The sequence below is a fragment of the Pseudomonas sp. PAGU 2196 genome (assembly GCF_022179005.1).
In the GTDB taxonomy this organism is placed as follows: domain Bacteria; phylum Pseudomonadota; class Gammaproteobacteria; order Pseudomonadales; family Pseudomonadaceae; genus Aquipseudomonas; species Aquipseudomonas kermanshahensis.
Genome location: NZ_BNTL01000016.1, coordinates 100,449 through 155,663, shown reverse-complemented (window position 1 = coordinate 155,663; position 55,215 = coordinate 100,449). Strand labels below are relative to the sequence as shown.

The window sequence follows — 55,215 nt, the reverse complement described above, 5'->3', positions numbered from 1 at the left end:
AAGGCTGCTCCTACAAAGGGTGTGGTGATTCAATGAGGGAGGCGTTAATGGGGGTGAACGGTAATCGCCACCAGCCGTAGCACCACCGGCCTGACCATCAGCACGCAGAGGAACGCCACCGGCATGGCCAGTTGGTAGGCCTTCAATACGTTGCTCAGATACTGTGGGTTCACTCCGGCGTTGGCCGCAGTGATCACCAAGCACATCAATAACGCCATGATTGACGACATGTAGAAGGCGAACACGTACGGTGTGGCACTGGGGCGCAGTTTGCGCCGGCTGCGCGTAGGGGACAGGTTGCTCATGCGAACTCCAGAAAGATGAGTGGAGGCGCAGGTTAGCAATCGTCGGTGGCAGGGCTGTAGACCATCGTCATTGAGTTCTTTATAAAGAGATTCTTACGAATCCCAAGGGCTCGACATGGACTTGCTCAATGCCATCCGCAGCTTCATCAAAGTGGTCGAGGCCGGCAGCATCGCTGCCGGGGCGCGCGGCCTGGGGCTCAGCCCGGCGGCGGTGAGCCAGAACCTCGCACGCCTCGAAGCGCATCTGCAGGTGCGCTTGCTCACCCGCACCACGCGCAGCATGGCTTTGACCCCCGCCGGCACGCTCTACTACGAGCGGGTCAGGCAGGTGGACCGAGACCTTGCCCAGGCCGAACTGGCCGTCACCACCCCCGACAGTGAGCCCCAGGGCCGCCTGTGCATTGCCTCGACCTCGGCCTTCGGTCGCCATGTGCTGGCGCCCTTGATCCCGGCATTCAGTGCCCGTTACCCCCAGCTGTCGATAGAGTTGGTAACGACTGATCGACGGGTCAACCATGCACGCGAGGACGTCGATGTCAGCCTGCGCATCGCCCCGCAGTTGGAGGACCACCTGCTGGCGAGGCACATTGCCCGTATTCCGTTCATCTGCTGCGCCTCTCCCGGTTACCTGGCAAGCGCCGGCGTGCCTGCCACGCCCGAGGCGTTGCGCGAGCACCGCTGCCTGGTGTTCCGCTATCCGGTCGACGGCCGCTTCTTGCGGTGGGGTTTCATGCGCGACGGGCTGCGTTTTGAAGCGGATTTCGGCACCGTGCTGATCAGTGACGATATCGACGCCCTGACGCAGATGGCCCTGCACGATGGCGGCATCACGCGGCTGGCTGAGTTCATCGTGCGGCCTTACCTGGCGTCGGGCGCGCTGGTGCCTGTGTTCGAATACCGCGACAACGGCCAGGCCTATGCCCAGACCGAGCCCATGGACATCTACCTGTGCTTGGCCGATCGTTTTGCCATGACCGCGAAGGTGCGCGCATTCATGGACTACCTGCATGAATGCCTGGGTGACAGCTGGAAGATCCAGGCATGAAAAAACCGCCACGAGGGCGGTTTTCCATACTGCGGGGACGACTCAGAAGCGGTAGGTGAGGGATGCACCGACGCCGTGAGCGCTGTTTTCGTACTTGGCCTGGTAGCTGCCTTTGGTCGCGCTGACCTGGTTGACCTTGGTGTCCTCTTCCCACAGGTAGGAATACGCCACGTCGATGGTCATGTCTTCGCTTGGGCTCCAACCGGCACCCAGGCTGAACACCTTGCGATCGCCAGTCGGGATGCGCGGTGAACGGTCGTGGTTGTTGGTTGGCGACTGGTCGACGGTGAAGCCGGTACGCAGTACCCACTCCTTGTTGACCTTGTACGACGCGCCAATGGCGTGTGCCCAAGTGTCGTGCCAGTTCTGCTCTTCGGTGATGGTCTGGAACGCCGAACCTGCCAGCGGTGCCGGCACATCGTTCTGCACGGTGATGTCTTCCAGGCGGCTCCAACGGGTCCAGGTGCTGCCTGCGTACAGGGTCCACTGGTCGTCGAGTTCGTGGGTGACCGAAAGATCGACAGACTCAGGCGTCTTGATCTTCAGGGTGGCATCGAACTTGTTGCCGTTGAACGGCCCGATCAGCGGGGTGCTGACGCGGGTCTTGCCTTCGAGCTTGTAGTCGACCATCGAGTGGTAGGTCAGGCCGACGCGGGTGCTGTCGGTGGCCTGGACCAGGATACCGATGTTGTAGCCCACGGCGGTGTCATCGCCCTTGATCTTCACTTCGCCGTCGTTGCGGCCAGGGCTGAACGGGTTGATCAGGCTCGAGCCCAGTTCACCCTTGATGCGGTTGATGGTTGGACCGAAACCGATCGAAACCTTGTCGTTGAAGGCGTAGCTGACGGTTGGCTGGAAGGTCACCACCTCGACGTGGCTCTTTTTGCCCCAGTAGCGAGCAGCATCGTCGCTGCCGTAGTCGGTCACCAGGCCGAAGGGCACGTAGACGCCGAAACCGACGCTCCAGTGATCATCGATCGGCTTGACGTAGTAGCCCATGGGTACGCCAACGACAGGCACCATGTCACCATCGGTTTCCCCCCCGAGGTTGCTGCCAGGGCCCGAGATATCGGACTTGGCGATGACGGCGGCGCCGCCCACGGTGATCTGTTCGCGCTTGAGGCGGGACATGCCGGCTGGGTTGCCAAACACGGTGCTGGCATCTTCGGCAGAAGAAGAACGTCCCGCGAAACCTGTCCCCATGCTGCTGATGCTCTGTTCGTTCAGGGCAAAGCCGCTGGCGAGCAGTTGGCTGGAAGCAAGCGCAACGGCTACGCCGAGGGAGGTTTTGAGCATTACTTTTTTCATTATTAGAAACTCCTTGGGATCTCCGGGGCGAAAAGCTACCAACAAATTGCCCGCCGCGCTATAGCCTCAATCACAGGAGATAGAGCGGTTTTGTAGGACAATCCGACCAAAATTCCATTTTTTCCGGTAAAGCTGTAGGGCGTTTCCTAAGATGCCTGAGGCAATCTCTGATCTATGCAGGTATGCCAGGCGTGGGTGAAGTCGCGCAGGCGACCTTGAGGGTGGAAAACCTGGCGCCAGATCCGCGCCAGGCCCAGCAAGTCGTCAGCGGCAGGCAGGGGCGTGGCTTGCGCCTCGACCAGCATCCAGGCGATGGCGGTGGAATAGCGAAGGTTTACCGTGAGTTCCAGGTGCGGGCCGCCAAGAAAGGCGTGTTGGCTGGCCAGGCCGCGGACCAGGCTGGCGAGGTCAGGGTCGCGGGCGAGATACTCGTCCCAGAGCGCCTGGTGACGGGTTTCGCCGATGCGGTAGAGGCCATGGCCACGCCGGTCGTGCAAGGCTGAGCCTAGGGCCGACTGGCTGGCGGCGATGCCCAGTAGCAATGCTTCAGCGCTAGGGCAGTGGCGGTCCAGGTAGACCAGGGTGGGTCGGATCACATACAGACACAATTCATTCGCCGCGATACCCATGATGCCCTCGAGCAAGTAAGGGCCGGACGGGCGCTGGAGCTTGGCAGCTGGTGAATGATCAGGCCCGCCGGAAGCGGTTAGCACCGCTCGAGTTGAAGTGTAGTGTGATAATCGTGGTGTAAAGAGCTGTTTTTAAATCGATTGCTGCCTGACGTTCGAGGCTATATGCCATGGGGCAATTACGCCAAGAACGATCAGGCAGGCTACCTGGGCAATGATTCAGCGCCTGAATGCCGCCGTATTTGCCGCTCACGCGGTGAGCGACTGACGGGTCCGGGCGATCACTGCCTGCAGGGGTTCCTTGCGGCTGTACTGTTCAGGGTACAGGCGTTCGGTGTGGCAGGCGACGCCGTGTTCGTCCACCAGGGTAAAGCTGAAGCTGCCCTTGCGAGGGGCAACGATAAGGCACTTCAACGGCGAGAAGGCCTGGGAAAGGGTGCCAATGGCAGCCTGAATGTGTGGATGAGTTTGCATATTATTGGAGGTTCCTGCTTTAAACACGGAGGGTATGATCCGTGCATGATAGAAACGTTCCAGTGACGCCTTTATTAAGGGACGAAACGAACCTGACTGGAACAAAGCAGCCAGAGAGAGCGCAATCAAATGTGGGCGCTTGGGCTGACTGGTAGGTACTTAAGAGGGCAGGCAGCACGCCGGGGCCAAGGTTCTAGGCCGTCGGGGTGGAATCCTGATCAATCTGCAAGGTGATTCGTGCTTGGGCAGCGTTTGGCTGGCGAGGGAATCATCGAGTGTGGCCGGTCCTGGTTTCAGCAATGCCTGCTTTTGGGAGAGCAGCGTTGCAAGGACGCTTCTGGCCAGAATTGACTTTCAGCTTGGTACTAACGAGGCGCACCTTACCGCAGATAAAGTGCTTTGGCAAGTGTTTGTGCGCCTGCCCAGGCTAGCCGAGCAGTATGGCGCTTCTTTCGCGGGCTGGGAAGGGGGGCAAAGGGCTGTCATTACCGAGGATGTGCTGTTTTTGTGCACCCAAATGAAGGCGTGCGGGGCAGTTGTTCACATTTGGCGCGCACGCTGTAACACACCCGCAACAGCCCTCTACAGCGTCGCCAATGCCTTGACTGGTGAGTTAAGTCAATGAAAAAAAACACTAATTTTAGCTGGTGAAAAAATCGTCAGTTTGACTGCAGGCCCCATTTCACGGGGGTTTAAGGGCCGCTTGAGGGGGTTGTCCACCGAGTTATCCACAGGAACTGTGGATTGTCCCAAGCGCTTGCTCTAGGACGGGTGTGCCAGCAACCCAGGGAACTGTCGGACAATCTTCGGGCGCCGCTAGACCGGTTGGTCATCCACTCGAAAACGTCAAGAAAAGATCATCAAATTTTTTTTCAATCCTCCAGAAATCGACAGGCCATGCCAGAAAAAATGGAGTAGAGTGGCGCGCCTTTCGAGTCACCTTGCCTGTTGCTCATGAAGTTTCGCGGTAAACACCTCGCCAACCCTGCTGACGCCTCGTCAGTGCCTCCACCCAAACGCTTCTCACTGAAAGTGGCCCTGTGGCTGCTCGATAGCCCGCGCCTGGGTGACAAGCCTCAGGTCAAGCACTTGGCAGGCCGCTTGCTGAAACAGCCAGCGCGCCAGGGCGTGGTGGTGGCCCAGAGCCGGCTGGAGCAGATGCTGTGCCGTGATTGCGGCAATGCCCGCGACCGGCGTATCGGCCACGCGCTGCTGCGCCAGGCTGCCCGCGCCGGTGATCGCCGCGCGCAGCTGGAATATGCCCGGTTGTGCCAGGCCAGCGAGCCGGACCAGGCCCGCTACTGGCTGGAGTTGGCCGCTGCGCAGGGCTCGCAGGAAGCGCGGCGGCTGCTGGGGCAGTGGTTTTCCGGTTGATGGTGACGCGTGAAAAGGCGCAAGGCCAGTTCCCAGGCTGATAAGCTGCGCAGCATTCATCATGTTCGATCGGGGTAACCATGACAGTGGATCTGGCCAGCATTCTGCTGGGCTTGGTGGCAGGTGCGTTGCCCTGCCTGGTGTGGGTGATGCAGGTGCAGCGTCGCCAGGGCGCCCGACAGGGTGAACAGGCTCTGCTCCAAGAGCGCCTCAACGCTGCCCAGTTGTCTCTGGCCGGGTTGCAGGCGCAACTGGACGCCAGCCGCGACGAAGTCAGCGACCTCAGCGAAGCCAACACCGTCAAGCAAGCCCAGCTGGCAGCCCAGGGCCGGGAGCTGGAGTTGCTGCAGATCGACCGCGACAATGCCCGCGATGCCGCCCACGCCTGGAGCCTCGAACGCGCCAACCGTGAAGTCGAGCTGCGCCGCCTGGAAGCCCAAGGCGCACGCCTGGAGGCGGAGCTGCGCGAGCAGCAGGAAAACCACCAACAACGCCTGGAAGACCTGCAAGAGGCCCGCGACACCCTGCGCGCGCAGTTCTCCGACCTGGCCACGAAAATCTTCGACGAGCGCGAGCAACGCTTTGCCCAGACCAGCCAGCAACACCTGGGCCAACTGCTCGACCCGCTCAAGGACCGCATCCAGGCCTTTGAGAAGCGCGTCGAGGAAAGCTACCAGCAGGAGTCACGCGAGCGTTTCTCCCTGGGCAAGGAACTGGAGCGCTTGCAGCAGCTCAACCAGCGCCTGTCCGACGAAGCTACCAACCTCACCCAGGCGCTCAAGGGCCAGAAAACCCAAGGCAACTGGGGCGAGATGATCCTGGAGCGGGTACTGGAGCACGCGGGCCTGGAGAAGGGCCGCGAATACCAGACCCAGGTCAGCCTGAAGAGCGCCGATGGCGAGCGTTTCCAGCCCGATGTGCTGATCATGTTGCCCGGCGACAAGCAGGTCGTGGTCGACGCCAAGGTCAGCCTCACGGCTTACCAGCAGTTTGTTGGCAGCAATGACGAGGCTGCGCTCAAGCAGCATGTGCAGTCGTTGCGCAGCCACGTCAAAGGCCTGTCGAGTAAGGACTATAACCGCCTCGAAGGCCTGCACAGCCTGGATTTCGTCCTGCTTTTCGTGCCCATCGAGGCCGCTTTTTCGGCGGCCCTGCAGGCCGAGCCTAACCTGTTCCAGGAAGCCTTCGACCGGCACATCGTGATTGTCAGCCCGACCACGCTGCTGGCCACACTGCGGGTGATCGACAGCTTGTGGAAGCAGGAGCGCCAAGGCCAGAACGCCCGCGAGATCGCCGAGCGTGCCGGCTGGCTGTACGACAAGTTCGTGCTGTTCATCCAGGATTTGGACGAGCTAGGCAACCGCTTGCAGCAGGTGGACAAGGCCTACGCCGCGGCGCGCAACAAACTGTGCGAAGGGCGCGGTAACCTGGTCAGCCGCAGCGAGCAGCTCAAGCTCTTGGGTGCCCGTGCCAGCAAGAGCCTGCCGGCAGACTTGCTGGAGCGGGCGCTGTCCGATGAAACCCTTCCGGACGAAGCGGTTACTGAACCAGGCTCAGATGCCGATTGAGCAGGGCGCGCAAGGCTGCCGGCTTGACCGGCTTGGCCAGGTAGTCCAGGCCTGAGGCATGCACCAGGGCGATGGTCTCTTTGCTGCCGTCGGCGCTGATCACCACCCCAGGCACCGGCTCGCCCAGCCGGGCGCGTAGCCAGCCCATCAGCTCGGTGCCGGTTTCGCCGTCGTCCAGGTGGTAGTCCACCAGCGCCAGGTGCGGGCGCATGCCGTTTGCCAGCAAGGCCTCGCATTCGGCGCGGTTGCGGGCGGTCCAGACCTGGCAGCCCCAACGGCTGAGCAGGCTGTTCATGCCAATCAGGATGCTGTCTTCATTGTCGATGCACAGCACCTGCAGCCCGGCCAGCGGTTGGCCCGTCTGCTCCACCGGCGCGCTGGGCGCGGGCGCCGCTTGGCGGGCGATCGGGACGCTGACGCGGAACACCGTGCCCTTGCCGGGCCATGAGCGCACTTCCAGGCTATGGCCCAGTACCCGGCACAGGCCATCGGCAATGGCCAGGCCCAGGCCCAGGCCTTTTTCGGCACGGGTCTGGTGGCTGTCCAGGCGTTTGAACTCCTGGAAAATCTCTTGCAGCTTGTTGTCGGCGATCCCCGGGCCGCGGTCCCACACTTCCAGCCACAGGCGTTCGCCCTGGCGGCGGGCACCCAGCAGAATCGGGCTTTTGCCATAGCGCAGGGCGTTGGTCAGGAAGTTCTGCAGCACGCGGCGCAGCAACTTCATGTCGCTGTCGACCCGCAGGCGGCTGCCGCGCAGGCGGAACTCCAGCCCTTTCTCGGCGGCCAGTACCTTGAACTCGGCGCCCAGGGTGTCGAACAGCTCGTTGAGGGCGAACGGCTTGGCGTCCGGGGTGATCTTGTTGTTCTCCAGGCGTGAGATGTCCAGCAGGTCGCTGATCAGTTCTTCGGCCGAGCGCAGCGAGCTGTCCATGTGCTGCACCAGTTGCTGGGCCTCCTCGTTCATGCCCTCGGCCTGTTGCGACAGGGCGGCGGAGAACAGCCGCGCGGCGTTCAGCGGTTGCATCAGGTCGTGGCTGACTGCGGCCAGGAAGCGAGTCTTGGACTTGCTCACCGCCTCGGCCTGGCTCTTTGCCTCGGACAGCGCCTGGTTGAGCTGCGACAGCTCATGGGTACGCTCCGCCACCCGCTGCTCCAGGCCCTCGTTAGCATCGCGCAGCGCCTGTTCGGCTTCGCGGAACGGGGTGATGTCGGTGAAGCTCATGACAAAGCCGCCACCGGGCATCGGGTTGCCGATCAGCTCGATGACCCGGCCGTTGGGGAACAGCCGCTCGGAGGAATGCGCGCGGCCTTGGCGCATCCAGTGCAGGCGCCGCGCCACGTGAACCTGTGCCTCGCCCGGGCCGCACAGGCCGCGCTCGGCGTTGTAGCGGATGATGTCGGCAATCGGCCGGCCAACGCTGATCAGCCCGTCGGGGTAGTTGAACAGCTCCAGGTAGCGGCGGTTCCAGGCCACCAGGTGCAGGTTCTGGTCGACCACGCTGATGCCCTGGTTGATGTTCTCGATAGCCCCTTGCAGCAGCGCGCGGTTGAACTGCAGCACCTCGCTGGCTTCGTCGGCGATGCGCACCACGTCTTCAAGCTGCATGTCGCGGCCTTCGATGGCGGCCTTGACCACGGCTCGGGTCGACGACGTGCCGAGCACCCCGGCGAGCAAGCGTTCGGTGTGCTCGATCCAGTCACCGTCGGCGTTCTGGTTGGGGTTGAAGCCTTTGCCCTGGCGGTAGGCGAAGCGGATGAAGCTCTGCCGCGCACGTTCTTCGCCGACGAAGCGCGAGGCCAGGGTCAGCAGGTCGTCGATCTGCACTGCCAGCAGCGGTTTGCTGCTAGGGCGGGCGCTGGTCTGCTGGCCGATGAAGCGGCCAGCCTGCCAGTGCTCTGACACCCGCGTGCGCGACAGCACCGACACCCAGGCAAACAAGGTGAAGTTACCCGCCAGCGACAGCACCACGCCTTGGGTCAATGGGCTGATCGGCAGGTTCAGCGGGTTGCCATGCAGCCACGCCAGGCCCGGGAACAGCTCGAGCGACCAACCCACGCTATGGGCGGCAATCGGCAGCACCAGGGTGTAGAACCACAGGAAGATGCCGGCGGCGAGGCCGGCGAACACACCGCGCCGGTTGGCTTGCTTCCAGTACAGCGCGCCGAGCATGGCCGGGGTGAGCTGGGTCACGGCGGCGAAGGCGATCTGGCCGATGGTCGCCAGGCTCGCGGTCGAACCGAGCAGGCGATAGCTGACATAGGCCAGCAGCAGGATCACCACGATGGTCACCCGGCGTACCGAGAGCATCCAATGGCGGAACGCTTCGAACGGGCGCTCGGCATTGTTGCGGCGCAGCAGCCAGGGCAGCAGCATGTCGTTGGAGACCATGGTCGACAGCGCCACGGCTTCGACGATGACCATGCCAGTGGCCGCCGAGGCGCCACCGATGAAGGCCAGCAGGGCCAGGCTCGGGTGGGCCTCGGCCAGGGGCAGGCTGATGACGAACGAGTCGGACATCACCGTGCCCGGCAGCAGCATCTGCCCGGCCAGGGCGATTGGCACCACGAACAGCGCAGCCAGCACCAGGTACATCGGGAACACCCAGCGGGCCAGGCGCATGTCCTGCGGTTCGATGTTCTCCACCACGGTGACATGGAACTGCCGTGGCAGGCAGATGATCGCCATCATGGCCACCGCGGTTTGCACCACCATCGACGGCCAGTTGATGGTCTCCTGCCAGTAGCTTTCCAGCTGGATCGACTGGCGCGCCTGGCTGAACAGGTCGTCAAAGCCGTCGTACAGGTTGAACACCACGAAGATGCCCACGGCCAGGAACGCCAACAGCTTGATCAACGACTCGAAGGCGATCGCCAGCACCATGCCGCGGTGGTGCTCGGTCACGTCCAGGCTGCGCGTGCCGAAGACGATGGCGAACAGTGCCAGCACCAGCGATACCACCAGCGCAGTGTCCTGCACGCGGGTGCCGGTGGCGTCGGCGTTGGCGCCGATCAGTAGGTTGACGCCCAGCACGATGCCTTTGAGCTGCAAGGCGATGTAGGGCAGCACGCCGACCAGGCAGATCAGCGCCACTACCACGGCCAGGGTCTGCGACTTGCCGTAGCGTGCGGCAATGAAGTCGGCGATCGAGGTGATGTTCTGCTGCTTGCTGATCAGCACCATCTTCTGCAGCACCCAGGGTGCAAAAATCAGCAGCAGTACCGGGCCCAGGTAGATCGGCAGGAACGCCCAGAGCTGTTCGGCAGCCTGGCCGACGGCCCCGAAGAAGGTCCAGCTGGTGCAGTAGACGGCCAGCGACAGGCTGTACACCCAGGCACGCAGCTTCGGCGGCAACGGTGTGCTGCGTCGGTCGCCGTAAAAGGCGATGGCGAACATGATGGCCATATAGGCCAGGGCGACCACGGCGATCAGCCCACTGGACAACGACATGAAAACTCCGGAGCAAAAAAGGTAACGCGGTCCCGATCAATCAGTCTGGCACGCAGGCGCAGGTTCGTCAGCGCCGACGATGGTCGCAGTGGCGAGTCGTCGCAGGGATCGGCCTACACCTGTACCGGCCTCTTTGCGGGTAAACCCGCTCCCACAGGTACTGCGCAGCGCTCAAGCCGGTGGTGTTCCAGTGGGAGCGGGTTTACCCGCGAAGAGGCCGGTACAGGCAACATCAATACCTGCGGGTACCCCGCCAGTAAAACACCCCCGCCAGTATCACCGACAACACCAGCAGGTAGAAGATCGCCCCCGGCCACCAGTGCCCGAGGGCAAACCCGACCATCACCGGCCCCAGCGCCGCGCCCAGGTTGGAAAGGTTCTGTGCACCGTAATACACCCCGCGCAGGTGCTCTGGGGCGATCAGGTCGATGAACATGTACTCGGCGGGTATCACGATGATTTCCCCCAGGGTGAACACCAGCATCGCCAGGCACCACATCGGCACCGTGCTTGCCCATGAAAACCCCAGCAGCCCGGCGATGAACAGGCCCATCCCGGCCAGCAGCCAAGGCATCAGGCGCTGGCGGCTGATACGCCGGCCAATCAGGTATTGCAGGGCAATCACCGTGATCGCGTTGGTGGTCACCAGGTAGCCAACCAGGCGCGCCGCCTCGGCCGGGCTGGTGGTCACTATCAGGTACTGCGACAGGTAGGCCCCGAACTGGCCGAACACCACGGCGCTGAGCACACCGCCCAAGGTGAAGTACACCAGCCGCCGGTCACGGGCCAGGCCCAGCGCTACTTGCGCGAAAGTGGCCCCCGGTTGCGCCAGGGCAGCGGCCCGCAGGCCACGGTCGCCCAGCCGCTGATAGGTCAGGCCCGTTCCCAGGCCGATCAACGCCGAGGCGATGAAGGGCAGGTGGTCGTCCAGCTCCAACATGGCCACCCCCAGCAACGGGCCGGCGGCGTAGCCGACGTTTCTCAAGGTGTAGTTGATGGCGAACACCTCGGCGCGTTCTGCCACCGGCAACAGCGTGCAAAAGCCGGCTTTGGCGGCAATGTCGACCACGGCCAGGGCCAGGTTGATCAGTACCAGGCACAGAAAGAACAACGCGGCCGAGTGGCTGGCCATGGCGCCGAAGAACGCCAGGGCAAACACCAGGGTGCTGAAGACCACCAGTGTGTGAGTGCGTACGGTGTCCACCAGGTGGCCGCCGTACAAGCTCAGCAGCGAGGCGATGATCAGCGCGCCGCCAATCAACAGGCCGATCTGGCTCACCGGCAGCTGGAAGTTGTTTGCCAGGTATACCACCAGGAAAGGCAGGGTAAGGGCGCGGGCCAGGGTCAGGGTAAAGGTGGTAGCGAGTAGCAGGCGTACGGCCGCTGGGTAGCGCTTGAGGGCGGCGATCATTGCCACTTCCTTGTCGTTGGGGGTTGCCGGGTATCAGCATAAGTCTGCAGAGGGCTTGTCAGCAGTAAGCTTTACCCTGCAGATTTGTGGCTTTTCGCGCCCTGCGCGCCTCCAACGCTAAAAGCCCCTCAGGGAACAAGGACGATGAGTCACACCTCGCAATTCACCTTGCTCGGCAAGCGGCGCTTCCTGCCGTTCTTCATCACCCAGTCGCTGGGTGCGTTCAACGACAACCTGTTCAAGCAATCGCTGATCCTGGCGATCCTGTTCAAGCTCAGCCTGGGGGACGGTGACCGTTCGATCTGGGTCAACCTCTGCGCGTTGCTGTTCATCCTGCCGTTTTTTCTGTTTTCGGCGCTGGGTGGGCAGTTTGGCGAGAAGTTCGCCAAGGATGCGCTGATCCGTGCGATCAAGCTGGCCGAGATCGGCATCATGGCCATCGGTGCCTTGGGCTTTATCACTAATCACCTTGCGTTGATGCTGGTGGCGTTGTTCGGCATGGGTACCCATTCGGCGCTGTTCGGGCCGGTGAAGTATTCGATCCTGCCCCAGGCCCTGCGTGAAGAAGAGCTGGTGGGCGGTAACGGGCTGGTCGAAATGGGCACCTTTTTGGCGATCCTCGCCGGCACCATCGGCGCCGGGGTGATGATGTCGTCGGCCAGCTATGCCACGGTGGTGGCCGGGGGTGTGGTGGGCACTGCGGTGCTGGGCTACCTGGCCAGCCGCTGGATCCCGCGCGCTGCGGCGGTGTCGCCGCAGATGCGCCTGGACTGGAACATCTTCAAGCAGTCCTGGGCGATCCTGCGCATGGGCCTGGGGCAGACGCCTGCGGTGTCGCGCTCGATCGTGGGCAACTCGTGGTTCTGGTTCGTCGGCGCCATCTACCTGACCCAGATCCCGGCGTACGCCAAGGACTGGCTGCATGGCGACGGCACTGTAGTGACCCTGGTGCTGACCCTGTTCTCGGTGGGCATCGCCCTCGGCTCGCTGCTGTGCGAGCGGCTGAGCGGGCGCAAGGTGGAAATCGGCCTGGTGCCGTTCGGCTCGTTCGGCCTGACCCTGTTCGGCCTGCTCTGGTGGTGGCATTCCGGCGATGTGCCGGCGGCGGCGCTGCCGCACGACTGGTTGGCGCTGCTGGGCATGAGCCAGGCCTGGTGGATCCTGGTGTCGATCGTCGGGCTCGGGGTGTTCGGCGGCTTTTATATCGTGCCGCTGTATGCCTTGATCCAAGCGCGCACGGCCGAAGATCAGCGGGCCCGGGTGATCGCCGCCAACAACATCCTCAATGCGTTGTTCATGGTGGTTTCGGCAATCCTCACCATCGTCCTGCTGGGGCTGGCCGAACTGACCATCCCGCAGTTGTTCCTGGTGGTGTCGTTGCTCAATATCGCGGTCAACGCCTACATCTTCAGGATCGTGCCCGAGTTCACCATGCGCTTCCTGATCTGGCTGCTCAGCCACTCGATGTACCGCGTGGAGCACCGCGACTTGGAGCGCATCCCTGATGAAGGGGCGGCGCTGCTGGTGTGCAATCACGTTTCGTTCGTTGACGCGCTGCTGCTCGGCGGTGCGATCCGCCGGCCGATCCGCTTTGTCATGTACTACAAGATCTACAACCTGCCGGTGCTCAACTTCGTGTTCCGCACAGCAGGTGCCATCCCGATTGCGGGGCGCGGTGAGGACGAGGCCATTTACGAACGTGCCTTCGCGCGTATCGCCGAGTACCTGGCGGCGGGTGAGTTGGTGTGTATCTTCCCGGAGGGCAAGTTGACCGGTGATGGCGAGATCGATGTGTTCAAAGGCGGGGTCAACCGCATTCTCAGCGAAACCCCGGTGCCGGTGATTCCGTTGGCGTTGCAGGGGCTGTGGGGCAGTTTCTTCAGCCGAGACCCGGGCAAGGGGTTTTTCAAACGCTTGTGGTCGCGGGTGACCATCGTGGCTGGCACCGCCATCCCGGTGGAGGCGGCGCAGCCGGATACGTTGCGTGAGCAGGTCAGCCGCTTGCGCGGCGACTTGCGTTAGCGCGCGGGTCAGCTGGCGCTGACTTTCAGGCCGATCAGGCCGCAGACGATCAGCGCCACACTGACCAGCCGCACCAAGGCCATGGATTCGCCAAACAGGATGATCCCGGCGATTACCGTGCCCACAGCGCCGACGCCGGTCCAGATGGCATAGGCGGTGCCCAGCGGCAGCTCCTTCATGGCCAGGCCCAGCAGGCCGAGGCTGATGACCATGGCGCCGACGGTGAGTACGGTGGGGATTGGCTTGCTGAAACCGTCGGTGTATTTCAGGCCGACGGCCCAGCCAACCTCGAACAGGCCGGCGAAGAAAAGAATGATCCAGGACATGCTGTGTCTCCATCGTTGTGAAGGATGGGGCCGTCCCCGGAATGCTCACGCGGTGCGTCGTGAGGTCGTCCTCACAGTGGGCAATAGGGTGCACATTTTCTGAATGCTGGGCAAGCCTGTGCCGGCCTCTTCGCGGGGCAAGCCCGCTCCCACAGGCCCCACATGCCCCGAGAGCAGTGGAGTACCTGTGGGAGCGGGCTTGCCCGCGAAGAGGCCAGGCCAGGCAGCATCAATCCCTGGCTGGCTCGCCATTCTCAACGGCTGACGAAGGCGCCTCCAGGCGCCGGAACCAGGTCGACAGCAACGCCCCGGAAATATTGTGCCAAACGCTGAACAACGCACTCGGCACCGCGGCCAATGGCGAGAAGTGCGCCGCCGCCAATGCCGCCCCCAGCCCGGAGTTCTGCATGCCCACCTCCAGCGCCAGCGACTTGCGCTGGGCCAGCGGCAACTTGCACAGCTTGCCGGTCAGGTACCCCAGCAAATAGCCAAAGCTGTTGTGCAGCATCACCACCGCCATGATCAGCAGCCCCGACTCGGCGATCTTCGCCTGGCTGGCCGCCACCACCGCACACACGATCATGACGATGCTCACCACCGACACCAGCGGCAACACCTGCACGGCCGCCTGCACCCGAGCGCCCAGCAGACGCTGGGCCAGCACGCCGAGCACGATCGGCAGCATGACCAGCTGCAGGATCGACCAGAACATGTCCATGAACGAGACCGGCAGCCAGGCCGAGGCCAGGAACCAGATCAGCGCTGGGGTCAGCAGCGGGGCGAGCAGGGTGGTGACCGCAGCGATCGCCACCGCCAGCGCCAGGTCGCCCTTGGACAGCCAGACCATCACGTTCGAGGCGGTGCCGCTTGGGCAGCAGCCGACCAGAATCACCCCGACGGCGATCTCGGCGGGCAAGTGGAACAGCTGGCAGAGCAGCCAGGCCATGCCCGGCATGATCACGAAATGCGCCACCACCCCCAGCATCACGCGCCAGGGTTGGCGGGCGAGGGCAGCGAAGTCGTCGAGCTTGAGGGTCAGGCCCATGCCGAACATCACCAGCCCCAGCAGCGGCACGATGGCCACTTTCAAGGCGATGAACCACTGCGGTTGCAGGAAGGCCAGCACGGCGAACACCAACACCCAGAGGGCGAAGGTGTTGCCGACGAAGCGGCTGAGGGCGGCGAGGGCGCGCATGGGAAAGTCCTTGTACTTATATAAAGAGGTGAGTTTCCAGGGCCCTTTCGCGGGCTCGCCCGCGAAAGGGCCGGTACTGGTCAATGATTAACGATCAGGCCAGCACCGGCAAAGCATGAAGGTTAGACCCCTTGCGGAATCTCCTCCCCACCCAAGGCCTCGAACAGCACCGGGAGGAATTCGGTAAAGGTCATCATCATCAGCAGGAAGCTGGCATCGAACTGCTGCTGGGCCTCATCACCGCCATCCTGTTCGGCCTGCTCTTGCAGCAGCTCCTCGAACTTCAGGCGCTTGATGACCATCTTGTCGTCGAGCACGAACGACAGTTTGTCCTGCCAGGCCAGGGCCAGCTGGGTGACCACCTTGCCGGTGCTCAGGTGCAGCTGGATTTCTTCGCTGGTCAGGTCCTGGCGCTTGCAGCGCACGATGCCACCGTCTTCGGCGGTGTCGCGCAGCTCGCACTCGTCCAGTACATAGAAGCCTTCGGCCGCTTGCTGCGACTTGACCCAGTCGGTCATGGTGGCCGCTGGCGCGATCTTCACGGTAGCGGGGCGTACCGGCAGCGAGCCCATCACTTCACGCAGGGTCGACAGCAGGTCTTCGGCACGCTTGGCGCTGGCCGAGTTGACCAGGATCACGCCCAGGCGCGGAGCGATGGCGGCGAAGATCATCGAGCGACGAATGAAGGCGCGCGGCAGGAAGGCCTGGATGATCTCGTCCTTGATCTGGTCGCGTTCCTTTTTATAGACCTTGCGCATCTGCTCGGTCTCGATCTCTTCGACCTTCTCCTTGACGGCGTCATTCACCACGCTGCTTGGGAGGATACGTTCTTCCTTGCGCGCGGCGATCAGCAGGAATTCGCCGCTGACGTGCACCAGGGGAGCGTCTTCGCCCTTGCCGAATGGCGCGACGAAGCCATAGGTGGTCAGCTCCTGGCTGGCGCAGGGACGGGCCGGCTTGCTGGCCAGGGCGGTTTCCAGTGCTTCGGCTTCGAATGGAACATCCTGGGTCAGGCGGTAGGTCAGCAGGTTCTTGAACCACATGAGGGGCAATCTCTCCTTAATGCATAAGGCGGGCATTATTCTCCGAGCGGTGGTTCCCGTCCAACCCTGTCAGAGGGCCAGCACCCTTATATAAAGGAAGAAAAGCCCAGCGTTGCTAGGTCTTTGAAAGGCTTCGAAAAAATTTTTAAAAAAGTCGAAAAAAGTGCTTGCCAGGGTGGGGGCTCATCCGTAGAATGCGCGCCACACCGAGACGAAAGGGTGATTAGCTCAGCTGGGAGAGCATCTGCCTTACAAGCAGAGGGTCGGCGGTTCGATCCCGTCATCACCCACCACTCGATGTATAGCGCAGCGGTAGTTCAGTCGGTTAGAATACCGGCCTGTCACGCCGGGGGTCGCGGGTTCGAGTCCCGTCCGCTGCGCCATATTCAACTTCCAGGGCCCACTGAACACCCGGAAGTTACAGAAAAAGCGACCTTAGGGTCGCTTTTTTTGTTTGTGCTGATTTTTGCTGCGCCAAGCCTATCGTATTCAGTTAGCAGGGGCCTGTGGGAGCGGGTTTACCCGCGAAGAAGGCGACGCGGTGTATGAACACCGGCTTCGCCGGTGTTCGCGGGTAAACCCGCTCCCACAGGGTCTGTGCCGCGCTGCGGTATCAACGCTTGCGTTCTTCCTCCCGCAACGTCAGCACCTCGACCCCTGCCTCCGTCACCGCCACCGTATGTTCCCACTGCGCAGAAAGCGTATGGTCGCGGGTGATCACCGTCCACCCGTCCTTCAACGTCCGTGTCCCACGCCCGCCCTGGTTGATCATCGGCTCGATGGTAAACACCATGCCAGGCTTGAGCGTCATGCCCATGCCGCGCTGCCCGTAATGCAGCACCTCCGGCTTTTCATGCATTTGCTGGCCAATGCCATGCCCACAATATTCGCGCACCACGCTGTAGCCCGCTGCTTCGGCATGGGCCTGGATAGCATGGCCAATGTCACCCAGCGTCGCCCCCGGGCGCACCTGCTCGATGCCTTTCCATAGCGCGTCATAGGTGGTGTCGACCAACCGCCGGGCCTCATCGCTGATCACGCCAAGGCAATACATCTTCGACGAATCGGCGATATAGCCGCCTTGTTCGAGGGTGATGTCGACATTGATGATCGACCCTTCCTTCAGCACTTCATCAGCCTTCGGCATGCCGTGGCAGACCACATGGTCCACTGACGTATTAAGCGCGTAGGGGAACCCATACTGGCCCTTGCTCGCCGGGCGTGCCTTCAGGCTGTCGACGATGAACGCCTCGGCAAGGTCGTTGATCTGCATCGTGGTTACGCCAGGGCGTATGAAACGGTCGAGCTCTGCAAATACCTGGGCCAGCAGCTGACCGGCGTTGCGCATGACGTCGAGTTGGGCGGGGGTTTTGAGGATCACCTGGGACATGGGGGGAGGGCAGTAACTCTGGCTGAAATGTGCCCCAGCATAGCGCTGCGAGCCTGCGAGATGCCACCGCATGGTGCGCCAAACCGGCCCTGATAGCGCAGGCCCTGTAGGAGCGGGCTTGCCCGCGATGAGGCCAGTACAGCTGGCCCGGTAATTGCTGGCTTGCCTCTACCCAGGGCGATCAATGCCGATTGCCCGCACATTTTCACGACAAAGGCGCCGTGTTGCCCCGCTTGCCATGCAAGCCGGGGCAGCCGGCGCCTTTTGTGTTTTTACCAGGAGACCGGCCCATGAGCAGCAGCGAAGTACGCAGTGTCTGCCCGTATTGCGGCGTCGGCTGCGGCATTGTCATGAGCGTGGCCGACGGCAAAGTCAGCAAGATCAGCGGCGACAAGCAGCACCCCAGCAATTTTGGCCGCCTGTGCACCAAAGGCCTGACCGCGCACGTACCGCTGAGCGCGGCCGGGCGCATGGAAGACGCCTACCTGCGCCAGCAGCGCAGCCAGCAACCGGCGCGCACAGGCCTGGACCAGGCCATCGCCCAGGCCGCCGAGCGCCTGCGCGGCATTATCGACCAGCACGGCCCCGATGCCGTGGCCTTGTATGTGTCGGGGCAGATGTCGCTAGAGGCGCAGTACCTGGCCAACAAACTGGCCAAGGGTTTTATCCGCACCCGCCATATCGAGTCCAATTCACGGCTGTGCATGGCCAGCGCTGGCAGCGGCTACAAGCTGTCATTGGGCGCCGATGGCCCGCCCGGCAGCTACCAGGACTTCGAGCACGCGGAGGTGTTTCTGGTGATCGGCGCCAACATGGCCGACTGTCACCCAATCCTGTTCCTGCGCCTGCTCGACCGGCTGAAAGCCGGCGCCAGGCTGATCGTCGTCGACCCCCGGCGCACGGCCACCGCAGACAAGGCCGACCTGTTCTTGCAGGTACGCCCGGGCACCGACATGGCCCTGCTCAATGGCTTGCTGCACCTGCTGCACCAGAACGGCCACACAAACGCTGACTTCATCGCCCGTCACACCGAGGGCTGGGAAGACCTGCCTGCATTCCTGGAGGACTACAGCCCCGCCCGCGTCGCCGCCATCACCGGCCTGAGCGAAGCCGACATCCGCACCGCTGCCGAATGGCTCGGCGGTGCCAAGGACTGGATGAGCTGCTGGACCATGGGCCTTAACCAGAGCATCCATGGCACCTGGCACAGCAACGCGATCTGCAACCTGCACCTGGCCACCGGCGCCATTTGCCGCCCTGGCAGCGGGCCGTTCTCCCTCACCGGGCAACCGAATGCCATGGGCGGCCGCGAGATGGGCTACATGGGGCCGGGCCTGCCGGGGCAGCGATCGGCGTTGGTGGCCGCCGACCGCGCCTTCGTCGAAAACCAGTGGCAGCTGGCCCCAGGCAGCCTGCGCAGCGAAGGCGGCGAGGGCACCGTGGCGCTGTTCGAGCAGATGAAGCGCGGCGAGGTCAAGGCGTGCTGGATCATCTGCAGCAACCCGGTGGCCAGCGTCGCCAATCGCCAGCAGGTGATCGACGGCCTGCGCCAGGCTGAACTGGTGATCACCCAGGATGCGTTTCTCGACACCGAGACCAACCGCTACGCCGACATCCTGTTGCCGGCCGCGCTGTGGGCCGAAGGCGAGGGCGTGATGGTCAACAGTGAACGCAACCTGACCTTGATGCCCCGCGCCGTGGCACCCCCAGGCCAAAGCCTGCCGGACTGGCAGATCATCGCCCGCATCGCCTGCGCCATGGGCTATGCCGAAGCCTTCGACTACCCCGATGCCGAAGCGGTGTACGAAGAAATCCGCCGTTTCCACAACCCGGCAACCGGCTACGACCTGCGCGGTATCGGCTACACCGACCTGCGCGCGCAGCCGCGCCAGTGGCCCTGCGCGCCAGGCCAAGAGGCCCCGCGCAGCCCGCTGCGTTACCAGAACGACGGCAGCAGCCAGCCGCTGTTGCTCGACGCCCAGGGCAAGCGCCCGGCGCTGGCGTTTCCGACGGCCAGTGGCAAAGCGCGCTTCTTCGCCCGCCCTTGGCTGCCTGCGCCCGAGCTGCCCGACGCGGACTACCCGATGGTGCTCAACACCGGCCGTGTGCAGCACCAATGGCACACCCTGACCAAGACCGGCAAGGTGCCTGCGCTGAACAAACTCGAGCCCGGCCCCTTTGTCGAGCTGCACCCTGACGATGCCGCGCGCCTGGGTATTCGCGACAAGGACCAGGTGGCCGTCCGCTCGCGGCGGGGGCAGGCGCTGTTGCCGGCACGGGTCAGTGATCGGGTCATGCCGGGCAACTGTTTCGCCCCCTTCCACTGGAACGATGTGATGGGCGAGCAGCTGGCGATCAATGCCGTGACCTGCGATGCCGTCGACCCGCTGTCGCTGCAGCCGGCCTTCAAACACTGCGCCGTGGCCCTGCAGCGGGTTGCCGGCGAACGTATCGACGCCGTTGACCAGAGCGCCGCCACTGCCAACCCGGAGCCTGCCCGCATGCCGACCGCCACCCTGTCCCGTCTGCTTGGCCTGGACACCCTGCCAGCCCCGGTGCTGGCCGAGGAGGAGCGTCATTACGTGCAGGGCTTTTTGCTCGGCCTGGACCAGGCCCGCGCTGAGGGGGTGCCCAGCCTGCCGGCCAGTGCGCCGCTGGCCGCAAGCCGGCGGCTGTTCGTCGATGGGCTATTGGCGGGGTTGTTCGCCCAGCCTTCGGTACTGCCTAGCCCGGCGCTTGCGGCGCCCCAGCATCAGGTGCTGTGGGCCTCGCAAACCGGTAACGGTGAGGCACTGGCCGAACGCTGTGCCGAACGCCTGCGTGGCGCCGGCCTCGCCGTGCAGCTCAGTTGCATGGCAGCGGTCAGCCCGCAGCAGTTGCACGGCGCGGCCAGTGTCGTACTGATCGCCAGTACGTTCGGCGATGGCGATGCGCCCGACAGTGCGACGGCGTTCTGGCAAGCCCTGCAAAGCGAGGAGGGCGCCCATTGTGCCGACGTGCCTTATGCCGTGTTGGCCTTGGGTGACTCCAGTTACGACCAGTTTTGCGGGTTTGGCCGCAAGCTCGATCAGCGCCTGGCCGAGCTGGGCGGGCGGCGGTTGTTGCCACGGGTGGACTGCGAGCCGGACTTCGATGAGGCATTCGCCACCTGGCTCGACGCCTTGTCATCGCAGTTGGGCAGCGCCGCTGCGCCCCAGGCAAGCAGCGCACCCGCGCCCGTGGAGGCCTACAGCAAGCAGCAACCCTGGTCGGCCACCTTGCTGGAAAACCGCGTGCTCAACGCCCCAGGTGCCAGCAAGGAGACCCGCCAACTGGTGTTCGATCTGTCGGGCAGCACGTTTACCTACCAGCCGGGCGATGCCTTGGGCGTATGGCCGCGTAACTGCCCGGCGTTGGTCGAGGAGTTGCTGGCACTGATGCGCCTCGATGGCCAGGCCCTGGTTGAGGTCAAAGGCCAGCCTGCGCTGCCGTTGGCCGTTGCCATGCAAGCCCACCTGGAAATCGCTAAGGTCACCCCTGCGCAGTTACAGGTGTTCAGCCAGACGGCGGCGGACCTGCGCCGGCTGCTTCAGCCTGAGCACAAGGCCGAGCTGCAGAGCTGGTTGTGGGGGCGGCAATTGGCGGACGTACTGCGCGAGTTCCCGCAAGACCTGCCATTGGCCACCTGGCTTGACCTGCTCAAGCCGTTGCAGCCGCGCTTGTACTCGATCAGTTCCAGCCCGTTGGCGCACCCCGGCCAGGTTCACCTGACGGTCTCGACGGTGCGATACGGGCAGCGCAAAGGGGCCTGCTCGACCTTTCTGGCCGACCGCGCGCAAGGCATCAAGGTGGCGATCTTCCCGCAGGCATCGAAGCATTTTCGCCTGCCAGAGGACGACAGTGTGCCGGTGGTCATGGTCGGCCCAGGCACGGGTATCGCGCCGTTCCGGGCGTTTCTGGAAGAGCGCGAAGCGCGTGGGGCCAGTGGGCAGAACTGGCTGTTCTTCGGTGAGCAGTCTGCCGCCAGCGATTTCTATTACCAAGCGCAGTTGCAAGCTTGGCAGGCGACCGGCCATGTGCGCCTGGACACCGCCTTCTCGCGCGACCAGGCCGAGAAAATCTATGTGCAGCAGCGCATGCACGAGCAGGGCGCTGACCTCTGGCGGTGGCTTGAAGGGGGTGCGTTCTTTTATGTGTGCGGCGATGCCCAGCGCATGGCCAAGGATGTGGACAGCGCCTTGCGCGCGATCGTCGCGGAGCATGGCGGTATGAGCGAGGCTGCGGCGGATGCGTATGTAGAGGCATTGAGCAAGGCCAAGCGCTATCGGCGCGATGTGTATTGAGTGCACCGGGATGGGGAGGGGTGCACCTTGGCTGTGCGGTTTGGGGTGCCTGTACCGGCCTTTTCGCAGCACAAGGCTGCTCCTACCGGTTCTGCACACTCCCTGTAGGAGCAGCCTTGTGCTGCGAAGAGGCCCAAAAGGCAGTATTTGGCACACTCCCTGCTTTAGCAGCTTCACAACACGCCCCACTGGTCAACGGCGATCAACCAGGGGCACACCCTGATGAGTACAGGCAAAGGCGCCTGGAGCTTCGGCTCCAGGCGTTTTTTTTTGATCGAGGATCGGCTATGAAGGCAACAGCGAACGGCGGACAACGCGAGAAACTGGTCATTGTCGGCAACGGCATGGTCGGCCACCACTGCGTCGAGCAACTGATCGAGCGGGGCGCCTTGGAGCGGTTCGAGGTGCGGGTGTTCGGCGAAGAACGCCAACGTGCCTACGACCGCGTGCACCTGTCCGAGTACTTCGGCGGCAGCTGTGCCGAAACCCTGGCCCTGTGCGAGCAAGGCTTCTATACCCGCCAAGGCGTACACCTGCACTTGGGCGAGCCTGTGCTGGAGATCGACCGCGCGCGCTGCGAAGTGGTCACCGCCGAAGGCCGCTATGGCTACGACCAGTTGATCCTGGCCACCGGCTCATACCCCTTCGTACCCCCGATCGAAGGCTCCAGCGGCAATGCCCGCCTGGTCTACCGCACCCTCGACGACCTCGACGCCATCCGCGCCGCCGCCCAGGGTGCCCGCCGAGGGGTGGTGGTCGGCGGGGGCTTGTTGGGCCTCGAAGCAGCCAATGCGCTGAAGTCGCTCGGCCTGGAAGCCCATGTGGTGGAGTTCGCCCCTCGGCTGATGCCGGTGCAGTTGGACGGCGAGGGCGGCGCGGCGCTCAAGGCGCAGATCGAGGCCTTGGGCGTGGGCGTGCACCTGTCCCGCGCCACCCAGTCGATCAGCGCCGGTGAGGCGTATCGCTACCGCATGAACTTCGACGGCGGCGAGCACCTGGAAACCGACCTGATCGTGTTCTCTGCCGGTATCCGCCCGCAGGATGCCCTGGGCCGCGCGTGCGGGCTGGAGATCGCCGCCCGTGGCGGGGTGGTGATCGACAATCACTGCCGCACCCATGACGCCCGCATCTTCGCCATCGGCGAGTGCGCTTCATGGAATGGCAGCGTGTTCGGCTTGGTCGCGCCGGGCTACAGCATGGCGCGCAACCTGGCGGCGCTGCTGGTGGGCGATGAAGCGGTGCCGTTCACCGGCGCCGACATGTCGACCAAGCTCAAGCTGCTGGGCGTGGATGTCGGCTCGATCGGCGATGCCCATGGCGCTACGCCGGGCTCGCGCAGCTACCGCTTCATCGACGAAGCCAATGCGGCCTATCGCCGGCTGGTGGTGGATGCCAGTGGCAAGCATGTGCTCGGCGCGGTGCTGGTCGGTGACAACAGCTACTACGATACCCTGCTGCAGTACGCGCAAAACGGCATCGCCCTGCCTGCCGACCCGGCCGCCCTGATTTTGCCGCAAACGGGCGGTGCGCCGACCTTGGGCGCCGATGCGCTGCCCGACAGCGCGACCATCTGCTCGTGCCACAACGTCAGCAAGGGCGCAGTCTGCGCCGCTATCGACAGCGGCTGCAGCGACCTCGCTGCGGTCAAGGGGTGCACCAAAGCGGCCAGCGGTTGCGGCGGCTGTGCGGCCCTGCTCAAGCAGGTGTTCGAGCACGAACTGACCGCCCGCGGCGTGACCGTCGACAAAAGCCTGTGCGAACACTTTGCCTACACCCGTCAGGAGCTTTACGGGCTGGTGCGGGTTGGCGGCATTCGCACCTTCAATGACCTGCTCGCGCGCCATGGCAAAGGCCATGTCGGTTGCGATATCTGCAAGCCGGCGGTGGGCAATATCCTCGCCTCGTGCTGGAACCAGCCGATCATGGACCCGGCGCTGGTGCCGCTGCAGGACACCAACGACACCTTCATGGCCAACATGCAGAAAAACGGTACCTACTCGGTGGTGCCGCGCATCCCTGGGGGCGAAATCACCCCGGACAAGCTGATCGTGATCGGCCAAGTGGCAAAAAAGTACGACCTCTACACCAAGATCACCGGTGGCCAACGCATCGACCTGTTCGGCGCTCAGCTGCACGAGTTGCCGCTGATCTGGGGCGAGTTGATCGAAGCCGGTTTCGAGACGGGCCATGCCTACGGCAAGTCGACCCGCACGGTGAAGTCGTGCGTGGGCAGCACCTGGTGCCGTTACGGTGTGCAGGACAGCGTCGCCATGGCCCTGCGCTTGGAAGACCGCTACAAGGGCCTGCGCAGCCCGCACAAGCTCAAGTTCGCGGTGTCTGGCTGCACCCGCGAATGCGCCGAGGCGCAGAGCAAGGACATCGGCGTGATCGCCACCGACAAGGGCTGGAACCTGTACGTGTGCGGCAACGGCGGCATGCGCCCGCGCCACGCCGAGCTGTTTGCCACCGACCTGGACGACGAGACCCTGGTGCGCCTGATCGACCGTGTGCTGATGTTCTACATCCGCACTGCCGACAAACTGCAGCGCACCTCGGTCTGGCGCGAAAGCCTGGAGGGCGGGCTGGACTACCTCAAGCAGGTGATCCTCGACGACAGCCTGGGCCTGGCCGCCGAGCTTGAGGCGCAGATGCAGCATGTGGTCGACCACTATGAATGCGAATGGGCCAATGCCCTCAACGACCCGGAGAAGCTCAAGCGCTTCCGCACCTTCGTCAACGACCACCGCGCCGACCCGGACGTGCACTTCGTCCGCGAGCGCGATCAGCGCCGCCCAGCGGCGCCGCTGCACCTGATCCCCACTGCCGAGGAGGCTGTCTGATGAACCTGTCCAATACTGCTGTAGCCCACCAGACGAACTGGCAGACAGTCTGCCAAGCGTGCGACCTGGTAGCCGATTCCGGCGTGGTGGTGTGGCACGAGGGGGCCCAGGTGGCGCTGTTTTACTTGCCGGGTCAGGAACAGCCACTGTATGCGCTGGACAACCGCGACCCGCGCTCGGGTGCCAACATCATTGGCCGCGGGCTGGTGGGTAGCTTGCAGGGTGAGTTGGTGGTGGCGGCGCCGCTGTACAAACAGCATTTCAGCCTGCACAGCGGGGAATGCCTGGAAGATGCCGGGCAGCGGCTGCGGGTGTGGCCGGTGCGGCTGAACGGGGAGGCTGTGGAAGTGGCGGTGGCCTGATCTGCATCGTGCAACTGTACCGGCCCTTTCGCGGGCAAGTCGGACCGCGAAGGGGCCGGTACAGGCCGCTTAGATAACCAACCCCTGTGGTGTACGCCCGGCAAACACATCCACCAGGCTTGCCACCACCATTTCGCCCATGCGCGTGCGGGTCTGCACGGTGGCGCTGGCTCGGTGCGGCTGCAGCACCACATCCTCGCGCTCGAACAACGCCTCGGGCACCCGAGGTTCATCGGCAAACACATCCAGCGCCGCCCCGGCGATCTCACCCGCTTCAAGTGCCGCGATCAACGCAGGCTCGTCCACCAACTTGCCACGGGCGATATTGATCAGGTAGCCGTCTGGGCCAAGCGCCTGCAGCACCTTGCGCCCCACCAACGCCTCGCCTTGGTCGGCGGCCGCCGCCAGAATCAGCGCATCGCTGTCTTTGGCCAATTGCTGCAAGTTCGACTCGAAGCCATAAGGCACGTCCTGTGGCTGCAGGTCGGTGTAGCGAATCGGGCAGCCAAACGCTGCCGCCCGCTGGGCCACCGCGCGGCCGACGCGGCCCATGCCGACGATACCCACACGCATGCCCGACACCTGCCGCGCCAACGGCAATGGCGCCAGCGGTGTGGCGCTGGTGGCCCAGTGGCCGGCGCGGACGAACCGGTCACCGCTGCACAGCCCTCGGCACACGCCAATCAGCAAGCCGATTGCGAGGTCGGCGACATCCTCGGTCAGCGCGCCGAGGGTTGCAGTCACCTGGATACCCCGATCACGCGCATAGGCCAGGTCGATGGCATCGGTGCCAACGCCATTCACTGCGATCACTTCCAGCTTGGGCAGGCGCGCCATCAGCGCTTGGCTGATGCCTGTATGGCCGCCGGTGACCACGGCGCGGATGGTGTTGCCATGCGCGCTGACATAGGCGTCCTTGTCGGCTTGCTCGTAGTACCGGTGCACGGTGAACAGCGCTTCCAGGCGCTCGCGGACTTCTGGGATGAGGATCGGGCTCAGTTGCAGGACTTCAGGTTTCATCGGTCACTCCTTAAAAGGCAAGGTGTCAGCCACGGCCGACGAAGGGCATGTTGCTGGCCATCACGGTCATGTTGAGCACGTTGGCGTCCAACGGCAGGGCGGCGATGTAGCGCACGGCATCGGCCACATGGCGCACGTCGAGCATCGGCTCGGCGGCAATCTCGCCATTGGCCTGGCGCACACCGCGGGTCATGCGCTCGGACAGTTCGGTCAGGGCGTTGCCGATGTCCACCTGGCTGCACACGATGTTGTAGGGGCGGCCGTCCAGGGCCAGGGCTTTGGTCAGGCCCAGCACCGCGTGCTTGCTGGCGGTGTAGGGCGCAGTGAAGGGGCGTGGGGTATGCGCCGAAATCGAACCGTTGTTGACGATTCGCCCGCCCTGCGGCTGCTGCCTGCGCATCAAGCCAAAGGCCGCACGGGCGCAGAGGAACACGCCGTCGACATTGGTGGCGATGACATTGCGCCAGTTCTCCAGCGGCAGTTCGTCGATGGGCACGGCAGGCGCGTTGACCCCGGCATTATTGAAGATCAGGTCGAGGCGGCCATGAACCTCCTCGATGGTGGCGAACAGCTGGGCGACGCTCTGTTCGTCGCGCACATCGGTGGGCACCGCGAGGGCCTCGCCACCGGCTGCTCGGGCCTGTTCTGCCAACGCCTGCAAGGGTTCGGCACGCCGGCCGGCGAGGACCAGGCTGAAGCCATCAGCCAGCAGCCCCAGGGCGACGGCGCGGCCAATGCCGCTGCCGGCACCGGTGACCAAGGCGATTTTCTTGTTGTGTGTTTGGCTCATCTGTTTGCTCCAGAAATTCAGGCGGCGTGGGCGGTGTGGCGTGCGGGACGAGGGCCAACGCGCAGTTGCAACTCGCCGATGCCGTCGATGCCGGCATGGATCACATCGCCAGGGTTGAGCGGGGCCACGCCAGGCGGGCTGCCGGTCATGATCAGGTCACCGGGGCGCAGCGGCAGTTGCCGGGACAGGCGGCTGATGACCTCGGCCAATGGCCAGGTCTGCTGGCTCAGCCGGGCGCGCTGGCGCTCCTCGCCGTTGACCTTCAGCCACAGCGCAGCGTCCAGTGGCCAGCCCAGTTCGCTGGCCGGCACCAGGGCAGTCATCGGCGCCGAGGCTTCGAATACCTTGGCGCCCTCCCAGGGCAGCCCTTCGCTTTTGGCCTGGCGCTGGCGATCGCGCAGGGTCAGGTCCAGGCCAGCAGCAAAGCCATAGACGTGCTCCAGAGCGTTTTCTGGGCTGATGTCGGCACCGCCTTTGCTGATCGCCACCACCCACTCGATTTCATGGCAAAACTCTTCAGTCTGCGGCGGGAAGGGCAGTTCGCCCTGTGCCTCGACCACGTTGCTGGCCGGCTTCATGAAAAAGACCGGCTCACGGGGCGCTGGGTCGGTGGCCTGTGGCCAGGGGTAGTTGCGGCCCAGGCAGAACACGCGGCCAACCGGGAAGCGCGCGTCGCTGCCTTGGATGGGCAGGCTGACGATGGCTGGCGGGTCGAACAGGTAAGTCATGGGTCAATCCTCTGTGCTGGAGTGGCCAGCCTAGCCAGCGGCTGGCGGGCAAAGTTGGACGATAAAAGGGACGGTTTGGATAAAAACGGGGGATCTGCGGTGGCGCTTCCGGCACTCACCGCGCCTGCTTATGCCGCGGTTTTGAGCTCGATCCGGTACAGCTTGCCGAGCAACAGCGAGTAGGACAGGGTGCCCATCAACGCCACCCCGCCGATAAACCAGAACGCCAAGGCGAAGGAGCCACTGGCCTGCACGATCGCGCCAATCACGATCGGGGTGACGATGCCGCCGATGTTCGCGGCCAGGCTGGTGACCCCGCCGGTCAGCCCGATCAGTTGCTTGGGTGCCACTTCCGAAACCGCTGCCCACGACGACGAGGCGATGCCCTGGGCAAAGAACGCCAGCGTCAGCACGGCGATACACAGCACGTTGGAGTCGGTGAAGTTGACCAACACGATCGACATGCCCAGCATCGACCCGACCACCAGCGGCAGCTTGCGTGCAAAGGACAGCGAGTAGCCCCGGCGGATCAGCAGGTCGGAAACGATCCCCGCCAGCAAGATGCCGACCGTGGCGCCAATGAACGGCATCACCGCGAAGATGCCGACTTTGATCAGCGTCAGCTGGCGCTCTTCGATCAGGTAGGTGGGGAACCAGGTGAGGAAGAAGTACAGCGCTGAGGTGCTGGCGAACTTGCCCAGGCAGATGGCCCACACCTGGCGGTAGCGGAACAGTTCGGCGACCTGGCGCCAGTCGAAACGGGTGCGCTCCTGGCTGCTTCTGACCAGCCCGCCGCCGTCCTCGATGTAGGCCAGTTCTTCCTTGCTGACCTTCTTGCAGTTGAGCGGGTCGCGGTACAGGAACAACCACACCACGCCAAACACGATACCAATCAGGCCGGTGCTGTAGAACACATGGCGCCAGTCATAGGTGGTCGCCAGCCACAGCAATGCCCCAGTGAACAAGGCTGTGCCCAGGTACTGGCCGCACACGTAGATGCTGCTGGCCATGCCCCGTTCGCGGGCAGGGAACCACACGGTGACAGCGCGGCTGTTGGCGGGGAAGGCCGGTGCCTCCATGGCACCGACGGCCAGGCGCAGGCCGAACAGCGAGGTGAAGCCGCTGGCCAGGCCCTGGGCGACAGTGACAGCCGACCAGCTGATCAGCGAGACGCCGTAGGTCAGGCGCGAGCCGAAGCGGTCGGCAATGAAGCCGGCTGGCACCAAAGCCAGGGCGTAGGTCCAGGCGAACGCGGAGAAGATCAAGCCCATCTCGACTTTGTCCAGGCTCAGGTCCTTGGCCATGAAGGGTGCCGCGATGGAGATGTTGACCCGGTCGACGTAGTTGATGATGGTCGCCAGCAGCAGCAGCGAGAGCATGAACCATCGACGGCGGGTGGGTAGGCGTTGCGATGCGACCGCGTCCACTGCGAACGCAGGCGCCGCAGTGCGGGAAGTAGGCGTGCTCGACATGAGTCGACCTCGTTTGTTGTTGTTGGTAGAGGTTGGGCTGCAGTCCCTTTTTTAAGGTGGTCGTACAACATCGGAAAATCAACGGCGGTTTTAGACCGTTTTTTTCACTTGGAACGGGGTAGGGCTGCGCTGTCCAAAAAACTCAGCGGGCGGGGTTTTGTCTGCTTTTTTTGCTTTGGATGGCGGTTTTAAAGGGCTGCGTCGATTTCTGCCGGATACGTTTTTTGCAGTGGGCTTCAAAATTATGAGTTTCGACGTCGTACAACTCATTGCCAGGCAAGCCGCTTGCCGTTCAGAATTCCCGCATGGCAGGCAACGTCAGCGCCAAGCCCCCAGAACGGAGACCCCCATGCCCCCCAAGCGCGAAGTCCCGACCTACGTCATGCAACAGCGCAGCGAGCTGATGGATTTCTACATCCGCGACCAGCGCGGCCGACCGGCCGAAACCGCGCCACACCGACACGAGTATTTTCAGATCCAGGTCAATTTCGGCGGCGATACGGTGCAGCACATCGGCAGCGTGCAGCGCCCGTTCAAACGCAACACCCTGGCCTTCATCCTGCCGCACCGGGTGCATGTCATCCCGCACCCGGACGACAGCGATTTCGTGGTCATCAACTTTTCCCAGACATTCCTGCTGCCGCACCTGCCTTGCGACCCCATGGACTTGGAAGAAGTGTCGATACTGCAGGCCCCTGAACTGTCACCGTTCCGCTTCCAGGAGCACCTGGATTTTCACCTCGCCGAGGCCGATTTCAGCGAGGTGCGGCGTATTCTCGGGCAGATGCGTGAACTCGATGCCAACCGCCGCTTCGGCAGCCGTGAAATCCTCAAGGGCCTGTTGCTGCAACTGATCGGCCAGGTGTGCGGCTTGTACGCCGACCCCCTGCGCGAGCTGGCCGAGAGCAATGCCGCGCAACTCAGCCGGCGCGCCGCGTTGGGGCGCATGAGCGAGTACCTGCGCAGGCACATCGACGACCCTGACCTCAACCTGCAGAAGGTCGCCGCCGCCACGTACCTGTCGCCCACCTACTTGACCCATTGGCTGCGCAAGGAAATCGGCAAGACCTTCAGCGAATTGGTGCTGGAGCGGCGCATGCACGCCGCGCGCAATTACCTGCTTAACGGCAGCCGCCCGGTCGGTGAGGTGGCTCGGCTGTGCGGCTTTGCTGATGAAGCGTATTTTTCGCGGCGCTTCCGGCAGATCCATGGCTTGCCGCCGGGGCAGTTCCGCCGCCAGCAGCGCGACCCGGATACACCGCAGGTAGCCATGCGGTAAGCTTGAGGCCATGAACCTCGACACCCGCATCAAGTACCGCCACCTGCTGTGCTTCCTGGAGATTGCCCGGCAGGGCAGCCTGGCCAGGGCCGCAGACATCCTCGCCATCAGCCAGCCCGCGATTTCCAAGACCCTCAAGGAACTCGAAGCGCTGCTGGAAACACGCCTGTTCGAACGCAGCCGGCAGGGCGTCGAGCTGACCCCGGCCGGCACCCGCTTCATGCGGTATGCCGGGCCCAGCGTGCAGGCGCTGCGCGATGGCGTCAGCAGCCTGCGCGGCGAGGCGCGGGCACCGTCGCAGGTGCGCATTGGCGTGCTGTCCACGGTCGAGGGCTTGTTGATGCCCGAGGTGCTGTGCCGCCTGCATCAACGCCATGAGGCGTTGCTGATCAGCGTGGTGACCGGTGCCAGCGCGCAGTTGCTCGGCCAGCTACGCCTGGGTGAACTGGAGCTGGTGGTGGGGCGCATGACCGACAGCCCCCAAATTCAGGGCCTGTCGTTCGAGCACCTGTACAGCGAATCGATGAGCCTGGTGGTGCGGCCGGGGCACCCGTTGCTGGCCAACACGCCTGTCGAGCGGGCACAGGTCGGGCGTTACCCCTTGGTGTTGCCGCCCCCAGGCACCACCATTCGCCAGCACGCCGACAGCCTGTTCGTTCAATGCGGTATCCAGATGCCCGCGCAACGCCTGGAAACCCTCTCGCTGGCCCTGAGCCGCCGCTACCTGCTGGGCAGTGATGCGGTGTGGGTGGCGCCACGGGATGCGGTGCTGATCGACCTGGGCCGTGGTGAGCTGGTCGAGCTCGACTTGGGCGTGCGCGAGCCGGGCGGGTCGGTGGGCCTGTGCCGCAACGCGGCGCTGGAGCAGAGCGTGCCAGGGCAGTGGGTGTGCGAGGTGCTGCGTGAGGTGGCGGGGCAGTACCGTGAGGGGCAATACCCCTGACAACTCAGAACGAAGTGAAATTTTTGGCGCGTAAACCCAGGCGAATTCGGCATAAAGGGTCAATACTGGCCAGTGGCTCTAATGTGTCAGATGAATAACCCTTTAAGTACTGAACTTCCTTAGCAAAACCCGCTCCTATGCCGGTAGCCATTGGTCATGGCCGCCTGCTAAGCTCGCGGCTTTACCCTGATTGCCCTTATGGCGCATGAACAAGGAAATAGCATGAAACAGCATCGTTTGGCGGCTGCGGTTGCCCTGGTAGGCCTGGTATTGGCTGGCTGCGACCAACAGGCCAGCAGCCCCGAGCTGAAGACTCCGGCACAGAAAGCCTCCTACGGTATCGGCCTGAACATGGGCAAGAGCCTGGCTCAGGAAGGCATGGAAGACCTTGATTCGAAAGCGGTCGCCCTCGGCATCGAAGACGCCGTCAGCAAGAAAGAGCAGCGCATCAAGGACGAAGAGCTGGTAGAAGCCTTCACCTCGCTGCAGAAGCGCGCCGAAGAGCGTCTGGCCAAGGCCAGCGAAGAAGCCGCCTCCGCCGGCAAGAAGTTCCTCGAAGAAAACGCCAAGAAGCCGGGTGTTGTCACCACCGCTTCGGGCCTGCAGTACGAAGTGATCAAGAAGGCCGACGGCCCGCAGCCTAAGCCGACCGACGTGGTGACTGTTCACTACGAAGGCAAGCTGACCGATGGCAAGGTGTTCGACAGCTCCGTCGAGCGCGGCAGCCCGATTGACCTGCCTGTCAGCGGCGTGATCCCAGGTTGGGTCGAAGGCCTGCAACTGATGCACGTCGGCGAGAAGTACAAGCTGTTCATCCCGGCCGAACTGGCCTACGGTGCCCAGAGCCCGAGCCCGCTGATCCCTGCCAACTCGGTACTGGTGTTCGACCTTGAGCTGATCGCCATCAAAGACCCGGCCCAGCTGCAGGGTGCCGAGCCAGAAGCGCCAGCAGAAGAGCCTGCCAAGTAACACTGGCTGGTTTGCGTAAAACGCCCCGTCTTGACGGGGCGTTTTCGTTTGGGGCAATCGGCTGAGAAGAACCTCTGGCGGCTGATACTGTCCGAGCAATAGCAGCGTGATGAAGTAGGATGCTTCTGACGCAAATCGTTTGCGAATCTGAAACGACTGTGTAAAAAACGCCCGATCTGACCGGGACCCTTGCCTAGTGGGCACCTGACGTCAGAAACTTCGCCCTGTTCACAAGGTTATCCACAATAAATGTGGATAACCTGTCCCTCTCGGAGGCTCCATGAGCGCACCCTGGAATTTCGCCCGTTTTCTGCCGTTGGCCGAGCGCCTGCTCAGCCGCGGGCGGTTGCCGGCCTTGCTGTTCGCCGTGGCCCGCAAAGGCCCGCGGATCGGCCAGCTGCGCGAGGATGTAAAGCTGCTGCAGTCGCTGTGCCTGGCCTGGTGGCGCGGCGAGTACCGCGCCATCAGCCCCAAAGCGCTGGTGACCATCGTTGCCGGCCTGCTGTACTTCGTCAGCCCTATCGACGCTATCCCCGACTGGCTGCTGGGCGTGGGCTTTCTTGACGACATCGCCGTGCTGGGGTGGGTGTTGAAGACCGTGGCCGATGAGCTGGCGCGTTTCAAAGCCTGGCGCGACAGCCAGGCCCCAGAACGCTTGCGCGTGGTGGAACGCTTGCCGGATACCCCCGAAGCGCTGCGCCTGGAACGCAATACGCAGTGAAATCAGCCTGAGCTGCACAGACTCCCGTACTTGGTAATATAATTGGCATAAGGATTATGCCTACGGATTACATGCCGTAATCCTAAGTAAGGGGGTTGTAATGGGTATTCAGGTTATTAGCCGGGACGGTCAGCCCGAGTACGCCGTCGTGCCCTGGGAGCAATACCAGGCACTGCTGAAGGCAGCGGGGCAGCCGCCCGTCGAGGCGGGTGTCAGTGAAGTGCAAAGCGATGCTGCCAGTGCTGCACCTTTACCGGCATTCAGCGAGGTGGCACAAATTCGTCAAGCGAAGGGCATCGCCCCTGAGCTTTTGGCGCGCAATGTGGGTGTAAGCCCCGCGTACCTGGCCATGATCGAGTCAGGCGAGCGACAGCCGGACGCTGCCATCCGCCGCGCCCTGGCCTGGCACCTGGGTGTGGCGGGTTGGAGCGAACCCTCATGAGCCAGGTCAGGATCAGCCGCCAGCACTGGCAGAGCCTGCTGGACGAGCTTGACCTGGCCCGTCGTCAACGTCATCTGCTGACGTACCGTGCGCTTATCGAGCGCTTGCAATTGCCCAGCCCGGCCATGCAGACGCTGACCGCCGCGCTGGAGTACCTGGCGGTGCTCGACGCCCGCGCCGAACAGCCTTTACGCAGTTCGCTGGTGATCAGCCAGGGTGCCAGCCGCCTGCCGCGCACCGGTTTTTTCGAGTGTGTAGAGCGGCTGGGGCGTTTTGCCGGGCCGGTCGACGGCATGGAGGCGGCGTCCTGGCATGCCTCGGAAGTGGTGCGGGTGTTCGAGTACCGTTACCCCGAAGAAGCCTGATTCAGCCGAGCGCAGTACGTTGTAGGAGCAGCCTTGTGCTGCGAAGAGGCCAGTGAAAACACCAAAGATCTGCGGTGTTTTCACTGGCCTCTTCGCAGCACAAGGCTGCTCCTACATACACAGAAAAGGGCCGGGTGTTTTCACACCCGGCCCTTTCGGTTAACGCATGCCTAGCCTCAGTGCTTGGCCACCTGCGAGCTCGCGCTCAGGTAGTCGAGCAGAATGCGCCCTGTCTCGGACAGGTAGGCATCGTCTTCCGGCTTGGTGTTTTCATCTTCAGCCGGCAATGCGTCTTCATCTTCCTTCTTCAGCTCTTTGAGCGGCTCTTCGCCTTTGGCCTTGCGGCGGATGTTTTCCAGGGCCAACTGCTTGCCCTCGATCTCATCGTGGCGGGCACGGCGTTCTTGCTCGTTGAGGCTGACGGTTTTCTCGTTCATCAGCTTCTGGGCCAGGGCCAGGCGGTCGCGGATGTAGGTGAACTCGGCATCCTTGGCGCTGCGCGCTTCATGCTGTGCCTTGAGCTGGGTCAGGTACGGCTTGAACGGGTCGGCCGCTGGCTTGACCACCGGGCGGATGGTGTCCCACGGCATCGCCTCGGGCAGGGCGCTTTCGCCGATTTCCTTGGTGTCGATGATCGATGGGTAGTCGATGTCCGGCAGCACGCCCTGGTGCTGGGTGCTCTGCCCAGACACCCGGTAGAACTTGGCCAAGGTCAGTTTCAGCTCACCATGGTTGAGCGGCTGGATGGTCTGCACGGTGCCTTTGCCGAAGGTCTGGCCACCGATGATCAGTGCGCGGTGGTAGTCCTGCATGGCACCGGCGAAGATCTCCGAGGCGGAGGCCGACAGGCGGTTGACCAGCAGTGCCAGCGGGCCTTTGTAGAAGGCGCCCGGGTTTTCGTCCTCGAGCACGTCGACGCGGCCGTCGCTATTGCGCACCAGCACCGTCGGGCCCTTGTCGATGAACAGGCTGGTCAGCTCGGTGGCTTCCTGCAGCGAACCGCCGCCGTTGTTGCGCAGGTCGATGACTACGCCATCGACTTTCTCTTTTTGCAGTTCGGTGAGCAGCTTCTTCACGTCGCGCGTGGTGCTCTTGTACTCCGGATCACCGGCACGGTAGGCCTTGAAGTCCAGGTAGAAGGCCGGGATCTCGATGATGCCCAGCTTGTAGTCACGGCCGTCCTGCTTGAGCTTGAGCACCGACTTTTTCGCCGCCTGCTCTTCAAGCTTGACGGCTTCGCGGGTGATCGAAACGATCTTGCTGGTCTGGTCGCTCGGGGCATTGCTGGCCGGGATGACCTCCAGGCGCACCACCGAGCCTTTCGGGCCACGGATCAGCTTGACCACTTCGTCCAGGCGCCAGCCGACCACGTCGACCATTTCCTTGTTGCCCTGGGCCACGCCGATGATCTTGTCGGCCGGGGCGACCTGCTTGGTCTTGGCTGCAGGGCCTGCCGGCACCAGGCGGACGATTTTGACCTGGTCGTTGTCGCTTTGCAGCACCGCGCCGATGCCTTCGAGCGACAAGCTCATGTTGATGTCGAAGTTTTCTGCGTTGTCCGGCGACAGGTAGTTGGTGTGCGGGTCGTAGGACTGGGCGAAGGTATTGATGTAGGCCTGGAAGATATCCTCGGCACGGGTCTGGTCCAGGCGTGCCAGCTGGTTCTTGTAGCGCTTGGTCAGGGTTTCCTGGATCTGCTTGGGCTCTTTGCCAGCGATCTTCTGGCGCAGCACTTCGTCTTTGACACGCTTGCGCCACAGGTCGTCGAGCTCGGCCTGGTTTTTCATCCACGGGGCGTCCTTGCGGTCGATCAGCAAGGTTTCCTTGGTGGTGAAGTCGATCTTGTCGACGCCTTTGTTCAGCTCGGCCAGGGCAAAGTCCAGGCGCTGCTTGACGCGGTCAAGGTAGCGTTTGTAGATGGTGAAGCCCGGGTCGAGGTTGCCGCTTTTGAGGAAGTCGTCGAACTGCGTCTTCCACTTGTCGAACTCGGCGATGTCGGCCGCGGTGAAGTAGCTGCGCGCAGGGTCCAGCAGCTTGATGTAGCTGTCGTAGATGATCACCGAGCGGGCGTCATCGAGCGGTGGCTTGCTGTAATGGTGGCGCTTGAGCAGTTCCACCACATTAAGGCTGGCGACGATCTCGTCGCGGTCCGGCTGCAGGCTGTCCCACTTGTTGGCGGCCGCCGCATTGCCGCCGAGCGTAAGGCTGCCGAGGCCAATCATCAGGGCCAGGGCGGTGCTTGGGAGGAAATGCTTCATGCTGATTCGACGTGGAGGCAATTGATCACGCATAGTAGGCCGTCTTTTCCGTTGCCGGTTCCATGGAGCCGGACAAATACTGCAAAAAGCCCGGGGCGAGGGTTCCCCAGGCTCAGTCATGATTCAACTATGGAGGCACTGTGAAGGCATTGCAAGGCGAAGACGGACATGTGGAGTGGGTCGAGGCCGAGCGCCCGGCCCTTGACGCGGGCCAAGTACGCATTCGCGTGGCTGCTGCGGGGCTGAACCGCGCCGACCTGTTGCAAATGAAGGGGCTGTACCCGCCACCGCCTGGCGCCAGCCCTTATATGGGCCTGGAGTGCGCCGGCATTATCGAAGAAGTTGGGCCGGGCGCCGATTGGCGTGTGGGCGAGCGGGTGTGTGCTTTGCTTGCCAGCGGTGCGATGGCTGAAGAAGTGGTGGTCGACGCTCGCCATGTGCTGCCGGTGCCTGAAGGCCTGAGCCTGCATGAAGCGGCGGCGCTGCCTGAGGTGTACGCCACGGCGTGGTTGAACATCTTCCAGTTGGGCGCCGTCAAAGCCGGCGAGAAAGTGCTGGTGCACGCAGGGGCCAGCGGCGTGGGTTCGGCGGCGATCCAGTTGTGCAAGGCGTTTGGCAACCCGGTGTATGTGAGTGTTGGCTCGCAGGATCGCCTGGCCTACTGCGAAGCGCTGGGTGCTGCCGGTGGAGTGGTGCGTAACGAGAACCTCGATGCGTTGGAAGGCGTTGGGCCCTTCGACGTGATTCTTGACCCGGTGGGTGCCAGTTATGGGGAACTCAACCTCAAGCTGCTGGCGCGTGACGGGCGTTGGGTAATCATCGGCCTGATGGGCGGGCGCAAGTTCGAGCTGGACCTGGCACAGGTGCTGGGTAAGCGCTTGGAAATCACCGGCTCAACGCTGCGCAACCGTGACGACGGGTTCAAGGCCGAGTTGCTGCGTGAGTTGCTGCAGCAGGTGTGGCCGCTGTTCGTCGAAGGGCGGTTGTCGGCGCAGTTGGTGGATACCTACCCGGTGGAATTTGCCCAGGCGGCGTATGCCGAGCTTGAGACTAACCAAGTGTCGGGCAAGCTGGTGATGGTGATCGATCCGAGCCTGGTGTAAGCAGGCCCGGCCTCTTCGCGGGGCAAGCCCGCTCCCACAGGTAAATCACTGATCCTGAGCCTGTGATATTCCTGTGGGAGCGGGCTTGTCCCGCGAAGAGGCCAGTATGTTCAGCGCAATGATCAGCGCCAAGTCAGAATCGGCCACCCATTGACCTCGGCATGCTCGCGCAACACCGCATCTGGGTTCACCACAAACGGATGGTCCACCTTCAACAACAACGGCAGATCGTTCCGCGAATCGGAATAGAAACTTGCCCCTTCCAGATTCTCCTGCTCCTGATCCAGCCACTCCAACAACCGGGTGATCTTGCCTTCACGGTAGGTCAGCACCCCATGGGTCTTGCCGGTGTACACCCCATTCACCGCCTCCAGCTCGATCGCCAGGTACTCGTCCACGCCCAACCGCGCCGCAATCGGCCCGACCAAGTGCGTACCCGAGGCGGAAATGATCAGAATACGGTCGCCACGCTTGCGATGCTCAGCGATGCAGCGGCAGGCGTCGCCGAAAATGATCGGCTCGATAACGTCCTCCACCCACGGCTCCACCAGGTGCTCGACCTCTTCCAGGGTGCGCCCGGCAATCGGCTCCAGGCTGAAGGCCATGTAGTCCTCCATCGCCAGGTGGCCCTTGCCATAGGCCTCCATCAATTCATGGTCGCGACGCAGGAAGTCCTTGCCGTCGACCCAGCCCAACCGGGCCATCTGCTCGCTCCACAGTGACGCGCAGTCGCCGTGGATCAGGGTTTCGTCCAGATCGAAAATTGCCAGTGCCATTGTGTTGAATCTCCTTAAGCCACTTCCCGCAGCGCCGTGGGGTCGATCGACAAGGATACTCGCTGGCCGTCTGGATGCAGGTCGGCAGACGAGCGGTTGAGCACGTCGACCACCAGTTCCACCTCACGCACCCGCACCCGGTAACGGATGACGTTGCCCAGCAGGCTGTGGCTGCGCACTTCACCGTCCAGCTCGCCATTCAGGCCCAGGGTGATGGATTCGGGGCGAATGGCCAGGCGGCTGGCCACCGGGCGTTGCAGCAGGCGGCTGGCGCTTTCCGGGTCGAGCAGGTTGTAGTTGCCGATAAAGCCCGCAGCAAACAGGTCCACGGGGGCGGTGTAGAGGGTTTCGGCATCGCCGCTCTGAACGATGCGGCCCTGGTTCATCAGGAAGATGCGGTCTGACATCGTCAAGGCCTCTTCCTGGTCGTGGGTGACGAAGATGGTGGTCAGCCCCAGTTCACGCTGGATAGCACGAATCTGCTCGCGCAGGTGCTTGCGAATGCGCGCATCCAGCGCCGACAGCGGCTCGTCGAGCAGCAGCAGGCGCGGGCGGGTCACCAGTGAACGGGCCAGGGCCACGCGCTGGCACTGGCCACCCGACAACTGGTGCGGGTAGCGCCCGGCGAAGCTGCCCAGCTCCACCAGGTCGAGCACCTCACGCACCCGCGCCTGGCTCTCGTCGGCCTTGACCTTTTGCATGCGCAGGCCAAAGGCAACGTTCTGTTCCACGGTCATGTTGGGGAACAGCGCGTAGCTCTGGAACACCATGCCGATGCCGCGCTTCTGCGGGCTCAGTGGCACGATGTCCTGGCCATCGAGCAGGATGCGCCCCCCGTCCACCGGGGTCAGCCCGGCGATGCAGCGCAGCAGGGTGGACTTGCCGCAGCCGGAGGGGCCGAGCAGGGTGACGAACTCGCCGCGTTCGATCTGGCAGTCGATGTTTTCGAACACCGGTGTGCCGGCATAGCGTTTGTGCAGTTGCTGTACGCTGACGAAGCTCATGTCAGGTCTTGTCCTTGTTCAGGCGGTTGGCGACCCAGGTGAGTACCAGCACGAAGGCGAAGTAGGAGATCACCAGCGCGCTGTTGAAGTGGCCGCTGCTGTTACGCATGTTGTTGAGGTACACCTGCAGCGTCTCGTAGCGGGTGCCGACCAGCAGGTTGGCGAACACGAACTCGCCGAACAGGAACGAGAACGACAGCAGCAGGGCCACCATCAGGCCTTTGCGCAGGTTCGGCAGCACCACCAGGAACGCCGCTTGCCAGGTGCTGGCCCCGAGCAGTTGGGCGGCGTCCATCAGGTCGCGCAGGTTGATCGCCTGCAGGTTGTTGGTGATCGCCCGGTACATGAACGGCAGGGCGATGGTGAAATAGCAGCCGATCAGAATCCACGGGGTGCCGACCATGGCCATGGGCCCGCTGCCATACAGCTGCAGCAACCCCACTGCGGACACCACCGGCGGCACCGCGAACGGCAGCAGGATGAGGATGTTCATCAGCGCGTCGAGCTTGGGGAAGTGGTAGTGCACCACGAACAGCAACGGCAGGATCAGCACCACCGACAGTATCAGTGCGCCCACGCACACCAGCAGCGACTGGCCGAACGCCGCCAGAAAGCGCGGCTCGCTCCACAGCGCCACGTACCACTTCAGGGTCAGGCCGCTGGGCAGCAGGCTGGCCGACCAGCTGGTGGCCACGGAGTAGAGCAGGGTGCCGGCCAGCGGCAGCAGCAAAATCAGGAACAGCAGGTACACCACCAGGCGGTGGTAGAGGCTGCTGGCGTTGGTTTCAGCGCGCATGGTAGCTCCTTTTCAGCAGCCATTGATGGACCACCGTGACCAGCGTCATCAGCCCCACCAGCACCATGGCCAGGGCACTCGCAAGGTTGGGGTCGAGGCTGATGTCACCGGCCACCAGGCCAGCGATGCGGATCGGCAGCACGTTGAAGTTGCCGGTGGTCAACGCATACACCGTGGCATACGCACCCAGGGCATTGGCCAAGAGGATGACGAAGGTGCCGAGCAACGCCGGGGTCAGCACCGGCAGGCCGATATGGCGCCAGAACTGCCAGTGGTTGGCGCCGAGCAGGGCGGCAGACTCACGCCAGTCTTCACGCAAGGCATCGAACGCCGGGTACAGCAACAGCACGCCCAAGGGGATTTGGAAGTAGGTGTACACCAGGATCAGCCCGCTTTTGGAGTAGATGCTGAAGTCTTCCAGCAGGCCGATCTGTTTAAGCAGCAGGGTCAGTGCGCCGTTGAAACCCAGCAGGATGATGAAGGCGAAGGCCAGTGGCACGCCGGCGAAGTTGCTGGTCATGTTGGCGAAGGCACTGACGAAGTCGCGCAGCCGCGAATCCACCTGGCGCAGCGAGTAGGCCCCGAGGGTAGCGATGACGATACCGAACAGGCTCGACCAGAAGCTGATCTCCAGGCTGCGTTGCAAGGCCTGCAGGTAGAACTTCGAGGCGAACACCTTGCTGAAGTTTTCCAACCCCCAGCCCGCCTCGGATTGCACGCTGTTGATCGCCACCCAGGCCAGCGGGGCGATCTGGAAGATGATGAAGAACACAGCGAATGGCAGCAGGCAGAGCAGGGCAAGGTAACGGCCGCGATGGCTGGCGTTCACTTGAGCAGCTCCCGGCACACGGTCTTGTCGTGGGCCACGCCAAGCAGCTCGCAGATGGTGCCGCACAACTCGGTTTGCAGCGGCTTGGCAGCAGGGTCGAGGCTGAAGCCATCGCCAAAGACGAACAAGGGGACCTCGCGTTCCTCGGCCAGCAAGCCATTGTGCGAGCGGTCGTTGTTCATGCCGTGGTCGGCGGTGACCAGCACCTGATAGCCCTCTTCGAGCCAGCGCGGCAGGTAGTCGGCCAAGAGGATGTCGGCGCTGCGTGCCGCGTTGCGGTACTGGCTGCTGTCCAGGCCGTGGCGGTGGCCGACGTCGTCGATGCTCATCGGGTGCACCAGGAGGAAGTTCGGCGCATGCCGGCGGCGCAGGTATTCGGCGTCGGCCAGCAGGTGTGAATCGGGGTAACGGTCGTCCCAGTAGAACAGGCCGTGCTGGATCGGCAGCTTCGGCGCATGGGTGTGGCGGTCACGCTGCGCGTCGAACGGCGAGCGGTTGTACAGCTCGCTCATCCAGTGATAGGCCGCCGCCGCAGTACCCAGCCCCGCTTCGCGGGCGTAGTGGAACACGCTGCGCTGGTTGGACAGGCGGTTGACGTTGTTGTGCACGATGCCGCTGTCGATCGGCGTGACGCCGGTGAGGATGCATTCGTACAACGGGCGCGACAGTGACGGTAGCTCGCACTCAACGCGGTACAGCGCGGCGCGATCGGCCTCGACGTAGGCGTGCAGGTGGCCCATGGCGTGGTGGGCGACCTGGTGGTTGAGGCCGTCGAGCAGGACCAGGATGACGTTGTGTTGCATGGTGGCTCCGCTGGGGTATCAGTCATTACCGCGTCGTCCCATTCGCGGGGCAAGCCCGCTCCCACAGGTACAGCACAGCAACGGCACCTGTGCTGTACCTGTGGGAGCGGGCTCGCCCCGCGAAGAGGCCGGATCAGGCACTAGAAAATCCAGGCCGTTATTCCATCTCGATGATCACTTGCTCCTGCCACTTCTGCGGCAGTGCCTTCGAGGTCGCTTCCCAAGCAGCGGCATCCTTGATCGGCTGGGCAGCCCCATACTGCTCGTTAGGCAGCAGCTTGGCCTGCACATCGGCCGGCAGCTTCAGGTGCTCGGCGCGGATCGGCCGGGCGTGGCCGATGGCGAGGTTAGTCTGCCCGGCATCACTGAAGATGTACTCGCGCGCCAGCTTGGCTGCGTTCGGGTGCTTGGCGTACTTGTTGATGATGGTGGTATAGCCCGAGATCACCGAACCGTCCGAGGGGATCAGCACCTCGAAGCGCTTGGGGTCGATCTGATCACGGTAGCTCAGGCCATTGAAGTCCCACACCACACCCACTTCCACCTCACCTTTTTCCAGGGTCTGGATGGTGGGGTTGGCCAGCGACAGGCGCTTCTGCTGGGCCAGCTTGGTGAACAGTTGCAGGCCTGGCTCGATGTTGCTTTCGCTGCCCTTGTAGGCGATGGCGGCAGCCAGCACGCCGTTGGCGGCCTGGGCGGCGGTGCCGACATCGCCAATGGCAACCTTGTACTTGCCTTTCTCCAGGTCATGCCAGGTTTTCGGGCGTTCTTCTTCTTTCACCAGGTCCTTGTTGATGATGAAGGCGATGGTGCCGGTATAGGCCAGCGCCCAGTGCCCGTCCTTGTCCTTGGCCCATTCGGGTACCTGATCCCAGGTGCTCGGCTTGTACGGTTGGCTCACGCCCTTGGTCACCGAAATCGGGCCAAAGGCGGCGCCGACGTCGCCGATGTCGGCACTGGCGTTGTCTTTCTCGGCCTCGAACTTGGCGATTTCTTGGGCCGAGCTCATGTCGGTGTCGCTGTGCTTGAGGCCATATTTATTGGCCAGGTCCTCCCAGGTGCCTTTCCAGTTGGCCCAGGCATCGGGCATGCCCACGCTGTTGACGGTGCCTTCCTTGCGGGCGGCGTCTTCCAGGGCCTTGAGGTCGGTGCCGGCGGCCATGGCCGTGGTACACAAGGCGATGGCCGAACCGAGCAGTGACGCCATGAAGAACTTTTTCATCCGAAGCTCCTTGGGTGGGTGCCTGTTGCGATCGTTTTCGTGAATGAGGCAGTTGTCAGCGACCTTTGGTCTAGGTCAGCAAACCTTGAGCCAAGGTAGGCCGCTTGCGTGACAGTTTGATGTAGGGGGAGGCTTCAACCAGGGGTTCCGGCTGCCTGAAAATACAGCGTAGACCAGATCGCAGGCCCTGATTTAGCGGGCTTGGCCCGAAACTGGCAAAGCCCGTGTGGTGCCTTTGTCACAGGATGTTCATCAGCCCTGCCTAGGCTTGCACTACTCTCCAATTGCCCCGTCATGGGGCTGGCCTAGTCCAGATAGGTAACCTTTGATGCAACCGATGCCCCCGCGTGCGGTAACAGCCATCTGCCACGCCCTGCAGGAGCAGATCGAACACGGCCTGCTGGCGCCGGGTGGCAAGCTGCCGGCCGAGCGCAAGCTGAGCGAGGTGTTCGATACCACGCGCATTACCCTGCGCGAGGCCTTGGCACAGCTGGAGGCCCAGGGGCTGATCTACCGGGAAGAGCGGCGCGGCTGGTTCGTCGCCCCACAGCGGCTGACCTATGACCTGATCGAGCGTAGCCACTTTCATGCGATGGTGCGTGACCAGGGGCGGGTGCCGAGTACCGAGCTGTTGTCGGCGCGGCTGCAGCCGGCTTCTGCCGTGGTCTGCGCGCGGCTGCAACTACCGGCGTTGTCCAGTGTGGTGCGGATCTGCCGGCTGCGGCGTATCGATGGGCGGGCGGTGCTGTATGCCGAGCACTACCTGAACCCGCGGTATTTCCCGGACATTCTTGACCAGGACCTGGCGCAGTCGCTGACCGAGATTTATGGGCGGGTATACGGCATCGGCTATGGGCAGGTGTGCTTCGAGATTCTGCCGACGGCGCTGCCGATCGAGGCAGCGGCCGCGTTGAAGGTGTCGGTCGGCAGCCCGGGGCTACACATCACCCGGGTCAACAGTGACCAGCAGGGGCACCTGATTGACTGTGACCTGGAATATTGGCGGCATGATGCAATCCGCATCCGCGCCCAGGCGGGGTAATGGGGTGACTTCTTCGCGGGCAAGCCCGCTCCCACAGGAGCCTCACAGTATTCGACGCTGTGGTGATCCTGTGGGAGCGGGCTTGCCCGCGAAGAGGCCCTAACTGGACGAGCTGGTTTCGCTCATCCCGCCACCGCCCGCCGTCACCACCTGCACCGACAACCGCGGCGTCGCCAGGTCCAGCCCCGCTTCATCCAGCTGGCGCTTCAACGCCAGGTTGAACGCCCGCGACACTTCCCATTGCTTGATCGGCGCGGTCTTGAAGCGGGCCCGCAAAATCGCCGAGCCCGACTCGAAACTCTCTACGCCCTGCAGCTCCAGTGGCGACCAGATATTGCGGCGCATCAACGGGTCGTTACGCAGTTTCTGCCCCACCTCGCGGATCAGCGTGATGGCCTGGTCGATGTTCATGCTGTGCGGGATCGCCACGCGGAAAATCGCGTAACCGAACTCCCGCGAGTAGTTCTTGATGCTCTTGATTTCGCTGAACGGGATGGTGTGCACGATGCCGTCGATGTCGCGCAGGCGCACGGTGCGGATGGTCAGGCCCTCGACCGTCCCCAGGTGCCCGCCGACATCCACGTAGTCGTCGATGGCCAGCGAATCCTCGATGATGATGAACAACCCGGTGATCAGGTCGGCCACCAAGGACTGGGCGCCAAAACCGATGGCCAGGCCGATCACACCGGCACCGGCCAGCAGCGGGGTGACGTTCATGCCCATGTTGGCCAGGGCAACGATCACCGCGATGATGAAGATGGCCACGAACATGACGTTGCGGATCAGCGGCATCATGGTTTGCGCGCGGGCGTTGGCCAGCCCGCGGCGCGAGCGCACCAAGGCGTGGTGCACGGCCGTGTCGGCCAGGATCCACACCAGCCAGGCGGCGATCAGCGTGCCGGCCAGGCCCAGCAGGCGCAGGCTCACCTCGTGGCCGTCGCCTTCGGCGAAGGTGATCATCGACAAGCCCCACACGCGCAGCCCCAGCTCGATGAACAGCAGCCAGATGAACAGGTGCACCAGGGCATAGGCGAAGTTGCGCAAGCGCTCGGTGTACACCGCCTGGCGCTTGTTGGCGCGTTTGGGGTTGGCCGCGTGGCGGCGCACCAGGCCGTTGAGCACCATGCACACCACCACCAGCACCGTGCACATCAACGACTGGCGCAGCGCGGTGCTGGTGTCGCCGGCCGAGACGAAGGTCGCGAACAGCGAAATACCCACCAGAATCAACGCGGGCGCGAACCAGAAGCTGCCGAGGATCTCGATGGTGTCGCTCAGGGTGCGCCGGGTCAGGCGTCGGTCCAAGGGTTGGTTGCGGATCAGGTGGGCGATCGGGCGGCGGAACCGCAGGATGAACAGCCCGGTGCAGATCGCCGCGATGACGTTGGCCAAGGTGGCCAAGGCATGGGCCAGGTGGGTGCCGAGGGCGACGGTCAGTCTAGGGTCGCTCATGGCCTCACCGAAGGCGGCAAAGCTGCCGATCAGCCACAGCGGGCGGAAGGCCTGGTGCCGCAGGATATGCAGGGCGCGGTGGCGGTGTGGGCCGTCGAGCAGCGAGAAGGCGATCACGCAGATGGCCGAGAAGCAGGTGCCGACCACCAACGCATACGCCAGCACCATGGCCATCGACTTGCCCAGCGACGAGGGCAGGGCGAAGCTCAGGTACACGGTGAACACCAAGGCCACCAGCCAGGGCCCGAGCTTGCGCAGGGCGAAGCGCACCAGGTCCCAGGTGCGCGGGTGCTGGGGCAGCTCTTCGGTGAGGCCGAAGCGTAGCCGTACCCGGTGGCCAATCCAGTTGAAGGCGTATGCCAGCAGGCTCCAGACCGCGATGATCGCGGCAAAGCCGAACAGGATCGCCGGCCACTGGTGCACCGGGACCACCAGTTCGGTCAGTTCTGCCTGGGCTTGCTCGATCTCCGCCGCCCAGCGGTGGAAGGGGCTGGCATCGCCGCTGAACTGCTGTTCGAAGTCATGCAAAGCACCACCGATCAGGCCCAGCACGCCCTGTTCGACGGTGGGTTGTGATTGCTTGGTGGCGTCGCGCAGTTTTTTCAGGTCGGCCAGCAACTTGGCGCGTTGCTGGTCGTTTTCGAGGTTCTTGATCACCTCGTCCAGCGACTTGCCCAGTGGCTCGGTGGCCTCAGGCTGCGCAGGCGCGCTGGAGCCGAGCAGGCTCGGCAGGCCCGCGGCCTGAACCGGGGTGATGAACAATAACAGCAGCAGGGACAGGCAACGCAGAAGGGCAGGCACCGGGAAATCTACCTCAGGTCAAACGATGGACCGAGTGTAGAGGTTTATGTGGGCAGTTTCTCCAGGATCTTCCAGCAGGTGAGGCCGAAGATGCCCAGTGTGCCGATCCACATCATTAGCACACCGATGTTGCGCTCGCGCAGGCTGAAGCCGATGGTCAGCAGCAGCAGGAACAGAAACACCGGCACGAACAGGGATAGAAAGGGGGACATGGACAGCAATCCTTTTGCAGTGGGGCCATGTAACAAGCATAGCGGGTAGCAGGCGAAGCGGGTTGACCTTGAGCAAGGTGGCCGGACGCGCTGCCTTTTTTGCCTTGTGTGGGAGCAGCGAAAGGCTGCTCCTACACGATGGCGTTACGGCAGGTCGCGGCTGCGGTAGAACGCGGTCAGCACTTTCACCAGGTGCGCCAGGTCATGGCTGCCGCACAACTCGCGGATCGAGTGCATGGCAAAGGTTGGCAAGCCGATATCGACCGTGCGCACACCCAGGTTGCTGGCGGTGATTGGGCCGATGGTCGAGCCGCAACCCATGTCGCTGCGCACCACGAAGCTCTGCACCGGTACTTCTTCGGCCATGCACAGGTGGCGGAAGAACCCGGCGGTTTCGCTGTTGGTGGCGTAGCGCTGGTTGTTGTTGACCTTGATCACCGGCCCGGCGTTGAGCTTGGGCCCGTGGTTGCCGTCGTGCTTGTCGGCATAGTTGGGGTGCACGCCATGGGCGTTGTCAGCCGACACCATCAGCGAGCGCTGAATGGTCCGCACATAGCTGTCACCCTCGGGCAGCAGGCGTTGCAAGGTCTGCTCGAGCATGGGGCCGTCGGCGCCACAGGCCGAGCACGAGCCAACTTCTTCGTGGTCGTTGCACACCAGCACGCAGGTTTCGTCGCTGTCGGCAGCCAGCAGCGCTTGCAGGCCGGCATAGCACGACAGCAGGTTGTCCAGGCGGGCACCGGCGATGAAGTCGCGGTTGATGCCGATCAGCGCGGCATCCTGGGTGTCGTAGAAGCTCAGCTCGTAGTCCAGCACCACGTCGGCGTTGAGCTCGTGCTCACGGGCCAGCTGTTCGGTGAGCAGCGCGCGGAAGTCGATGCGCTCGTCGCCGGCGACCTGGGCCAGGATGGGCGGCAGCTCGTTCTGCGGGTTGATCTGCCAGCCTTCGTTGGCGGTGCGGTTGAGGTGGATCGCCAGGTTGGGGATCACCGCGATGGGCAGCTTGAAGTCGATCAGCTGGCTTTCGACCTTGCCGTCACGGCGGAAGGTGACCCGGCCGGCCAGGGACAGGTCGCGGTCGAACCACGGTGCCAGCAGCGCACCGCCGTAAACCTCGACGCCCAGCTGCAGGAAGCCTTGGCGCTGCAGTTCGGGTTGCGGCTTGACGCGCAGGCACGGGCTGTCGGTGTGGGCACCGACCATGCGGATACCGCCAAGCAGGGGCGCTTGCTTGCCCAGTTTGATAGCGATGATCGAGGAGTCGTTGCGGGTGACGTAATACCGACCACCCGGCACCGTTGACCAGCTGTCGCGCTCGTCCAGGCGCTGATAGCCGGCGGCCTCGAGGCGCTGGGCCAGGCTGGCGGTGGCATGGAAGGGCGTGGGGGAGGCCTTGAGGAAATCGATCAGGCCAGTGTTCAGTGCTTCGCGCATAACTCACTCCAGACAGCAGTGGCGCGAGTTTAACGCAGTTAGATCACAAATTGTGTCGGCCTCTTCGCGGGGCAAGCCCGCTCCCACAGGTACCCCACAAACCCTGTGGGAGCGGGCTTGCCCCGCGAAAGGGCCCGCTAAGCCCTCGCGTCATCAGAACGGTGCCGGGCACTCGAACTTCAACCGCTCCCCGCTGACCGGGTGGGTAAAGCACAGCATTGCCGCATGCAGGCACAACCGGTCATAGGCCGCCAAGGCTTCAGGGTTGGCATACAAGCGGTCACCCAGCAGCGGGTGGCCGATCGAAAGCATGTGCACGCGCAGCTGGTGCGAGCGCCCGGTAATCGGCGTCAACTCGACCCGGCAGTGGTCGCCGCAACGCTCCAGGACGCGCCAGAAAGTCAGGGCATGCTTGCCTTGCTCATGGTCTACCACATGCCGTGGCTTGGTTGGCGGGTCGTAGCGCAGGGGCAGGTCGATGCTGCCGCTGTCCAGCGCCGGCTGGCCCCAGCACAGGGCGGTATAGGCCTTTTCGGTCTCGCGGTCGTGGAACTGGCGCGACAGCTCGCGGTGGCTGTCGGCATCGCGGGCCAGCAGGATGATGCCGGAGGTTTCCCAGTCCAGACGGTGCACGATCAGCGCATCGGGGTAGCCGTTTTCCTGCAGGCGGGTGATCAGGCAGTCCTTGTTGTCATCGGCACGGCCGGGCACCGACAGCAGCAGGGTTGGCTTGTTGACCACCAGGATGGCGGCGTCTTCGTGGAGGATCTGGACGTTTGACAGCGGCATTGCGTGGTCTCGGTTAAATCGGGGAAAACCATTGGGGCCGCGTTGCGGCCCTTTCGCGGCACAAGGCCGCTCCTACAGAGATCACGCAGTCCCCTGTAGGAGCGGCCTTGTGCCGCGAAAGGGCTGCTACGCAGCCCCAACTTTCAGCCGGATCAGCGATCAGGCAAGGTAATGTTCAGCTCCAGAATCGAGCAGCTGCCCTGGTTTTCCAGCTCGATGTGCACATCATCGTTGCCGATGTTCACATACTTGCGGATCACTTCGAGCAGTTCTTTCTGCAGTGCCGGCAGGTAGTCCGGTTCGCTGCGCTGGCCGCGCTCATGCGCCACGATGATCTGTAGACGCTCTTTCGCCACCGACGCGCTGGTCTGTTTCTGTCTGCCACGAAAGAAGTCAAAAAGGTTCATGGTTTACTTGCCTCCAAACAGGCGCGCGAAGAATCCTTGCTTCGGCACTTCGATGAACCGCAGGGGCTTTTCTTTGCCCAGCAGACGGTCGACGGTATCGCTATAGGCCTGGCCGGCATCGCTCTGGTCGTCGAGGATGACCGGGATGCCCTGGTTGGAAGCCTTGAGCACTGCCTGGGACTCGGGGATCACGCCCTTGAGCTTGATCGCGAGGATGTCGGTAACGTCGTCGATGCTCAGCATCTCGCCTTTCTCGACGCGCTCAGGGTGGTAGCGGGTGATCAGCAGGTGTTCCTTGATCGGCTCTTCGCCGTTCTCGGAGCGGCGCGACTTGCTCGACAGGATGCCCAGCATGCGGTCCGAGTCACGTACCGAGGAAACCTCAGGGTTGGTCACGACGATGGCTTCGTCGGCGAAGTACATCGCCAGGTGCGCGCCTTTTTCGATACCGGCCGGGGAGTCGCAGATGACGTACTCGAAGTCATTCTTGAGTTCCATCAGCACTTTCTCGACGCCTTCCTGGGTCAGCGCGTCCTTGTCGCGGGTCTGGCTGGCGGCCAGGACGTACAGATTCTCGAGGCGCTTGTCCTTGATCAGGGCTTGCTGCAGGTTGGCTTCGCCGTTGACCACGTTGACGAAGTCGTACACCACGCGGCGCTCGCAGCCCATGATCAGGTCGAGGTTACGCAGGCCCACGTCGAAGTCGACGATGACTGTCTTGTGGCCGCGCAGTGCGAGGCCGGTGCCGATGGCGGCGCTGGTGGTGGTCTTGCCCACACCCCCCTTGCCGGAAGTAACGACGAGAATCTTGGCCAAGGTGTTTCACCCCTAAATAAGTCGGGACAGGTGTCCCAGCAATATGCAAAAAACGGCAACAGGTAAAAAAGTTGCTCTAAAAATGACGGCAAGTATCCGTTAAAGACGGGTGATGTTCAACACGTCACCAGACAGGCTGACTTGCACGCCGAAGCCCCACAGCGGGTCGCGGCGCAGGTCTTCGCAGACCTTGTACTGGCCCGCGATCGAGACCATTTCCGCCGTCATCTGCTGGCAGAAAATGCGTGCTTTGGTGTTGCCTTTGATGCCCGCCAGGGCGCGGCCGCGCATGGCGCCGTACACATGGATGTTGCCATCGGCCAGAAGTTCCGCACCCGGGCTGACCGACGCAGTCACTACCAGGTCGCCGCCTTGGGCGTAGATCTGCTGGCCGCCACGCACCGGCGAGGTAATGATGCGGGTCGGGCGGATTTCCGGTTCGGCTGCAGGCGCCGGCGCCGGTTCGGGCTTTTTCACCTCAGGCTCGGGCTCCAGCGGCCGTTCGCGCGCGCCGGACGGCGGCAGCACCGGCAGGTCGATGGCGATCGCCGCGGCGATGTCCTCGATGCGGTTGGCGCGGATCGCCAGGGTACGCAGGCCATGGTGGCGGCAGATACGCATCAAGCCGGGCAGGTCGATGGCGCCTTCGCTGGCCGGCAGCTTGTCCAGCGCCAGCACCAGCGGCGTGTTGCTGAAAAAGTTGGGTGCCTGCGCGACTTTGGCCGCCAATTGGCGGTCGAGGGCTTCAAGGTCATTGCGCGCCAGTTCCAGCACAGTGATGGCGAGCATGCTGCCCTTGAGCTGGAACACGGAGGCGGTGTCGGGGGTCTGGTTTAGGCTCATGGTCTGCATAGACGGCTTGTTGCGAAAAAAGTGCCCTGACTTATAACGAGAACACCCGTTGCCCGCAACATGCGCTGATCCGTTGTAGAATGCGCGGCCTTTGTCTTTCCGGAAGCTTCAATGGAACGCCCGCGTTTTCGCCCCTATTTCCTTCACCCCAGATTCTGGGGCCTGTGGCTGGGCCTGGGCCTGCTGTGGCTGATCGTCCAGCTGCCTTACCGGGCCCTGCTGTGGGTCGGCACTGCCCTGGGCGCAGTGATGTACCGGGTTGCCGGCGAGCGTCGACGCATCGCCGCGCGCAACCTTGAACTGTGTTTCCCTGAAATGTCCGACGACGAACGGCAGCGTTTGTTGAAGGCCAACTTCGCCTCCACCGGCATCGCTTTCTTCGAAATGGCCATGAGCTGGTGGTGGCCCAAGGCCAGGTTGGCGCGCCTGGCACATATCGAAGGCCTCGAGCACCTGCAGGCTGCCCAGCGGGCAGGGCAGGGCGCGATTCTGATGGCCGTGCACTTCACCACCCTGGAAATCGGCGCCGCGCTGCTGGGCCAGCAGCACACCATCGATGGCATGTACCGCGAGCACGGCAACCCGCTGTTCGACTTCATCCAGCGCAGCGGCCGTGAGCGGCACAACCTCGACTCGTTGGCGGTGGAGCGTGAAGACGTACGCGGCATGCTCAAGCTGCTGCGTTCGGGCCGGGCAATCTGGTATGCGCCCGACCAGGATTACGGCGCCAAGCAGAGCCTGTTCGTGCCGTTGTTTGGTATCCCGGCGGCGACCGTGACCGCCACCACCAAGTTCGCCCGCCTGGGCAAGGCACAGGTCATCCCCTTTACCCAGAAACGCCTGGAAGATGGCAGCGGCTATCGTTTGGTAATCCATCCGCCGCTGGCGGACTTCCCCGGGGAGAGTGAAGAAGCGGACTGCCTGCGCATCAACCAGTGGATCGAGGGTGTGTTGCGTGAGTGCCCCGAGCAGTACCTGTGGGCGCACCGGCGCTTCAAGTCGCGGCCCGAGGGTGCGCCTAGGCTGTATGACAAGAAGAAACGCTGATGCCAGCCCCGGCCTCCCCTTGTAGGAGCAGCCTTGTGCTGCGAAGAGGCCGGGGAATGCTGCCCATTAGCTTTAGGGCTGCACCGGCCTCTTCGCAGCACAAGGCTGCTCCTACAGGAAGGATGCCATGGCCCCACCTCCGGTAACCGGTCTGATCCTCTCTGGCGGCGGCGCCCGTGCCGCTTATCAGGTCGGCGTATTGGCCGGCATCGCTGAACTGCTGCCTCCGGCCGCGCCCAACCCCTTCCCGGTCATTGTCGGCACGTCGGCTGGCGCCATCAATGCGGTCACCCTCGCCAGCGGCGCTACCCACTTCACTGAAACCGTGCGCAACCTCACCGCCTTCTGGCAAAACTTTCGCAGCCACCTGGTGCTGCGCAGCGACTGGCCGGGGGTAATCCGCCAGGCCAGCCGCTTCGTCAGCCATAGCCTGTTGGGCCTGGGTGGCCACGCACCGGTGGCGCTGCTCGACAGCAGCCCCTTGCGCGGCCTGCTGCAAGCGCACCTGAACCTGGACGGCATCGGCCACGCCCTGGCCACCGAACAACTGCGCGCCGTGGCGGTGACTGCATTCGGCTACGAGTCGGGGCAGGCGGTGACCTTCTACCAGGGCCGCGGCACCATTGAGGCGTGGTTGCGTCACCGCCGCATCGGCGTACCCACGCCGTTGACCATCGACCACTTGCTGGCCAGTGCGGCGATCCCGCTGTTGTTCGCGCCGGTCAGGCTGGGCGACGAGTACTACGGTGACGGCGCGGTGCGCCAGTCGGCACCGATCAGCCCGGCGTTGCACCTGGGGGCCAGCCGGGTGCTGGTGGTCGGGGTCAGCGGCAACCCGCAGCGGCCATCGCCGCCGCGGCCCACCCAGCGAGTGTTCAGTGGCCAGCAGCCGAGCCTGGCGCAGATTGGCGGGCACATGCTCAACAGCACCTTCATCGACAGCCTGGAAGACGATATCGAACTGCTGCAGCGGCTCAACCACCTCAGCCACTTGCTGCCCGCCCACCTGGATGCACGGCGCCTGGGGCTGGCCCCGGTGGAGGTGTTGGTGGTGGCGCCCAGCCAGCCGCTGGACGAAATCGCTGCGCGGCACCGGCGTGAATTGCCGGCGGCGTTGCGGCTGTTCTTGCGTGGGCCGGGGGCGACGCGGACCAGTGGGGCGGGGGTGCTGAGTTATTTGCTGTTCGAGGCGAGTTATTGCAGTGAGCTGATCGAGCTGGGGCGCAGGGATGCTTTGGTCAAGCGGCGCGAACTGGAGCAGTTTCTGGGGATTTGATGCAAGCAGTGCTGGCCTCTTCGCGGGCAAGCCCGCTCCCACAGGGGTATCAGCTGGCTTGAGCGCAGTGGGGTACCTGTAGGAGCGGGCTTGCCCGCGAAGAGGCCAGCAGCTATTTACTCAGCAATCTGCAGCTTGCGCGCCTGGGTATACACATACCGAACCTTCTCATACTCGAACGGCGAGTTGAGCTGGCCATAGCGGAATTTGGTGGTATAGCGCTTGTCCACCACCTGCAGGGCAAAGATTTCCGGGTGATCGGTACTGGTTTCCGGCACATTGAGGAAGTTGACCGCCTGCTCGCCCGCATAGTCCACCACCAGCCCGGTGGTATCGCGCAGGTTCGAGGGGCCCAGCACCGGCAGCATCAGGTACGGCCCGTCCGGCACACCATAAAAGCCCAGGGTCTGGCCAAAGTCTTCACTTTGGCGCGGCAGGCCCATCTTGGTCGCCGGGTCCCACAGCCCACCGACCCCGATCAGCGTGTTGAACATCAACCGTGCGGTGATTTCCGCCGAGCGCTTGGCTTTCAGTTGCAACACGCTGTTGAACAGGTTCGGCACATCGCCGAGGTTGTTGAAGAAGTTGCTCACCCCGGTGCGCACGAAACGCGGTGTTACATACTGATAGCCGCTCACCACGGGCAGCAGCACCCATTGGTCGAGGCGGTAGTTGAAGTGGTAGATGCGCCGGTTGATTGATTCCAGTGGGTCGTAGACGTTCAGTGCCTCCAGGGTGGAGCGTTCGAACTCGCGTTGGTCCAGGCCTGGGTTGAATTTCAATGCCCGCAACGGGTCGATGAAACCATCGGCCTCCGGTGGCAGCGGCGCGGCGGTAACCTGCGGGTCGGCCTCGACCACGCTGGCGCGCGGTGCGACCTCCGCGGCCAGGGCGTTGCCAGCGACGAGCAGGGCAGTGGCGAAGAGGAGTTTGTTAACCACGGAAGAACTCCAGCATGGCGTCGCTGTTGACGCGGTAGTTGAGGTTGCCGCAATGGCCGCCATGGGGGTAAAGGGTCAGGCGGTCACCGAACACCTTGCGCAAGAAGCCGATATCGCCTGGGCCGAGGATGACGTCGTCGGCGTTGTGCATCACGGCAATTTTCGGGCTGTCGCGCAGGTAGTCTTCCAGCGCATACAGGCTGACCTGGTTAACCAACTGCAGGATGCTGTTGCCATCGGTGCGGGCGCGCCACATCGGGATCACCTGCTCGGTCATGTAGCAGTCGAAGTCGCACTGCAGGGCACGCTTGAAGAACGGCGTGAGGCTGCTGCCCTCGGTGATCGGGAACTTCGGTGGAATGATCAGGCCGCGGCGGTTGATCAGGTCGGAGGTAAAGGCGATATCGGCTGCCGAGAAGCGGAACGAGGTGCCGATCAGCATGGCCATCTGCTCGTTGGACAGGTGCTGGCGCGACTGCTGGAAGTCGTACAGCAGGGCTTCGTTGAGGTCGATATAGCCCTTGTCCTGGAAGTAACGGGTCAACTTGGTGAGCATCAGCTCGTAGAACGTGGTGCTGCGGTCGATGCCCTTGACCTGGGTTTGCACCAGTTTGTCGAGGTTGTTGATCGAGGTGTACAGGTTGACCGGCGGGTTGAGCAGCAGCACACGCTTGAAGTTGAAGCTGCGCCGGGTCTCGTCCAGGTGGCTGACGAACGCCGCGTCCAGCGCGCCGAGGCTGTAGCCGGTGAGGTAGAACTCGCTGATCGGCAAACGCGGGTGCTGGGCGCGCACGGCCTGCATCACCCGGTACATGTCTTCAGCGTCTTCCTGGCTGATACCCGGGGTGGCGAAGCGCGAGGCCGCACTCATGAAGTCGTAGCTGGTGGGCGAGGACAGTTGCACCACGTGGTAGCCGGCTTGGTAGTACAGCTTTTTCAGGTATTCGTTGATGCTGCTGGAATAAGGGGCACCGGTGCCAGCGATCAGGAAGATCAGCGGCGCCTTGTGGTCCTGACGGGCCAGGCGGTACTTGAGTTTTTTTACGGCCCAGAAGTTGTCGGGCAAGCTGAATTCACGTTCGGGGCGCAGGTTGAGGCTGTAGTCGTCCTGGTCGATGTCCTCATCGCTGGGCAAGGTCGGGCGTTGCTCCGGCGGCGTGGTGGCGATGGTCGCCTCGAACGGGTTGGTCAAGGGGTAGCCATAGCTCGCGGCGTCGATATCCCGCGCCGAAGCGGCCACAGCCAAGAGCAGGCCGCCGAGCAGGGCAGCGAGGCGCAAAGATCGATGCATGTAACCCCCAAAAAGAAATACAAGGTGTTGCAGTGTGCATTCTAGGACCACGGCAATATGGGCAAAGTTGCCAAGTGCGGTGGTCTTTGGTGTGCTTGTTATCTGCACCATAGCTGCAGGAAGGTGATTTTGCCTTACAACCGGCCTTGGGCGATCATGCACGATTTCGATTTCCGCTATTGGAGAACTGGATGTCTCGTTCGCTGCCGGTCATTGCCTTGCTGTTATTTCTGCCTGCGTGGCTGGCCGCCAGCTATGGCGTGCGTTATGGGT

48 protein-coding genes and 2 tRNA genes (1 of these 50 cut by a window edge) are annotated in these 55,215 nt (G+C 63.4%); 20 read left to right on the top strand and 30 right to left on the bottom strand.

What is annotated here, in order from left to right:
• Nucleotides 1-44: 44 nt before the first annotated feature.
• Nucleotides 45-305 carry a DUF2798 domain-containing protein gene (locus MFF34_RS16135; protein ID WP_238215222.1) on the bottom strand — a complete coding sequence of 87 codons (261 nt, stop codon included), beginning with the start codon at nt 303-305 and terminating at the stop codon, nt 45-47.
• A 115-nt stretch (nt 306-420) separates the two neighbouring features.
• Here MFF34_RS16135 and MFF34_RS16130 point away from each other — a divergent pair, with 115 nt between their 5' ends.
• The gene (locus MFF34_RS16130; protein WP_238215220.1) at nt 421-1,350 is read left to right on the top strand and encodes a LysR family transcriptional regulator; all 930 of its coding nucleotides are present in this window, start codon (nt 421-423) and stop codon (nt 1,348-1,350) included.
• Between the two features lie 42 nt (nt 1,351-1,392).
• Here MFF34_RS16130 and MFF34_RS16125 read toward each other — a convergent pair whose 3' ends face one another.
• The 3 genes from MFF34_RS16125 to MFF34_RS16115 all read right to left on the bottom strand — a co-directional run bounded on the left by MFF34_RS16125 (nt 1,393) and on the right by MFF34_RS16115 (nt 3,761).
• Nucleotides 1,393-2,658, bottom strand: coding sequence for an OmpP1/FadL family transporter (locus MFF34_RS16125; RefSeq protein ID WP_099453183.1), 1,266 nt, complete (start codon nt 2,656-2,658; stop codon nt 1,393-1,395).
• Between the two features lie 146 nt (nt 2,659-2,804).
• On the bottom strand, nt 2,805-3,287 hold the full coding sequence (locus MFF34_RS16120; protein WP_027595880.1) for a hypothetical protein: 483 nt from the start codon (nt 3,285-3,287) through the stop codon (nt 2,805-2,807).
• Nucleotides 3,288-3,536: 249 nt separating this feature from the next.
• Nucleotides 3,537-3,761 (bottom strand): hypothetical protein, encoded by a 225-nt coding sequence (locus MFF34_RS16115; RefSeq protein WP_027595881.1) that lies wholly within the window; start codon nt 3,759-3,761, stop codon nt 3,537-3,539.
• Nucleotides 3,762-4,715: 954 nt separating this feature from the next.
• Between MFF34_RS16115 and MFF34_RS16110 the strand changes: the two genes are divergently transcribed.
• Nucleotides 4,716-5,135, top strand: coding sequence for a tetratricopeptide repeat protein (locus MFF34_RS16110; protein WP_238215218.1), 420 nt, complete (start codon nt 4,716-4,718; stop codon nt 5,133-5,135).
• Nucleotides 5,136-5,329: 194 nt separating this feature from the next.
• Nucleotides 5,330-6,703 carry a DNA recombination protein RmuC gene (rmuC, locus tag MFF34_RS16105; RefSeq protein ID WP_238215271.1) on the top strand — a complete coding sequence of 458 codons (1,374 nt, stop codon included), beginning with the start codon at nt 5,330-5,332 and terminating at the stop codon, nt 6,701-6,703.
• On the opposite strand, the gene MFF34_RS16100 is transcribed toward rmuC, so the two are convergent.
• On the bottom strand, nt 6,675-10,151 hold the full coding sequence (locus MFF34_RS16100; protein ID WP_238215216.1) for a hybrid sensor histidine kinase/response regulator: 3,477 nt from the start codon (nt 10,149-10,151) through the stop codon (nt 6,675-6,677). The genes rmuC and MFF34_RS16100 overlap by 29 nt on opposite strands.
• Nucleotides 10,152-10,383: 232 nt before the next feature.
• A complete protein-coding gene (locus tag MFF34_RS16095; RefSeq protein WP_238215215.1) occupies nt 10,384-11,562 on the bottom strand; it encodes an MFS transporter in 1,179 nt (392 codons plus the stop codon).
• Between the two features lie 144 nt (nt 11,563-11,706).
• On the opposite strand from MFF34_RS16095, the gene MFF34_RS16090 reads away from it, so the two are divergent.
• Nucleotides 11,707-13,584 (top strand): MFS transporter, encoded by a 1,878-nt coding sequence (locus MFF34_RS16090; RefSeq protein ID WP_238215213.1) that lies wholly within the window; start codon nt 11,707-11,709, stop codon nt 13,582-13,584.
• Between the two features lie 8 nt (nt 13,585-13,592).
• Here the strand turns inward: MFF34_RS16090 and sugE are convergent, their stop codons facing one another.
• The 3 genes from sugE to rdgC all read right to left on the bottom strand — a co-directional run bounded on the left by sugE (nt 13,593) and on the right by rdgC (nt 16,148).
• Entirely contained in the window at nt 13,593-13,910 is a 318-nt protein-coding gene (gene sugE, locus MFF34_RS16085) for a quaternary ammonium compound efflux SMR transporter SugE (RefSeq protein ID WP_019470182.1), read from the bottom strand.
• A 229-nt stretch (nt 13,911-14,139) separates the two neighbouring features.
• The gene (locus MFF34_RS16080; protein WP_027595888.1) at nt 14,140-15,105 is read right to left on the bottom strand and encodes a bile acid:sodium symporter family protein; all 966 of its coding nucleotides are present in this window, start codon (nt 15,103-15,105) and stop codon (nt 14,140-14,142) included.
• Nucleotides 15,106-15,227: 122 nt separating this feature from the next.
• Nucleotides 15,228-16,148 (bottom strand): recombination-associated protein RdgC, encoded by a 921-nt coding sequence (gene rdgC, locus MFF34_RS16075; protein WP_085272776.1) that lies wholly within the window; start codon nt 16,146-16,148, stop codon nt 15,228-15,230.
• Between the two features lie 217 nt (nt 16,149-16,365).
• Here rdgC and MFF34_RS16070 point away from each other — a divergent pair.
• A tRNA-Val gene (locus tag MFF34_RS16070) sits at nt 16,366-16,441 on the top strand.
• 13 nt (nt 16,442-16,454) lie between these two features.
• Nucleotides 16,455-16,531 (top strand) — tRNA-Asp (locus tag MFF34_RS16065).
• A 230-nt stretch (nt 16,532-16,761) separates the two neighbouring features.
• On the opposite strand, the gene map is transcribed toward MFF34_RS16065, so the two are convergent.
• Nucleotides 16,762-17,538, bottom strand: coding sequence for a type I methionyl aminopeptidase (map, locus tag MFF34_RS16060; RefSeq protein ID WP_097151323.1), 777 nt, complete (start codon nt 17,536-17,538; stop codon nt 16,762-16,764).
• 290 nt (nt 17,539-17,828) lie between these two features.
• Here map and MFF34_RS16055 point away from each other — a divergent pair, with 290 nt between their 5' ends.
• The 3 genes from MFF34_RS16055 (at nt 17,829) to nirD (ending at nt 25,062) form a co-directional block, all read left to right on the top strand.
• On the top strand, nt 17,829-21,860 hold the full coding sequence (locus tag MFF34_RS16055; protein ID WP_238215209.1) for a bifunctional nitrate reductase/sulfite reductase flavoprotein subunit alpha: 4,032 nt from the start codon (nt 17,829-17,831) through the stop codon (nt 21,858-21,860).
• A gap of 287 nt (nt 21,861-22,147) precedes the next feature.
• Nucleotides 22,148-24,700: a nitrite reductase large subunit NirB gene (nirB, locus tag MFF34_RS16050; RefSeq protein WP_238215208.1), complete on the top strand. Its 2,553-nt coding sequence runs from the start codon at nt 22,148-22,150 to the stop codon at nt 24,698-24,700.
• Nucleotides 24,700-25,062, top strand: a complete 363-nt coding sequence (gene nirD, locus MFF34_RS16045; protein ID WP_238215206.1) for a nitrite reductase small subunit NirD — start codon at nt 24,700-24,702, stop codon at nt 25,060-25,062. The genes nirB and nirD overlap by 1 nt, the downstream gene beginning before the upstream one ends.
• A 69-nt stretch (nt 25,063-25,131) precedes the next feature.
• Here nirD and MFF34_RS16040 read toward each other — a convergent pair whose 3' ends face one another.
• From MFF34_RS16040 to MFF34_RS16025, 4 genes are all read right to left on the bottom strand, one after another.
• Complete coding sequence (locus MFF34_RS16040; protein WP_186676169.1) at nt 25,132-26,082, bottom strand: 2-hydroxyacid dehydrogenase; 951 nt, start codon at nt 26,080-26,082, stop codon at nt 25,132-25,134.
• 25 nt (nt 26,083-26,107) lie between these two features.
• Nucleotides 26,108-26,872: an SDR family oxidoreductase gene (locus MFF34_RS16035; RefSeq protein ID WP_085272779.1), complete on the bottom strand. Its 765-nt coding sequence runs from the start codon at nt 26,870-26,872 to the stop codon at nt 26,108-26,110.
• 17 nt (nt 26,873-26,889) lie between these two features.
• Nucleotides 26,890-27,600, bottom strand: a complete 711-nt coding sequence (locus tag MFF34_RS16030; protein WP_027595896.1) for a fumarylacetoacetate hydrolase family protein — start codon at nt 27,598-27,600, stop codon at nt 26,890-26,892.
• A 128-nt stretch (nt 27,601-27,728) separates the two neighbouring features.
• Nucleotides 27,729-29,072 (bottom strand): MFS transporter, encoded by a 1,344-nt coding sequence (locus tag MFF34_RS16025; protein WP_238215204.1) that lies wholly within the window; start codon nt 29,070-29,072, stop codon nt 27,729-27,731.
• Nucleotides 29,073-29,421: 349 nt separating this feature from the next.
• Between MFF34_RS16025 and MFF34_RS16020 the strand changes: the two genes are divergently transcribed.
• The 6 genes from MFF34_RS16020 to MFF34_RS15995 all read left to right on the top strand — a co-directional run bounded on the left by MFF34_RS16020 (nt 29,422) and on the right by MFF34_RS15995 (nt 33,791).
• Complete coding sequence (locus tag MFF34_RS16020; protein ID WP_027595898.1) at nt 29,422-30,351, top strand: AraC family transcriptional regulator; 930 nt, start codon at nt 29,422-29,424, stop codon at nt 30,349-30,351.
• 10 nt (nt 30,352-30,361) lie between these two features.
• The gene (gene pcaQ, locus MFF34_RS16015; protein WP_099428531.1) at nt 30,362-31,294 is read left to right on the top strand and encodes a pca operon transcription factor PcaQ; all 933 of its coding nucleotides are present in this window, start codon (nt 30,362-30,364) and stop codon (nt 31,292-31,294) included.
• Between the two features lie 222 nt (nt 31,295-31,516).
• Complete coding sequence (locus MFF34_RS16010; RefSeq protein ID WP_027595900.1) at nt 31,517-32,263, top strand: FKBP-type peptidyl-prolyl cis-trans isomerase; 747 nt, start codon at nt 31,517-31,519, stop codon at nt 32,261-32,263.
• A gap of 280 nt (nt 32,264-32,543) precedes the next feature.
• A complete protein-coding gene (locus tag MFF34_RS16005) occupies nt 32,544-32,984 on the top strand; it encodes a YkvA family protein (RefSeq protein ID WP_027595901.1) in 441 nt (146 codons plus the stop codon).
• 100 nt (nt 32,985-33,084) lie between these two features.
• The gene (locus tag MFF34_RS16000) at nt 33,085-33,426 is read left to right on the top strand and encodes a helix-turn-helix transcriptional regulator (RefSeq protein ID WP_238215202.1); all 342 of its coding nucleotides are present in this window, start codon (nt 33,085-33,087) and stop codon (nt 33,424-33,426) included.
• Entirely contained in the window at nt 33,423-33,791 is a 369-nt protein-coding gene (locus MFF34_RS15995; protein WP_027595903.1) for a hypothetical protein, read from the top strand. Before MFF34_RS16000 ends, MFF34_RS15995 begins: the two co-directional genes overlap by 4 nt.
• A gap of 176 nt (nt 33,792-33,967) precedes the next feature.
• Here the strand turns inward: MFF34_RS15995 and MFF34_RS15990 are convergent, their stop codons facing one another.
• Nucleotides 33,968-36,049 carry a carboxy terminal-processing peptidase gene (locus tag MFF34_RS15990; RefSeq protein WP_238215200.1) on the bottom strand — a complete coding sequence of 694 codons (2,082 nt, stop codon included), beginning with the start codon at nt 36,047-36,049 and terminating at the stop codon, nt 33,968-33,970.
• A gap of 140 nt (nt 36,050-36,189) precedes the next feature.
• On the opposite strand from MFF34_RS15990, the gene MFF34_RS15985 reads away from it, so the two are divergent.
• Nucleotides 36,190-37,152, top strand: coding sequence for an NAD(P)H-quinone oxidoreductase (locus MFF34_RS15985; RefSeq protein WP_238215198.1), 963 nt, complete (start codon nt 36,190-36,192; stop codon nt 37,150-37,152).
• A 122-nt stretch (nt 37,153-37,274) separates the two neighbouring features.
• Here MFF34_RS15985 and MFF34_RS15980 read toward each other — a convergent pair whose 3' ends face one another.
• The 6 genes from MFF34_RS15980 to MFF34_RS15955 all read right to left on the bottom strand — a co-directional run bounded on the left by MFF34_RS15980 (nt 37,275) and on the right by MFF34_RS15955 (nt 42,582).
• On the bottom strand, nt 37,275-37,928 hold the full coding sequence (locus tag MFF34_RS15980; protein ID WP_238215197.1) for an HAD family phosphatase: 654 nt from the start codon (nt 37,926-37,928) through the stop codon (nt 37,275-37,277).
• Nucleotides 37,929-37,942: 14 nt separating this feature from the next.
• Nucleotides 37,943-38,932, bottom strand: a complete 990-nt coding sequence (locus MFF34_RS15975) for an ABC transporter ATP-binding protein (RefSeq protein ID WP_027595907.1) — start codon at nt 38,930-38,932, stop codon at nt 37,943-37,945.
• Between the two features lies 1 nt (nt 38,933).
• A complete protein-coding gene (locus MFF34_RS15970) occupies nt 38,934-39,728 on the bottom strand; it encodes an ABC transporter permease (RefSeq protein WP_027595908.1) in 795 nt (264 codons plus the stop codon).
• Nucleotides 39,718-40,557 carry an ABC transporter permease subunit gene (locus MFF34_RS15965; RefSeq protein WP_027595909.1) on the bottom strand — a complete coding sequence of 280 codons (840 nt, stop codon included), beginning with the start codon at nt 40,555-40,557 and terminating at the stop codon, nt 39,718-39,720. The genes MFF34_RS15970 and MFF34_RS15965 overlap by 11 nt, the downstream gene beginning before the upstream one ends.
• On the bottom strand, nt 40,554-41,360 hold the full coding sequence (locus MFF34_RS15960; protein WP_027595910.1) for an alkaline phosphatase family protein: 807 nt from the start codon (nt 41,358-41,360) through the stop codon (nt 40,554-40,556). The genes MFF34_RS15965 and MFF34_RS15960 overlap by 4 nt, the downstream gene beginning before the upstream one ends.
• Nucleotides 41,361-41,517: 157 nt before the next feature.
• Nucleotides 41,518-42,582 carry an ABC transporter substrate-binding protein gene (locus MFF34_RS15955; RefSeq protein WP_238215196.1) on the bottom strand — a complete coding sequence of 355 codons (1,065 nt, stop codon included), beginning with the start codon at nt 42,580-42,582 and terminating at the stop codon, nt 41,518-41,520.
• 328 nt (nt 42,583-42,910) lie between these two features.
• Between MFF34_RS15955 and MFF34_RS15950 the strand changes: the two genes are divergently transcribed.
• Nucleotides 42,911-43,624 carry a UTRA domain-containing protein gene (locus MFF34_RS15950; protein WP_238215193.1) on the top strand — a complete coding sequence of 238 codons (714 nt, stop codon included), beginning with the start codon at nt 42,911-42,913 and terminating at the stop codon, nt 43,622-43,624.
• Between the two features lie 99 nt (nt 43,625-43,723).
• On the opposite strand, the gene MFF34_RS15945 is transcribed toward MFF34_RS15950, so the two are convergent.
• The 7 genes from MFF34_RS15945 to minC form a co-directional block, all read right to left on the bottom strand.
• A complete protein-coding gene (locus MFF34_RS15945) occupies nt 43,724-45,877 on the bottom strand; it encodes a mechanosensitive ion channel family protein (RefSeq protein WP_027595913.1) in 2,154 nt (717 codons plus the stop codon).
• 44 nt (nt 45,878-45,921) lie between these two features.
• Nucleotides 45,922-46,089: a hypothetical protein gene (locus tag MFF34_RS15940; protein WP_167334464.1), complete on the bottom strand. Its 168-nt coding sequence runs from the start codon at nt 46,087-46,089 to the stop codon at nt 45,922-45,924.
• Between the two features lie 144 nt (nt 46,090-46,233).
• The gene (locus tag MFF34_RS15935) at nt 46,234-47,523 is read right to left on the bottom strand and encodes a M18 family aminopeptidase (RefSeq protein ID WP_027595914.1); all 1,290 of its coding nucleotides are present in this window, start codon (nt 47,521-47,523) and stop codon (nt 46,234-46,236) included.
• A 153-nt stretch (nt 47,524-47,676) separates the two neighbouring features.
• Nucleotides 47,677-48,312, bottom strand: coding sequence for an RluA family pseudouridine synthase (locus tag MFF34_RS15930; RefSeq protein WP_238215191.1), 636 nt, complete (start codon nt 48,310-48,312; stop codon nt 47,677-47,679).
• A 152-nt stretch (nt 48,313-48,464) separates the two neighbouring features.
• On the bottom strand, nt 48,465-48,719 hold the full coding sequence (gene minE, locus MFF34_RS15925; protein ID WP_003252572.1) for a cell division topological specificity factor MinE: 255 nt from the start codon (nt 48,717-48,719) through the stop codon (nt 48,465-48,467).
• A 3-nt stretch (nt 48,720-48,722) separates the two neighbouring features.
• The gene (gene minD, locus MFF34_RS15920) at nt 48,723-49,535 is read right to left on the bottom strand and encodes a septum site-determining protein MinD (RefSeq protein WP_027595916.1); all 813 of its coding nucleotides are present in this window, start codon (nt 49,533-49,535) and stop codon (nt 48,723-48,725) included.
• A 99-nt stretch (nt 49,536-49,634) separates the two neighbouring features.
• Complete coding sequence (gene minC / locus MFF34_RS15915; RefSeq protein ID WP_027595917.1) at nt 49,635-50,387, bottom strand: septum site-determining protein MinC; 753 nt, start codon at nt 50,385-50,387, stop codon at nt 49,635-49,637.
• A gap of 111 nt (nt 50,388-50,498) precedes the next feature.
• On the opposite strand from minC, the gene MFF34_RS15910 reads away from it, so the two are divergent.
• The gene (locus tag MFF34_RS15910) at nt 50,499-51,434 is read left to right on the top strand and encodes a lipid A biosynthesis lauroyl acyltransferase (RefSeq protein ID WP_238215189.1); all 936 of its coding nucleotides are present in this window, start codon (nt 50,499-50,501) and stop codon (nt 51,432-51,434) included.
• A 127-nt stretch (nt 51,435-51,561) separates the two neighbouring features.
• Nucleotides 51,562-52,710 (top strand): patatin-like phospholipase family protein, encoded by a 1,149-nt coding sequence (locus MFF34_RS15905; RefSeq protein WP_238215187.1) that lies wholly within the window; start codon nt 51,562-51,564, stop codon nt 52,708-52,710.
• 116 nt (nt 52,711-52,826) lie between these two features.
• On the opposite strand, the gene MFF34_RS15900 is transcribed toward MFF34_RS15905, so the two are convergent.
• Both MFF34_RS15900 and MFF34_RS15895 read right to left on the bottom strand, forming a co-directional pair.
• Complete coding sequence (locus MFF34_RS15900) at nt 52,827-53,570, bottom strand: VacJ family lipoprotein (protein WP_374707410.1); 744 nt, start codon at nt 53,568-53,570, stop codon at nt 52,827-52,829.
• Between the two features lie 73 nt (nt 53,571-53,643).
• The gene (locus tag MFF34_RS15895; protein ID WP_238215185.1) at nt 53,644-54,942 is read right to left on the bottom strand and encodes a serine/threonine protein kinase; all 1,299 of its coding nucleotides are present in this window, start codon (nt 54,940-54,942) and stop codon (nt 53,644-53,646) included.
• A gap of 191 nt (nt 54,943-55,133) precedes the next feature.
• Between MFF34_RS15895 and MFF34_RS15890 the strand changes: the two genes are divergently transcribed.
• Nucleotides 55,134-55,215, top strand: partial view of a hypothetical protein gene (locus MFF34_RS15890; protein ID WP_099453208.1) — the beginning only. 287 nt of this gene lie beyond the right edge of the window; the window shows 82 of its 369 coding nt (coding positions 1-82); the start codon lies at nt 55,134-55,136; its stop codon lies beyond the right edge, outside the window.

Coding starts and splice junctions, on each gene's coding strand:
- MFF34_RS16025 (WP_238215204.1), bottom strand. CDS start 29,072: ATGTCGAGCACGCCTACTTCCCGCACTGCGGCGCCTGCGTTCGCAGTG.
- MFF34_RS16040 (WP_186676169.1), bottom strand. CDS start 26,082: ATGAAACCTGAAGTCCTGCAACTGAGCCCGATCCTCATCCCAGAAGTC.
- MFF34_RS16095 (WP_238215215.1), bottom strand. CDS start 11,562: ATGATCGCCGCCCTCAAGCGCTACCCAGCGGCCGTACGCCTGCTACTC.
- MFF34_RS16080 (WP_027595888.1), bottom strand. CDS start 15,105: ATGCGCGCCCTCGCCGCCCTCAGCCGCTTCGTCGGCAACACCTTCGCC.
- MFF34_RS16135 (WP_238215222.1), bottom strand. CDS start 305: ATGAGCAACCTGTCCCCTACGCGCAGCCGGCGCAAACTGCGCCCCAGT.
- sugE (WP_019470182.1), bottom strand. CDS start 13,910: ATGTCCTGGATCATTCTTTTCTTCGCCGGCCTGTTCGAGGTTGGCTGG.
- MFF34_RS16110 (WP_238215218.1), top strand. CDS start 4,716: ATGAAGTTTCGCGGTAAACACCTCGCCAACCCTGCTGACGCCTCGTCA.
- MFF34_RS15955 (WP_238215196.1), bottom strand. CDS start 42,582: ATGAAAAAGTTCTTCATGGCGTCACTGCTCGGTTCGGCCATCGCCTTG.
- MFF34_RS16055 (WP_238215209.1), top strand. CDS start 17,829: ATGAGCAGCAGCGAAGTACGCAGTGTCTGCCCGTATTGCGGCGTCGGC.
- minE (WP_003252572.1), bottom strand. CDS start 48,719: ATGAACCTTTTTGACTTCTTTCGTGGCAGACAGAAACAGACCAGCGCG.
- MFF34_RS15940 (WP_167334464.1), bottom strand. CDS start 46,089: ATGTCCCCCTTTCTATCCCTGTTCGTGCCGGTGTTTCTGTTCCTGCTG.
- MFF34_RS15910 (WP_238215189.1), top strand. CDS start 50,499: ATGGAACGCCCGCGTTTTCGCCCCTATTTCCTTCACCCCAGATTCTGG.
- pcaQ (WP_099428531.1), top strand. CDS start 30,362: ATGAACCTCGACACCCGCATCAAGTACCGCCACCTGCTGTGCTTCCTG.
- MFF34_RS16100 (WP_238215216.1), bottom strand. CDS start 10,151: ATGTCGTTGTCCAGTGGGCTGATCGCCGTGGTCGCCCTGGCCTATATG.
- MFF34_RS15930 (WP_238215191.1), bottom strand. CDS start 48,312: ATGCCGCTGTCAAACGTCCAGATCCTCCACGAAGACGCCGCCATCCTG.
- MFF34_RS16035 (WP_085272779.1), bottom strand. CDS start 26,872: ATGAGCCAAACACACAACAAGAAAATCGCCTTGGTCACCGGTGCCGGC.
- map (WP_097151323.1), bottom strand. CDS start 17,538: ATGTCCCAGGTGATCCTCAAAACCCCCGCCCAACTCGACGTCATGCGC.
- MFF34_RS15935 (WP_027595914.1), bottom strand. CDS start 47,523: ATGCGCGAAGCACTGAACACTGGCCTGATCGATTTCCTCAAGGCCTCC.
- MFF34_RS16005 (WP_027595901.1), top strand. CDS start 32,544: ATGAGCGCACCCTGGAATTTCGCCCGTTTTCTGCCGTTGGCCGAGCGC.
- rdgC (WP_085272776.1), bottom strand. CDS start 16,148: ATGTGGTTCAAGAACCTGCTGACCTACCGCCTGACCCAGGATGTTCCA.
- MFF34_RS15980 (WP_238215197.1), bottom strand. CDS start 37,928: ATGGCACTGGCAATTTTCGATCTGGACGAAACCCTGATCCACGGCGAC.
- nirB (WP_238215208.1), top strand. CDS start 22,148: ATGAAGGCAACAGCGAACGGCGGACAACGCGAGAAACTGGTCATTGTC.
- MFF34_RS15990 (WP_238215200.1), bottom strand. CDS start 36,049: ATGAAGCATTTCCTCCCAAGCACCGCCCTGGCCCTGATGATTGGCCTC.
- MFF34_RS16010 (WP_027595900.1), top strand. CDS start 31,517: ATGAAACAGCATCGTTTGGCGGCTGCGGTTGCCCTGGTAGGCCTGGTA.
- MFF34_RS15950 (WP_238215193.1), top strand. CDS start 42,911: ATGCAACCGATGCCCCCGCGTGCGGTAACAGCCATCTGCCACGCCCTG.
- MFF34_RS15975 (WP_027595907.1), bottom strand. CDS start 38,932: ATGAGCTTCGTCAGCGTACAGCAACTGCACAAACGCTATGCCGGCACA.
- MFF34_RS16120 (WP_027595880.1), bottom strand. CDS start 3,287: ATGGGTATCGCGGCGAATGAATTGTGTCTGTATGTGATCCGACCCACC.
- nirD (WP_238215206.1), top strand. CDS start 24,700: ATGAACCTGTCCAATACTGCTGTAGCCCACCAGACGAACTGGCAGACA.
- MFF34_RS16000 (WP_238215202.1), top strand. CDS start 33,085: ATGGGTATTCAGGTTATTAGCCGGGACGGTCAGCCCGAGTACGCCGTC.
- MFF34_RS16130 (WP_238215220.1), top strand. CDS start 421: ATGGACTTGCTCAATGCCATCCGCAGCTTCATCAAAGTGGTCGAGGCC.
- minC (WP_027595917.1), bottom strand. CDS start 50,387: ATGCAGACCATGAGCCTAAACCAGACCCCCGACACCGCCTCCGTGTTC.
- MFF34_RS16030 (WP_027595896.1), bottom strand. CDS start 27,600: ATGACTTACCTGTTCGACCCGCCAGCCATCGTCAGCCTGCCCATCCAA.
- MFF34_RS16115 (WP_027595881.1), bottom strand. CDS start 3,761: ATGCAAACTCATCCACACATTCAGGCTGCCATTGGCACCCTTTCCCAG.
- MFF34_RS15995 (WP_027595903.1), top strand. CDS start 33,423: ATGAGCCAGGTCAGGATCAGCCGCCAGCACTGGCAGAGCCTGCTGGAC.
- MFF34_RS15895 (WP_238215185.1), bottom strand. CDS start 54,942: ATGCATCGATCTTTGCGCCTCGCTGCCCTGCTCGGCGGCCTGCTCTTG.
- MFF34_RS15905 (WP_238215187.1), top strand. CDS start 51,562: ATGGCCCCACCTCCGGTAACCGGTCTGATCCTCTCTGGCGGCGGCGCC.
- MFF34_RS15960 (WP_027595910.1), bottom strand. CDS start 41,360: ATGCAACACAACGTCATCCTGGTCCTGCTCGACGGCCTCAACCACCAG.
- MFF34_RS16090 (WP_238215213.1), top strand. CDS start 11,707: ATGAGTCACACCTCGCAATTCACCTTGCTCGGCAAGCGGCGCTTCCTG.
- MFF34_RS16125 (WP_099453183.1), bottom strand. CDS start 2,658: ATGAAAAAAGTAATGCTCAAAACCTCCCTCGGCGTAGCCGTTGCGCTT.
- MFF34_RS15970 (WP_027595908.1), bottom strand. CDS start 39,728: ATGCGCGCTGAAACCAACGCCAGCAGCCTCTACCACCGCCTGGTGGTG.
- MFF34_RS16020 (WP_027595898.1), top strand. CDS start 29,422: ATGCCCCCCAAGCGCGAAGTCCCGACCTACGTCATGCAACAGCGCAGC.